Origin of the sequence: Marininema halotolerans (assembly GCF_900116235.1) — a bacterium.
Lineage (GTDB): Bacteria > Bacillota > Bacilli > Thermoactinomycetales > DSM-45169 > Marininema > Marininema halotolerans.
Window position 1 is genome coordinate 114,567 of sequence record NZ_FPAA01000008.1, and the last position, 57,671, is coordinate 172,237.

The following is a 57,671-nucleotide window of genomic DNA, read 5'->3' on the forward strand; positions in this document are numbered from 1 at the left end:
TCTTTCCGGTTACTTTTTTCCATCATCGTGCCAATCTGACTCAATTATTTAACATATAACAAACGAAAGGTTGCCTTGTCAATGTGTTTCTTCTCTATCGATTTGTCGACCCTGTCTCTGTAACCACATGTCTGCAGAAATCGCTGAGGGTGAACGTCTTAATTTGATTGCATATACCAAGGAATGAACAGCAACAAGATCACAGTATATCGAATGGATTATCATCAGAAAAAACTTACCTTATCCCTCTTCATTGCCCCAGTCACGCTTGAGTTGATCCAAAAAATTTCTTGATTTAAGAAAAAGTCCCGTATATTCATCATTAAAACGACGCATTACCTGCTCTAGGATCAACAGGGTTTCTTTTTTTACATTTACCTGTCCCAGACGATCGGGGGTCACTCGTTGCAATTGTTTTAACACATGAGCAGCGGCTGGGGTGATGGGAATCCGCTGAGGGTCACGGTTAAAACAATGATGACAAAGAATTCCTCCCATACTTACACTAAAAGCAAGGGGGCCTTCGGTCCGCCAACAATTCACACATCCGTCTAAACGTGGTCGATAGCCTGCTGTTTCCAACACCTTTAACTCAAAGATCCGACTGAGAATTTCCGGATCAAGACCTTGTTCTAGCCAATTCAGCATCGATAGCAACAGATCAAAAAGAAAAGGGGCAGGTACTTTCTCCTCTGTCAATTTATCTAAATATTCTACCCAGTAGGCCGCATAGGCTGTATGAAGCAAATCAGAACGCACATGAATATTAGATTCAATAATTTCCGCTTGCGAAAGGGTCGCCATCCCAGAACTTGAAAAACAGAGAAAAAAGCCCAAAGTAAACGGCTGGGTTGCAGCACCCAGCCGACTTTTGGGCTTTTTTGCGCCACGAGCCATTGCCGCAAATTTGCCCTGTTCCCGGGAAAAAATTGTAACAATTTTATTACTCTCTCCGTAGTCCCGGGTCCGGAGGACCACACCTTCGATCTTTGTCAGCATCGGTCCCCACCCCTACACTTCGACTTCCTCTCCCAGAGTGACTTCAGCCTCTTCTACTTGCGACAACAGATCAGCATCTTTAAAAAGTAGATAGGCATCGATGTCACCAGTCATCTCGAAACAATTCCAGGAAAAGTTGCGCATGAGTGCCTCATCCTCTCCTCCGATGAATTGCCATGTTCACCTATTAGGATGACCTGGAAGTTGGATCCGTACCCTAAAAGTCGATTGTGATTTGTTTCCACTTTAAAAAGGTTGACAACCCCTAATCGAGTTGATCAAAAGTCAAGATTCTTCCTCATAACCAAGAGATCGCAGCATAAAGTCTTCATTCCGCCAGTCTTTTTTCACCTTGACCCACAAGTCAAGATAAACACGACTTCCTAACAGACGCTGAATATCCTCTCGTGCCCGTCGCCCTACTTCTTTCAACATCGAGCCTTGTTTACCAATGAGAATCCCCTTTTGCGAAGACCGCTCTGTGTAAATCGTGGCACGGACATAGACAGTATCGTCCTCTTCCTTTGCCATCTCCTCTACATGAACCGCTACGGAGTGTGGAATCTCTTCTCTTGTGAGGTGGAGGACTTTTTCACGCACCAACTCTCCAACAATAAATCGTTCTGGGTGATCCGTAACAAACTCCGAAGAATAAAAAGCGGGCCCCTCAGGCAATTTTTCTACAACCACTTTCATCAATGTTTCGGTATTATTGCCTTGTAGTGCTGAAATTGGAATCACTTCACTAAAAGGATAGAGTGTCCGATATTGGTCAATGAAGGGAAGAAGCTGATCAGGGTGTACTTGATCAATCTTATTTACAACAAGGAATACAGGGGTCTTCACATCTTTGAGCAACTCCATGATAAAACGGTCGCCCTGCCCTAGTCCTTCCTTCGCGTCGACTAGAAGTAAAATCACATCCACTTCAGCAAAGGTATTTCGCGCCACCTTCACCATGTAATCACCTAATCGTGACTTAGGTTTATGAATGCCTGGCGTATCGAGAAAAACAACTTGTTCTTTCTCGGTGGTATAAATCCCTTGAATCCGATTTCGCGTCGTCTGCGGTTTATCAGACATAATTGCAATCTTTTGTCCAAGTATATGATTAAGCAATGTCGATTTCCCAACATTTGGACGGCCGATCAGAGCAACGAAACCGGAACGATGGTTTTTAGATCTACCTTTTTTCTCACCCATCGTTCCATCAATCTGCATCATTTAAATCCTCCTTTGTAAATGCACCAGGTAACAAATCGTGGACGGTTGTCAATGACGTTTGATTAGCAAGGTTGCTAAGCACAACCGGCATTCTCGGAGGGCATAACTCCACCAATACCTGGCGACATGCTCCACAAGGGGCAACAGGCCCATCGGTATCGGCTACCACTGCCATCGCCACAAAATCCGTGTCTCCATCCGATATTGCCTTAAATAGTGCCGTACGTTCAGCACAATTGGCTAGCCCATACGATGCGTTTTCTACATTACATCCTTGGATGATTTTTCCATCCGATGTTAGAATGGCTGCACCAACCTTAAACTCGGAATAGGGTACATAGGCCTTCTCACGTGCGTTGATTGCTGCTTGTACCAATTGTTCATAATCCATAGGATTTCCCCTTCTTCCAATGGTAATTGGGCATTCGCTTCTATGTAAATCATCGATTCTTACGCATCATCTTTATGAATATAAAAGTACCCCGTTACCCTTCTCATTATCATTACATTAATCGAAAACCGATGACAGCTACCAATGCACCAAGAACGACTCCTAAGATTACAGGATTTTTTCGTTTCCGATTATGAAGGAAGGTTCCTATCATAAGTGCTGTCAAAAGGATGAGCAACAAGGTAGCCAATAAATTATCCACGATTACGATTAATGAAGTAGCAATACAGCTAGCAAGGGACGTGGTCATACTCGGCTCCCAGTCCAACTTTCCTAACCGGTGAACAATTGCTTTTATCAATAGCGTGAGGAAAAAGTTAAAGGCAATCAGTGCAGCTAATCCAATATTAGGCGGATAAGGTGTTCCTTCTAATTGCGAAAAAGTGAGAAATCCCATATAAGGATAAAACACACTCACCCCAACTACCACGGCCATTCCCGAACATAAGAGTACCGCCCCAGCCGCTACATCCTTAGCTACTTTTGCCAAAGGGTGAAATTCCGTTGTTACCATGTCGATCACGGCTTCTACTGCTGTATTAATCAATTCGGCTACAATCACCAAGAGGATACAGACAAAAAGAATTAACACTTCAATTTTTCGCAACGGTAAATACAACGACAATAACAAGACGATGAGCGCTGCACTATAATGAATGCGCATATTGCGCTGGCTGACCAGTGTATATTTCAAACCGTCAAGTGCGTACCGAAAGCTTGCCAGTAATTTTGACAACCAATTCATCATCGTTACCTCGTTAATCCCAATGGCTTCAGGATCTCCTCTTGACGAGTAAACATCCTGCTCTCTTCTTCTTCTGTTCCATGATCGTACCCTAACAGATGCAAAAAGCCATGCACTGCAAGGAATGCAAGTTCCCGTTCTAAAGAATGACCATACTCTTTTGCCTGTTCCTTCGCGTGGGGCAAGGATATTACGATATCTCCTAATGGCATCGGCATATCTGATTCAGCTTGTCGTTTCTCTCCAGGCTCCCATTGAGGAAAGGAAAGTACATCGGTACCGCGATCGACACCACGAAATTCTTTATTAAGGCGGTGAATTTCCTCGACGTCGGTAATCAAGAGAAAAACCTCCGCATTCTCTTCGACTACCTTTTCCATAGCTGCGGCAGCAATCAACGCTTCTTCAACTTTGGCCATGGCCTTTTTTTCTGCCTCAGTAATCGGTAGTTGTATTTCAATATCGATTTGCAAACTCATTGTCGCTTCGCTCCTTTTACCCTGATCGACTGGCTACGATGTGCGAAACGCTCCGGTAGTAGGTATCGCCTATCGAAAGGATGCTACAGACACAAAAGCGCCCGAGACTGACTCATAGGAGCCGGACCCAGACACTTTTCCCGCGCATCAAGGGGAATCTTCGCCCCCTTTTGCTTAGCCCATCCTTTGAAAAAATGACGATATCCTAGGGCTATACCATGAGGATGAAAAATTATTCCGCCTGGGCGTAGGCATCGATCACTTTTTGGACTAAAGTATGGCGAACCACATCGGCTTGGGTAAGGTATACGAAAGGGATCTCTTCCACTGGCTCAAGCAACTTTTCTGCTTCTCGAAGACCCGATTGTTTCCCTTTTGGCAAATCCACCTGGGTCACATCCCCTGTGACCACCATTTTTGAACCAAAGCCAAGCCGTGTAAGAAACATTTTCATTTGTTCATTGGTAGTATTCTGAGCTTCATCGAGAATCACAAAGGAATCCTCTAATGTCCTCCCTCTCATATACGCGAGTGGCGCTACTTCAATCAACCCCCGCTCCATCAGCTTGCTCACCTGTTCTAAGCCGAGCATCGTATATAAACTATCATAAAGGGGACGAAGATACGGATCCACTTTTTCCTGTAGATCTCCTGGTAGGAACCCTAGGCTTTCTCCAGCTTCAACTGCCGGTCGTGTTAATACAATCCGCTTTACTTGATTACTCTTTAATGCATTTACCGCCATGACAACGGCTAAAAAGGTTTTTCCCGTTCCTGCAGGACCAATCCCAAAAACGATATCCGATTTTTGGATGGCACTAATATAATGCCGTTGTCCTAACGTCTTAATATGGATGGCCTTTCCCTTATGGGTTGTGCCAATTTGCTCATCGTACAATTCGAGCAATTCATCAGCCAATCCTTGGCGAGCGAGACGCTCTGCATAAACGACATCGCGTTCCGTTAATGATACACCCCGCCTGATGAGGCTTAGTAGAACACGAAATAGGTGGTTCAACATATCCAACTCATCCGATGAGCCAGAAATGACCACCTCTTCCCCTCTGGAAACAATCTTAGCAGAGGTACGACCCTCAATCATCCGCAAAAAACCATCCTGCGGACCAAACAATGCGAGAGCTTCGTTTCCATCCCGTAAGCGAATTTTTATGGTGTTCTCCTTATTTGGCAAGTGACTCATTCTCCTTGCGAAATCGGTTGTGGACTAGCAATATTTTCAATCACAGTAAAGTGGATCTTCATAACAACTTTACCATTCTGCTCACTTGGGTGCAAAATTTTTTCCTCTAAAATTCGCCCATCCTCTCCCAAACGACTCAGTATTTCTGCTCGTGCCTGCTCCTTCCCTACCTGAATCGCATCTTTCACTGATAATTTTCGATTGACCCACTTCATTGCCAACTGCTCTTCGTTCACCCAGCCGAAGGGAAGATTCCACTTCCACAAATGGATTGGACGAATCTGCTGAATAAATTCGACTTCCCCCTCTAGATCATTAGAAAAAAAGGGCAATCGCACCACTCGACCTGCTAGATAAGGGTGGGTAGCACGTTCTCTAACACCTGTATAGACCTTCCTTTTTTGCATCATTGGAACGGTTACCTCTGATTCATACCAAACCTCTCCTAATACCTTCCCCTTTGCTCCAACAATTTTATCCGCTGACGGAACACCTTCCCCCGAGTTGTTTTCATTATCACCATAGCGTCCGGAGACAATCAATTGTCCTTTTTTTACAATATCGTTGACATCGACGACAGGATGTCCACGTTCGATTTGAATATCAGAGATCAATCCACTCCGTTTTGCAATCAAGTTTACACGACCCTGTTCACCCGTTTGCTCTTCTTCCGTTACCCGTTTCTTTTCCACTACGGTGAGAATCGCCCTCGTTCCTTCTATCCGAAACCCTACCCAAGAAAGTCGTGGGATTTTATCTGTCAATCGATGCTGGATTTCACTCGTATCGGGGATGCGGCTTTTCATCTGTCCCACATATACCCCTTCTTCTTGAAGGGAAGCGAGAATCTCTCCTGTAGGAATCATCTCATTTCCCTCCACCTCCACTGACCAAACCAATGAAGATAAAAAGAAAATGATGACCAAAAAAAGTCCAAATCCCGTTAAAAAAAAATGCCTTTTTTTCACTCTTGCGATCCAAAAAGGAAACCCTAACTTGCTTCGTATCCTCACCTTGGTTTTTGTACTCCGCAAAAAGGGGCGCAAGCGATAAAAATCGGCTATGGGAAGGGTTAAACTGATCTTCTTTTCTTCTAACCACTGAATTCTAGAGAGATCTAACCCTGCATTTGTCGCTTTGTTGATAAAATCGGCAAGATGTTCACCTTGAAGCTCAATGTGCAAGCTACCCTTTAAAGACTGCCGCCAATGATTTTGCTGCATGCGATCTCTCCCCTTAGTCCAGGTACTTCACCTCGGAAACGTTACCTTCAATCCAAATTTCATGGGTTTGGATTGCCTGGATCTTCAATTGGGCCCCTGCGATTTGTAAGACTCCCCGCGCGGTTCGAAGTCGAATCTCCCCATCCGAAAACTTTTCGACGCCATGATGATTTTCCACATGGACACGATAGGGTCCTATAATCAGGATACGTGGTACATCTGCAGCTACATCCTGAGGGATATCTAACCAATCCGAAGCGATTTTACGCACTCGACTTCCGATCTTTCGCATGAAACGGCCCTCCATCTTCTTGACTCCACCATATGCCCCGTTGTCCCACTTTATGAAAAAAGCCATGATGGTAGTCAGGGGATCGTAGCAGTATATGTCGTAAGAATTTGTCTCATGTGAATGTAAAATTAATAAAGCGATGCGCAAATGCGCATCGCTAGAATCACCATAAGTTCGATTCAGTTGTTATTGCCCGGATTGCTGTTGTTGAGCTTGTTGGACTAAACGTTTCGTAATCTCTCCACCAACTGAACCATTTGCACGAGAAGTGCTTCCAGCACCCAATTGAACGCCAAATTCAGCTGCGATCTCTTCCTTATACTGGTTTAATACGTTAGCGGATTGTGGGACGAGTAAACGGTTACTACTGCCTCGACTTGCCATAACTTTTCACCCCCTCCCTTGTATCCCTAGTGTGGACGAATTGCCGTTGAACCATGTCACGCACTTGTTTCCAAGGAAAGGAGTGGGAATTCCCACGCCATAAATCAAGAAAGAACAAGATAGGCATTCGTACAATTGCTTCTGAAAACTTGGCGTAGACTAATTTATATAAAGAACTTGATTGGGGAGTGACGAAACATAGGCTCATTTATTCGTATTTCTGGTAAAAGTCCTTTTCCCAACTGCACAAACCAAGGAGATGGAATACGTTACCTCAATGCAGCCGTTGAACCATACGCCGCTGTCAATCCAACAACCCTTCAGAACAAAGGGAAAGAGAATATCATTGGTGTATGGCAACAGGATCGCTTTTCAAATGGCGGAGCAAGTGGAATTGTTGCGGGGATATCTGTTGATGGTGGGCAACATTGGGATACTTCTCCCCTCCCCTTCAATGCTTGTGTGTCAGGTGGATTACCCTACGAGAGGGTCAGTGACCCATGGATATCCTTCGGTCCGGAGGGGACGGCATATGTTTCAGCACTCAACGTCAACTTAACAACCAACCCAAGTTCAGCAGTTACAATCATCACTTCAAAAAATGGCGGAAAATCCTGGTCAAACCCCATAATCATAAAAAAAGATCCAATCGCCTCTCATTTTAATGACAAGGAATCCATTACTGCGGACCCCATTCATTCGAATGTAGCCTATGTAGTGTGGACGCGTTTTACGTTTCTTGCCAACAATCGTTTTAATAATCCAACTTGGTTTGCTAAGACAACCGATGGGGGTCAAACTTGGCGGTCAAAAATTATTTTCCGTCCAGGGCTCGGTAATAATACGGTAGGGAATATCATCGTTGCCAATCCAAAAAACGGGATTTTGTATCATTTTTTCATTTTAGTCATCAACAAAAATGGGAATAAGACCAGTTTTATTCTTCTGCAAACCTCCAAGGATCAAGGGGAAACCTGGTCACAAGCTAGAATCGTTACCACGATTTTCTTACCCGTAACGCTCTCCGGTGGAAGTGGACTGGATTTAGTTGGCTCATTTTCATATCTCTCAGTTGATATCCGGTCAAGTATTACCGTCACGTTTTCACCTACCATCCATCCGAAAACCGGAACTTTGTATATCACCTGGGAAGATGCTCGGTTTTCTGATGGTCAGATCACAGAGGTCGCTTCTTCCTTTTCAACCGATGGGGGTCAAACTTGGAGTAAACCAACACGTGTCAATCATTCAACAGGGAAGCCCGCTTTTCAACCGACGATTGGATTAAATGATCGGGGGATCGTTGGGATTAGCTATTATCAATTTACCAATCAAGCACCCACCAATTCTCTACCGGTCCACTATTTATTTAAGGCATCATACAACGGTGGAAAGAGTTATACCAACCCCGCGATCACCATTACTCGTCCCTTTAACATGTTAACTGCCCCCTTTGTAAGTGGCGGTTTTTTTGTCGGGGACTACCAAGGGATGGTTACGATTCGAGATACCTTTTATCCTTTTTTCACAAAAGTCAATTCGAAGAGAGAAACGAATCGAACCAACATCTTTGTCAGCCGCATTCGTCTTCCCAGAAGGTGAAATAAATGATGAAAAAATCCCACCGAAGTAGCTCTTAGGTGCTACTTGGCGGGATTTTTTCGGTTTCAGTCAAATCAGTCCCAGAATTAGAATCATCTTAATTTGTTCGCGGAGTAACAAGTTAGACATTTACACAGTTCTTTTTTCGAACCCAGCGTATACTATTTGGAATTTGGAATTATATGTTCATTGACGGGAGTGAAAAATATGATATGTGCTCATTAAAACGTCTTTCTGGCAAAAGCCCATTTCCCACTTGTATAAACAAAGGAGAAGGCGTGCGATACCTCAATGCAGCTGTTGAACCCTACGCCGCTGTCAATCCTACCACCCTTCATAACAAAGGCAAAGAAAATATCATTAGTGCTTGGCAACAGGATCGCTATTCGAATGGCGGGGCAAGTGGATTTGTAGCAGGAGTCTCCTTTGATGGCGGGAAGAGTTGGGATCTCTCCTCACTACCCTTTAATCGTTGTGTATCAGGCGGACTTCCTTACGACAGGGTAACGGATCCATGGATTTCCTTTGCACCTGACGGAACCGCCTATCTATCTGCACTTTTAATTAATAAAGTGAACAATACCAACTCAGCAATCGCAGCAATGACCTCTAAAAATGGAGGGAGATCCTGGTCGAAGCCCGTAATCGCTAAAGCAGATCTGGGACCTTCTGTTTTAAATGATAAAGAAACCATCACAGCAGACCCCATCCATTCAAATATCGCCTACATGGTTTGGACGCGCTTTAAGTTTTTCCCTAATAATCAAATCAGCAATCCGACATGGTTTGCTAAGACAACCGATGGGGGTCAAACTTGGCGGTCAAAAATCATTTTCCGTCCGGGACTCGATAATAATACGGTGGGAAGTATCATTGTTGCCAATCCAAAAAACGGGATTTTGCATCATTTTTTCATTTTAGTCATCAACAAAAATGGGAATAAGACCAGTTTTATTCTGATGCAAACTTCCAAGGATCAAGGAGAAACTTGGTCAAAAGCTCGGGTGGTTACACCAATTGTCCTCCCTGAAACCATCGCGGGTGGCACCGGTCAGGATTTAGTTGGCGCATTTTCATATCTCTCGGTTGATATCCGGTCAAGTATTACCGTCACATTTTCCCCCGTCATCAATCCAAAAACCGGAACTTTGTATATCACCTGGGAAGATGCTCGGTTTTCTGATGGTCAGATCACAGAGGTCGCTTCTTCCTTTTCAACCGATGGGGGTCAAACTTGGAGTAAACCAACACGTGTCAATCGTTCAACAGGGAAGCCCGCTTTTCAACCGACGATTGGATTAAATGATCGGGGGATCGTTGGGATTAGCTATTATCAATTTACCAATCAAGCACCCACCAATTCTCTACCGGTTCACTATTTATTTAAGGCATCGTACAACGGTGGAAAGAGTTACACCAACCCCGCGATCACCATTACTCGCCCATTTAACATGTTAACAGCCCCCTTTGTAAGTGGCGGTTTTTTTGTCGGGGACTACCAAGGGATGGTTACAATTCGAGATACCTTTTATCCTTTCTTCACAAAAGTCAATTCGAAGAGAGAAACCGATCGAACCAACATCTTTGTCAGCCGCATTCGCCTTCCCAAAAGGTGAAAAGAAAGAACCCTACCCATTCACTTGTGATGAAGTGATTAGGCAGGGTTCTTATCAATTACCTAGGCAATCGTTTTCCTCTTCGACGCGCTAGCGGCGGATCTAAAATTTCCTTTAAAACGATGGCTTGCTTTAATCCCTTGGGAGTCAGGTTTTGTGTAAGATCTCGCGAAGGTCTTCTTTTTGTACGACGAGTTGAGGTCGCCATGTTATTACGCGGTTTATGAAGCTGGGATCGACTCTCCTGCGAATATTCCCGTTCGGATAGCGGAGTGGATCCTTGCTGTCCAAAGGGATCTTCATTCGAAGGTTGCCCTTGCATCATTGAGGCTGGCTTTTTACGTCGATTCATTCGCTTTCGTTGTTGTTTGGCTCTTTCGTCTTCACCACTAGAAGCCAATTTTATAATGAGTCGCAACACATAAAAGACCCCGATAACAAACACAAACCCAAATTTCGATATGACATCGAAGATATCCACACTGACACCTCCTACTGCTTCAGAAAAAAAACTTATGCTTCCTCATCATCGGACTGTGAGATGGATTTTCGCATATCGGTGTCAGCCACTACATTTTGCATATTGTAATAATCCATTACACCTAACTTACCATCCCGGAGTGCTTGAGCCATTGCCATCGGCACCTCGGCTTCCGCCTCGACCACTTTAGCACGCATCTCTTCCACCCGAGCACGCATCTCTTGTTCCTTAGCTACAGCCATCGCACGACGTTCCTCCGCTTTCGCCTGTGCAATATTCTTATCAGCTTCTGCCTGATCCATCTGGAGGGTTGCACCAATATTTTTCCCTACATCCACATCCGCAATATCGATGGATAAGATTTCAAAGGCCGTGCCTGAATCCAATCCTTTGTTTAAGACGGTGTTGGAGATCAAATCGGGATTCTCAAGAACTTCTTTATGACTACTCGCGGAACCATTGGTTGTAACAATCCCTTCACCCACACGAGCGATGATTGTCTCTTCACCTGCACCCCCGACAAGGCGCTCAATATTGGCACGCACCGTGACACGAGCTATGACTTTTACTTCAATACCATCTTTCGCCACAGCAGAAACGACAGGCGTTTCAATCACTTTTGGATTTACACTCATTTGTACAGCTTCTAGCACATCACGACCTGCAAGATCAATCGCCGCCGCCCGTTCAAACATCAAATCAATGTCTGCACGCTGCGCTGCAATCAGTGCATCGACAACGCGGTTCACATTCCCTCCAGCCAGATAATGGGTTTCAAGCTGTTCAATATTCACTTCGAGACCAGCTTTACGTGCTTTAATCAACGGATTGACAATCCCCGCTGGGGTAATCCGTCGCAGGCGCATCCCAATCAAGGTAGTTAAACCAACATATACACCCGATGCCATAGCAGAGATCCATAACATCACGGGAACAAAGGTAAACAGGATCGATAACACAATGACCCCAACAACAATGAGTAAAATTAAGCCAACAGGAAACATAGAAGCAACAAACCCCTTTCATGGTTAAATTAAACGTCATGATTGTTCAGTTTACAAACGGTGGATCACGACTTATTCTCCGCGGAATCCAATTCATTGGGAAGTGCCGGGCGAACAATCACACGCATTCCTTCAACACCGGTTACCACCACGGGCACTCCACTTTCGATAAATCCACCTTCACTTACGACATCCTGGCGCAGACCGTCAATTTCAACGGTTCCTGCAGGACGTAACGGCGTAAGGGCTTTCCCATGTCGCCCTTTTAACTGCGCACGACCTTTTTGAGAAACATAACCGGTTTCATTTTTTTGGGAAGAGAAAAGAACAAAACGCTTCCAATTTTTGCGAATGCCAAAGATTTTGATAGCGCCTGCCAATATCATCCCACCCACCACCATAGCGATAAGCAGTGAGATTAAACCAATCGTGGGATCTTGGGTCGCATATATCACAGAAGCTGCAAAGGAAATGAAGCCTAACATCCCAAAAATTCCACCGGGTACAACTAATTCAATCAGCATCAAGACCAAACCAACAATCACAAAAAGCAATGTTTCCATGCCTGCGAAGCCGGCGATATAGTTTCCAAAAAAATAAAAGAAAAAAGCAAGAAGACCAATACCACCGGCTACTCCAAAACCAGGTGTCAAGATTTCAATAGCAACACCGGCAAGGCCAATAATCAGCAATATTGTTACAACAAAGGGATTGGTTAGCACCTCACCGATCTGCTCAGCCAAGGATGGACTTACAATTTCAGATTTTTTTTGAGCAGTCATCATATGGAGTGATTGCTCTTGTCCAGTTGCTCCTTGTTCCATTGAAGTGATATGACTGGGTGGCTCAGCAGCTTGTGCCATACCCAGCGGAAACAATATCCACACCATCCCCATCAGGATCACAACACTCATTAGAACAGTGCGTAATCCAACCCTTGCATTCATAAACTCACCCCCCTTATTGATATACGAATCAGAAAGTAATGAGTTTCATCTTTGGGAAGTTTTTTCCGCATCCAATTAAAAAACACAGCGCCATCAAAGATGTGCGCTGTGAGTAGGGGCAGAAGTCTATTGCAATGACTCCTGAACCAAGCGATTCACTGTTTTCCCATCCGCGCGACCTTTCACTTGAGGCATAAGAAGTGTCATCACTTTCTTCATGTCTGCCTTCGAAGTAGCACCGATCTGTTCAACCGCTTCTTGGACCATCTTCCTAAGCTCATCTTCAGAGAGTGGTGCAGGAAGATAATCCTTTAGAATTGCGATCTCCATCTGAACTTTTTCAACGAGATCTTCGCGTCCTGCCTGTTGAAATTCGGCAAGGGAGTCTTGTTGTTGCTTATACTCCTTTACCACAACAGAAAGAGCTTCATCTTCATTCAACGGACGTCTTAATTCGATCTCTTCGTTTTTGACAGACGATCGAAGCCGGCGAATAACAGTTAATCTGTCTTTTTCTTTATTTTTCATTGCGGCTTTCATATCTAGGGTTAACCGCTCATTCAAAGTCACTGGCTCTGGCACCTCGCTCATTTGCGTTTACGGGCAGCGTCAGACTTTTTCTTACGTTTGATACTGGGCTTTTCATAGAACTTGCGCTTCTTCAGTTCCCGCATCGTACCATCTTTGGCTGTAGCCTTTTTGAAACGGCGCAGCGCTTTATCCAGCGTTTCGTTTTTGCGAACGTGAATTTCCGCCATCTTGATCCCTCCCTCCGCGGGCTGTAGGTGCCCGGGGCTATAAAACCGCCGGGGAGAACACCCTCCAGCGATAAATAAAGCGAAGGGGTTGGCCCCATTTAGGGGGACACGCGCTTCGCGTACACTACTTATCATATCTGACCAACTGTTTCAGACATGAAAGCAAACCCATCGATCATTATACAATACCCCCGAAAGATGTGTCAAAAGGAACTGTTAACCGGGAGGCCATGTCAAGCTTCTTCCACCCAAAAGATGAAAATGGATGTGATGTACTGTTTGTCCACCTTCATCGCCACAATTGTTAACAATACGGTACCCTCGTTCAGCAAGACCTTCATCCACAGCTAATCGATTCATCACTGAAAAAATACGCCCCAATAATTCGCTATCTTCCTCGCCGACCTGTTGAATAGAGGGAATATGTTGATTGGGAATAACCAATAGATGTACCGGTGCTTGTGCATGAATATCCTTAAAAGCGGTTACCAATTCATCCTCGTATACTTTCTCTGCTGGAATGCTACCCTCAATGATTCCACAAAAAATACAATCCGCCATCATGATTTCCCCCTTTCCGAATATCGAATGGGAATATTATATCAAATGCTTACTGAACCTTCATCACCTTTTGGGCGCAACTTGCATAACCTGCTGACAAAAAGAAAAGGGGTCATATTCATGAATAAGCATTCCAATACGACAGAAAACAAACTGCGACGTTTGATTCAACGAATGGTTCAAGAGGAATTGGATCAACGATTCAAGGAGGGTTTTTCTTTCGATCAAAAGCCTTCTCAACAAGTTCAACATCCACCACCAGGTCGAAAAGAACGTCCTGCACCCCCTTGGGCCATCTTTGGATCCCCACAACCCGATCCTGACACTGCGTCAATCAAACAGCCTCTGCAAACAAATGTCAGCACTGAACCGCCTCCCTATGTTCCCCATCAGATCACGAATCGTTAATTGCTAAACAACCCTTCGTCATGCCTGTCCTGTGTTTGCATATACATGGGAGAAGGTATGAGGAGGGCTGTCCGATGAAAGAGATCATCATCCCCTTCGCTACGGGATTAGCAATCTTTTTATTTGGGATGCAATTAATTCGATATGGGCTAGAATCCTTGGCCGCCAATCGATTACGTGAACTCTTGCTCCGTTTTACACGGACCCCCAGTCGCAGCTTTGCTACAGGGTTGATCGCAACCGCGCTTCTCCAAAGCAGTAGTGCCGTCACTGTCATTACCATTGGCTTTGTCAATGCAGGGTTAATGAATTTTGCTCAAACCGTGGGAATTATTCTTGGAACCAACATCGGTACCACTGTCACCACAGAAATACTCGCATTAAAAGTCGAGGACTTTGCCGTCCCGTTGATCATCTTGGGTGGTGCGCTGTATTTAATGCCTTGGAAGCGAATTACCCACATCGGGATGGCCATCGGTGGATTTGGTTGTATCTTTTTGGGGATGGAAGCCATGCAATGGATAGCAACCCCCTTAAAAACACGTGGCTGGATTACCTGGCTCCTCGATCATTCAGGAAACGATATTATCGTCGGTGTCCTAGTAGGGATGTTTATTACAGCCATCATACAAAGTGGCGGGGCTGTGATCGCTATCACCATGGGTTTTTTCGCCACAGGGATCATCCCCCTTCCCTTTGCCATCGCTGTCGTATTAGGGAGCAATGCAGGTACGTGTGTCACTGGCTTTCTCGCATCCATCGGCTCCAGTCGCGGGGCAAAACAGGTTGCTGTGGCACATTTAGTTCTCAATCTAGGAGGGATCTTACTCTTTCTCCCCCTCGTGCCATGGATGGTGAATTTAGCCCCCTCGTTATCCGAGCATCCTGCTTCACAGGTCGCCCATATTCAAACCTTATATAATGTGATCTGCTCATTACTTGTGCTCCCATTTGCAAGTCAGTTTGCATCTTGGATTACAAAATTATTGCCGGATCGCACCGTGATCGCGTGGTCAGCATTCCCTCGTCATAAAAAACGAAATAGCATAAAATAATATGAGAAATTTTTCACATTAAAAAACTCTCCAAGGACGATTGAGAACATCTTAACCGATGCTCTCTTTTTTACTGTCTTTCTCTTGGTGGGATATGAACTGAAGAGAGTTTTAAAAAATGAACAATTATGAATTCTGGATTCATGGTGATATCTTGTTATTAGAAAGAGCAAGGGAGAATGGCATAGGAGATGATATAAATGAAATATTACCTGGTGGAATTCCCAGATACGGACCAAGAAATCGATAAAAAACTGAAGGAGATCAAACAGACAGGTAAGAAGTGGTATATCGGTGAACAACCAGATAGCTATGTGGATGTTGCTTTTAACGACGAAGTAATCCATGAAGCTAACGAAGTTAGTGAGAGTTGGGTTTTTATCATTGAAGACAACGTATACATTGAAGCTTCCAGCCTCATTGAAATGAGAGAGGGTTTAAAGAGCGTCTTTTGTAGATAAAATCGCCTCATATCCCCAGGTTTTAGCCAAGGGGTATGAGGCGCATACATCAGCACTCCCATCAGTTATCCGACGGAGGTGTGTATAACGATGGTTTAGAAAACGGTCAATATCCTTCACTACCCTGCTTTCCACTCACGATTGCAACGCTGGAACTTGCTCCAATGCGATTGGCTCCGGCTTGCACCATTTTCTCGGCTCCTGCTAAATCACGAACCCCGCCTGAAGCCTTCACACCCATTTCCTCCCCAACGGTCTTACGCATCAGTCGCACGGCCTCCTCGGTCGCCCCTCCATAACCAAATCCTGTTGAGGTTTTCACAAAGTGAGCACCTGCTGCCTTTGCCTTTTCAGATGCCACACGAATCTCATCCGCATTAAGAAGACCAATTTCAAGAATGACTTTTACGAGTACACCGTCTGCCGCTTTCACTACGGTAGTAATATCTTCACGCACCAAATCAAGATCCCCAGATTTGAGCGCTCCGATATTCATCACCATATCAATCTCCCTCGCACCATTCTTAATCGCCTCTTTTGTTTCAAAGGCCTTGGTTTCCGAGGTAGTCGCTCCCAGTGGGAAACCAACAACCGTACATACTTTTACACCGGTTCCCTTTAACTTCTCAGCCGCTCGAGCTACCCAGGAAGGGTTGACACATACCGAGGCAAAATGATGTTCCCCAGCCTCGTCACACAACCGATCAATCTGATCCGAAGTCGCCTCGGGTTTTAATAGCGTGTGGTCGATCATCGATGCCAATTCCTGTCCGTTCATATTGCCATGATCCCCTTTCACAATCTCCTGCAAGCCAAGCTCGATATACGCCTGTGCTAGGACACTATCGTTATTATCATATCCTTCTTTACTTTGCTTTTGCCATGCAGCCTCAGGTGACATCCACGCTGCACCCGTTATCTCGGATAACTGGGGAGTCACTTCCCCATCATTCGCTTCCACTAAGAAATAGTGAACTTCCTTTGCGATATCCCCATGTTGTGGGTGAAAGTAACGATACCGAATCGTTTCTAAGCGATGACGAATGCTTCCTCGAACTCCTGTCTCCTCTAAAATCTCACGGAGGGCGGTTTCTTCATCCGTTTCGCCTGCTTCTTTTTTCCCCTTTGGTAATGTCCAACGGGAATATCGATCTTCAATCAGTAAAATCTCTAATTCTCCTTTTGGTTGACGGTAAACAACCCCGCCGGCGGAAATCTCTTGCAACCTGTTTCACTCCTTCCATCCTGGTTCGTAATCAAAACAGGATTTCTACCCTGCTTGATTTTAGCATATTCCACTCGATTTTTTGTTGATGGGGAAAAAGCAATAATTAGCATCCTCTGTTTTCTATATCCGATCACTTTTATACATTACCCTTACGAAAAGGAACCTATCAAAAACCTTTATCCTTTTGGTAAGCGATGAGTTACAAAAAAACAATGGGTATATCTCTTCTCTTATCCTATCATTTTCTAGACTCATCAGCAGCAAAAGGCCAAAGCCATGCTGATTATCCAAAGATTCCATCGATAACATTCGCCATAATCCCCATTGAATAAGGTCAAAAGATGGTACCCTGATTTTTTTGATCATGGTCGACAATCACTCATCACATCAGCACCATTGGTTATGTAAAAAGGAAATGAAAAATGGAATTCTTCACTTCCCCAATTTCTAACAAACAGACCATACGATTTTAAATAAAACTAGGAACGATACTCCCAACGATTTTTGATGCTTTTCCTTTAAGTCCTTGTGGTTGTTCTGGAGTAAACGACTGTTACTTGAAGGTCAAGAGATCTTCCGTATACAATGGCACTGCCTGATTCAGCTAAGCGTTGCTTCGCAGTTACTCCTTTCTGTCTAGAAAAAGGACCCGTTCGGTTAATGGCAAGAACAAGCGTTTCTCCTGCCGTTAATACGCGGCGAATCACCCGCTTTGCGTTCACTTGTTTTTTCTGCGTGGTCACCCCTACAGGTGTTGCTGGCAGTATCTGAACCATGACAGGAATAGGACGACTACTGGGATTATTTATACTTAACCCCGTATGATAATCCCCCCGCCCAAGAACGCCTTCACTCCCTGCGATTAATCCTGTCGTGTAGGGCACAGACCATGCGACCCTACCTTCAGCCAGCGGTTTCGCATTGACACTCTGTACAGCAATCGTCATTCTCCACCATTCCCTTCTATCTTTGCCACACAATCTATTACATTCCATCCATAATCAAAGTGACAGGGTCGATACACAGTAGGAGTATAAAAGGGCGAACCGGCTAGGTTACGTGTGTCATCACTTGATTGTTTTTATTTCTTATATAATAATAATTTAAGTACAATAATGTTTTTTCTATTAAATTAATTAATTCAATAAGGAGGAAACCATGAAGAATAAAAACATCCAACTTTTATTGTTTTGTCGTATCCTTACAAATTTCATGGATAGCTTCTATGTGTTTGCTACCATCTGGTATGTAAAAGAAGTTACAGATTCACCTATTTATATAGGAATCGTAGGATTTGTTACCGCTGTCCCTACCTTCTTGCAACTGTTTTTTGGACCGTTCATTGATAATGCCCCTAAAAAATTTTTGTTGTTACTTTCCATGGGCGTTCAGGGGGTCATTTTTCTAATCCTTGCCATTCTTTATGATGTTGGGTCATTGCCTATTTTTCTTCTTCTCTTTTTGATCTTTTGCGCAACCCTCTTTGCCGAACTTAGTTATCCCACAGAAAATGCCCTTGTGCCTGATTTAGTAGAAGAGCGGGATCTCCCTCAAATTAATTCAATTTTTACTTTTACCTATAGTGGAATCAATTTAATTGCCGCAGGTGCTTCTGGAATTATCATCGCGCTAGTCGACATTGGAACCATCTTTCGTATCAACGCAGGGGTATTTTTACTCTCGTTTCTTCTCCTACGTCTCTTTCTTCGTTTGCCCTTCATAGAGAATTGGAAGAAATCAACCGATGTAACTTCGTTCTTTTCTAACTATAAAAAAGAGCTTGTACAAGGTTTCACTTATGTTCGCAGCTTACATACGTTAAAGAGATTACTTGGCATCTTTATTCTCGTAAACCTATTGGTTTGCATTTCACTGGGGTTATTACCGATCTTATCAACATCTCCACAAGCTTATGGTTATTGGTCAGCCGCCATCTCTGCTGGGACGTTAACAGGCGGACTTCTGTCCTCTCTTCTATCTCGTTTCCGCTTAAGAACGGCTTTGGTATGGTTATACGCCATTGCAGGAGGATGTTGGATAGGATCGGTTTTGTTGTCCAATCATATTTTCTTATTATCCCTGATTTTCTTTAGCATCGCGTGGGCTGCGATCGGTGCTTCGGGTGTCATTCTTCAGACGACGCTGCAAGTCAACCTATCTCCTGAATTTCGAGGGCGGGGTCTTACCCTCGTAATGGCAATACTCGGTTCAGTTACGCCCATCGGTTTATTCTCGGCGGGAATACTCGCCACCCTACTCTCCCCTATCATATTAATGACCCTCTCTGGCATCTCACTGATTTTTGTTGCAGTCTACTATGCAGTCAATCCTATCTTTAATAAATTGACAACGATGGATCAGCCTTTTGAACATGGCTATCTTGAGGCGTAGGAAAATAGTTCATGGAAAAGCCGTGATATGCACGCAACTTGCCACGCTTAAGAACCACTCCTTCCACCTGGATGAAAGGAGTGGTTCTTTTATTAATGAAAAAGATAAGAAGATGGATTACTCCAAATGATCCTTACTTATGGTGGTCCCTCAACCAACCTTCAGCATAATCCACAGCCTTCCGTTGTGAAAAAAGCCGTGCTTTCCCGGAACCCACGCTTCCCTTGTGCACGGTACAATCCCGTTCAAAATCCCTTCCCAATTCAACAAATAAATCCGTTTGATGATCCAAATCAGTGTACGTCTTCCATACCCGTTGTTCGTTTTCGAGTACCGGTGCTCCTTCCTCCATTTGTACGGCACAGCCCACTCGATACTCCGCGAGATGGAAGGAGGTATTGGTATCATACCCTGTACCCAAAAACAACACCTGTGCATCGTTTTGATAGAGGCTAGCTAATGGAGACGCCTCCCCCATCGAATAATCGATGGAATGATGGGCAACGATACGATCCGCATCGCTTCCCCAAGCCGTGAAGGATACCTTTGGATGAGCACTCCTTATCGCTCCTGGCCAAGTTCGAAAGATTTCAGCCACCTGTCCCATCCCTTGCGTTGGTGTTGTTCTTGGATCGTAGGGAGGCATTTCGGAACGAATGATTGGGTGCCATTCCTTCGGTACAGGAGGCGCTTCCCAGTGAACGGGATCTGACAATGTTGGGGACTGTGTCGGCATAACGATGGTACCCATTGGGGTAATAACGTCCATCAATGCTTGAATGACCGCCACTGCTCCGCCACATACCCAACCAAGGGAAGAGAGAGAAGTATGTACCATCACACAATTTCCGGCTCTCAGCCCTAAATCCCGTAGATCTTTTCCCAAAGTAGAACGGGTAATGGGTAGCGTGGTATTCTGTACAAGTTGTTGTTCATCCACGTTTTCCATCTCCTTTTTACCCACAGCTTAGCCCTGCTTCATCTCGGATACCATTGCCTCAATACTGCATTGTGGAGAACAGTATTCCGTAATCGTTCCTTCCTGTTCATCAACAATCTCCTCCATTCCCAGTTCCCGCCGAGCTGGATCATCTGGATGAAACTGAAATTCGCAGAATGTGCACACCTTTAAGGGCCGACTTTCACCCATCATATAAACAAGCGACTCTAGATTTTCTCCCTCGAGGTGAAAGTGTTCAATGGCGTGATGGATAAAAAGTTGACCGGTTTCGAAAAATGTGACGTCTTCCTGTACATACCGTTCTTCATGCCAAAAGGCAAAGGACCCATCGGATAAATGCGTTAAATAATACCCCTCTCCAAGGACAAGGGACGATTGCTTTAATGCTTCGTATGTACGAAAACGTAATTCCAGCGCTAAGTTTTCCATTAATTCATGATCCACTTCGTTTAAAAGCGTGCTCCAATCAATTTGATCCAGTGCATCTTCCCATTCATCGCCTGTACTCATCAAAAGAAACTCCCTTCCTTCAATCATGCATGAAACGCGAAAAAAGAAATACAGAAGCACACTTATTATAGAACAATCATTCGATCTTCGACAAATTTCACTTTTCTTCAAATAAAAAAAGAGCCACCCGATACGGGTAACTCTGTAACATCCTATCTTTGTTTAACCTGCCTTTGATTCGGATGGAGCATCCTCCATCGTCCTCACAAAGGTGCCAAAACAATACTCGGATCCCGGCTTATCAATTCTAACTCGACACACCTTACCTACTAACTCTTCAGAGGCCGGGAAAACGACTTGAAGATAGTTATCCGTGTAGCCCATATAAAGCCCACTATCAGGATCCTCTTTCCATGGGCGTTCTGGGATGACATCCAATACTTCTCCAACATTATCCGAGGAATACTTTAAAGAAAGGCGATTAGAAAGGGCGATAAGACGTTGTACTCGCTCTTGTTTTACATCGGCATCGACTTGATCGGGCATCCGTGCCGCAGGTGTCCCTGTCCGCGTCGAGTAGGGGAAAACATGCAACTCAGAGAACCCTAACTCTTCAATTAGACGATACCCGTTCTCAAACTGCTCTTCCGTTTCCCCAGGAAAACCAACAATCACATCGGAAGTAATCGCTACGCCAGGCATCGCTTGATGAAGATAATGAATTTTTTCCCGATATTCATCGACCGTATAGCGCCGACGCATCCGTTTGAGCACTTCATCGTCCCCAGCTTGAAGGGGGATGTGAAGGTGACGGCACATTTTATCCGACTTGTTTAATACTTCGATCACCCGATCATCAATTTGACTGGCTTCAATGGAGCTAATCCGAATCCTTGTTAATCCTTCAAGTTTATCCAAATCCCATAGAAGGTCGGCTAATTTGTAGTCCTCAAGGTCCTCTCCGTATCCACCTGTATGAATCCCAGTGAGTACAATTTCCTTATAACCCGCAGCAATCAACTGCTTCGCTTGCTGCAAAACGCTGTCAGGTTGACGACTACGTAGAAGACCCCTTGCCCACGGAATGATACAAAAGGTACAAAAGTTATTACAGCCCTCTTGGATTTTCAGGGAAGCTCGTGTCCGTTCCGAAAAGGTAGGGACATCTAACTCTTCAAATTGCCTTGTTTTCATGATGTTTTTCACTGCATTGATCGGTTCACGAGAAGCGCGGTGTTCTTCAATATAATCAAGGAGTTTATCGCGCCCTTGGGTACCGACAACCACATCGACTCCTGGAATATCCAGAATTTCTGCTGGAGAGGTTTGGGCATAGCAACCCGTTACCGCTACCACCGCTTCTGGATTGGTACGAACGGCTCGCCTGATCATCTGCCGACTTTTCCGATCTCCTGTATTGGTCACCGTACAGGTATTGATCACATAAACATCTGCCTGTGCTTCAAAATCAACTTTTTCATAACCTTGCCGTTGAAACAGTTGCCACATGGCTTCTGTCTCATAGGCGTTCACTTTACAACCGAGTGTATGGAATGCCACCGTACTCACAGTGGCTCACCCCCTAACTCTCCATAAGTGTATTGAATACAAGATAATACTGCCAAGGGCGCTGTTTCTGCTCTCAGAATCCGCGGCCCCAAATGTAAAAGCGCTGCACCCTGGTTGACAGCTTCCTCAGCCTCATGCTCTGTAAATCCACCTTCTGGACCAACAATCACCAAAAAACGCTTCGCTTCTTTCTCCGCTAACAACGAGCCAAGCGCCTTTCCACCCTTCTCGTAGGCAAAAAGGATTCGATCAAAGGATGAAAATTGCGCAAGGCATTGGCGCCAGGTTGTCAACGCGTTCACCTTAGGAATTCGTCCACGTCGCGATTGTTCAGCGGCTTCCTTTACAATGCGTTCCCAACGTTCCCGCCGTTTCCCAGCTTTTTTTTCATCCAATTTAACCACGGTTCGTGCGGATGTGAAAGGGATAAAGGCATACGCGCCGAGTTCCGTTCCCTTTTGCAAAACCCAGTCCACCTTGTCGCCCTTTGGCAAGGAGAAGGCAATTGTGATTTCCACCTGATTAGGTTCTCCCGTAGAAGAAAAGGATTCGAGAATACGGCATTGGACTTCTGACCCACTGATTTGTTCGATTCGAACACGATAGTCCATCCCAGCACCATCACAACAGAGAATGGTGTCTGTGACTTCTAATCGCATCACGTTCTTAATATGATGAACGTCATCACCCGTCAATGTGATTGACTGAGTAACTTCGTCAATTTGATTGGTTTTGATAAAGTATCGTTGCATAAACACACCCCTACCATCCTATCACGATCGAGCGGCGATTGCTACCCAGTCCCCTTCTTGCAATCGTTCCACTACCTGATAACCCGCATCAACGAGCGCTTGTACAACTTGCTCTTCTTTTTGCTGAATAATACCCGAAGCGATAAAGGTCCCACCTTGCTTCAATACCCGTGGCAAATCTGGAACGAATCGTAGGATAATCTCAGCCAAAATATTGGCAACTACCACATCCACGGTTCGTTCCACCCCATTTAACAGGTCATTTTGCTTCACACGAACCTGGTTCTCAGAATGATTCAGGGCGACATTGGCCTTTGCCTGCTCCACTGCAACGGGGTCTAAATCTAAGGCGAGTACCTCTGTTGCTCCTAGTTTAGCAGCAGCGACTGCCAGGATTCCACTCCCACACCCCACATCGACGACCGATGTTCCGGTAGATACTTCATTTTCCAATAATTTCATACTGAGTGTCGTAGTTGGATGGGTTCCGGTTCCAAAGGCCATCCCTGGATCTAATTCGATAATCTGTTCTCCTGGTGACGACGTGTAATCTTCCCAAACGGGTTTTACCGTCAATCTTTTGGTCACACGGACGGGTTTATAGTAGACCTTCCAGGCATTCGCCCAGGATTCTTCACTCATCGTCTGTGTCACAATGGTTACCGGTCCTGGATCTAGGCCAAACTCCTTTAATCCTTGTGCCTTCATCTCGATTCTCTTCAGTAATGCCTCGTCGTAAATGGCTTCAGAAAAATAACCGGCTAACCAGATGCCTTTATCGGGGTAGTCTTCCTCTGCTAAAGCAAACATTTCACCAAAAGGTGTGTCCCAATCGGTGTCTAATACAGCCGAATCCCATGTAGCGGTTCCCCCGGCACCTTCACTCAAAAGGAAATCAGCAACGGCTTCCTCCGCTTCTTGGCTGGTGTGCACCCGTACCTCAATCCAATTCATTCTCATTCCCTCCCTTGGACAAAAAAAGAACGGGCACAATGCCCGTACAACCCATTTCACTTCCTATCAATCAATTAATCTCCGGTAAACGCTCGTTTCATCTTATCAAAAAAGCTGTTGTTCTGCTCAGAGACATAGTCTCCTGACAGGCGTCCAAATTCACGTAACGCTTTTTTCTGTTCATCGGTCATTCGGGTCGGTGTCACAACTTTCACCTTCACCATCTGATCCCCTCGTCCATTTCCATATAGACGGGGAACCCCTTTTCCACGCAAGCGGAAATCAACCCCCGATTGGGTACCTGCAGGTATTTTCAGTGATGCCCGACCATCTAATGTGGGGACGACAATTTCATCACCCAGGGCAGCCTGACTAAAGGTAATGGGCATCTCACAGGTAATATTATTCCCATCTCGTTTGAAAAACTCGTGGGGACTAACCTCAATGGCAATATAAAGATCTCCAGCAGGTCCCCCATTTACCCCAGATTCTCCTTCACCCGAAACGCGTAACTGTTTTCCCTCATCAATTCCTGGGGGAATGTTGATATGAATGCTTCTCCGCTTTTTCACTTGCCCTGCTCCACTGCAAGTCTCACATTGCTCACGGATGATCTTCCCACGACCACTACATTGATGACAAACTCGTTTATTTACAACCCGACCAAAGGGGGTGTTTTGGACGCTTTCCGCTTGACCCGAACCTCTACATACCGAGCAAACTTCTGGGTGCGTTCCTTCTTTTGCCCCACTCCCATGACAGTCGGTACAAGTCTCCGTTCGTGGAACGGGAATATCCATCTCTTTTCCAAATACCGCATCTTTAAAATCAAGGGTTAAACGGTATTCTAAATCGGCTCCTTGTCGTGGAGCATTCGGATTCCGTCTACCCCCACCAAAGAACATATCAAAGATATCCCCAAAGCCAAAGTCCGAGGCGTTTCCTCCAAAGCCACCGAATCCAGCACCTGCTGCATTCGGATCCGCATGACCAAACCGATCATAATTTGCTTTTTTCTGAGGATCACGAAGCACTTCATAGGCTTCCGTCGCCTCTTTAAATTTTTCTTCTGCATCCGGTGATTTATTGACATCCGGATGATACTGACGGGCTAACTTCCGGTAGGATTTCCGAATCTCATCGCTGGATGCTTCGCGTCCAACTCCAAGAACCTCATAAAAATCACGTTTACTCACCGGACCACCTCCTTTTCTCCTCAACATATGCCTTGTTTAGCGATGGAGCAACTCAAGTAACCTAAGTGTTAAACGCCAAAAGTCAAAGCCGGCTGAACCAGCTTTGACTTCCGAGCGAAGTGAAGAGAAAGTGATTATTTCCCTTCTTTCTTGTCGTCCTCATCCATCACTTCATACTCGGCATCAACGACATTGTCACGATCCTGAGCATCACCTGCTTGCTCCCCTTGAGAAGCTTGCGCTTCAGCGGCTTGTTGCTGATACAACTTTACGGAAAGCTCTTGAACAGCTGCTTCCAGCTCTTCTGTCGCCGTTTTTAGTGCCTCGAGATCAGTTCCTTCCAAGGCTTTTTTCACGGCTTCCTTTGCTTCTTCCGCTTTCTGTTTATCTGCCTCTTCCACTTTGTCACCCAGGTCTTTCAAGGTTTTATCAGTCGTGAAGACAAGTTGATCCGCTTTGTTACGAATTTCTACTTCTTCTTTCCGCTTTTTATCTTCCTCGGCATTCTCTTCGGCTTCCTTCACCATACGTTCTACTTCGTCATCGGACAAACCGCTGGAGGATTGGATCGTAATATCTTTACTTTTACCCGTTGCGGTATCCTTCGCCGTTACATTCACAATTCCGTTCGCATCAATTTTAAAGGCGACTTCAATTTGAGGAATCCCCCGTGGTGCTGGCGGAATGTCCTGTAGTTGGAAACGGCCTAAGGTTTTATTGTGAGCGGCCATTTCACGCTCCCCTTGAAGTACGTGAATATCAACAACCGTTTGATTATCTGCCGCTGTCGAGAAGACTTGTGACTTCTCAGTCGGGATTGTGGTGTTCCGGTCGATAAGTTTTGTGAAAACCCCACCAAGGGTTTCAATCCCAAGGGAAAGTGGCGTCACATCAAGGAGCACAACATCCTTTACATCGCCAGAAAGTACGCCACCTTGAATCGCTGCACCCATGGCTACTACTTCATCAGGGTTTACGCCTTTGCTTGGGTCCTTCCCAATCTCCTTTTTGATCGCTTCTTGAACAGCAGGAATCCGTGTGGAACCCCCAACCAAAATCACGCGATCAATATCAGAAGCTTGCATCCCTGCATCTTTCATCGCTTGACGAGTTGGACGCATGGAGCGTTCGACAAGTTCAGCGGAAAGTTCTTCAAACTTCGCGCGCGTTAAGCTCATTTCCAAATGCTTAGGACCACTTGCATCCGCGGTCAAGAACGGGAGGGAGATTGTTGTCGTCAGTACACCCGACAAATCTTTTTTCGCTTTTTCCGCAGCATCTTTCAACCGCTGCAAAGCCATACGATCTTTTGAAAGATCAATCCCGTTTTCTTGCTTAAATACTTGAACGAGGTGATCAATAATGACTTGGTCAAAATCGTCGCCACCCAGTTTGTTGTCTCCACTGGTTGCTTTTACTTCAAAGAGGCCATCACCCATTTCCATAATGGAAACATCGAAGGTACCACCACCGAGGTCGAATACCAAAATGGTTTGATCCCCATCTTTATCCAAACCATAGGCTAAGGCCGCTGCAGTCGGTTCATTAATAATCCGCAGCACATCTAGGCCAGCAATTTTACCAGCATCTTTGGTTGCTTGACGTTGGCTATCATTAAAGTAAGCAGGAACCGTAATCACTGCTTGCGTTACCTTTTCACCCAGATAGGCTTCTGCATCCTCTTTTAATTTTTGTAGGATCATCGCCGAAATTTCTTGAGGTGTATATTGCTTTCCTTCAATATTTTCTTTATGGTCTGTACCAATCCAACGTTTAATGGATGCGATGGTGTTATCAGGATTCGTGATGGCTTGGCGTTTGGCTGCATCACCCACGAGGCGTTCACCGGATTTTGAGAAACCAACTACCGAGGGGGTTGTACGACCCCCTTCCGCGTTAGCAATAACAGCGGCTTCATTTCCTTCCATAAAAGCTACACAAGAGTTTGTGGTTCCTAAGTCAATTCCAATAACTTTACTCATCGTAGAATATACCTCCTCAATATTATCCTTGATGGATGTTTAAGAGCTTACTTTAACCATAGCAGGGCGCAGGATGCGCTCCTTGAAGCGATAACCCTTTTGTAGCTCTTCAATGATCATACCCGCTTCAATACCTTCAGCTTCCTCTTGCATCACTGCAGTATGTTCATGAGGGTTAAATTCCTTGCCCTCCGTTTCTATCACCGACAATCCTTTCTCTGTCAACGATTGCAAGAGTTGACGGTAAACCATGTCGATTCCTTGACGGAAGACGTCGTTTTCCCCCTCTGGTTCATCCACAGCGAGTGCTCGTTCTAAATTATCAAGCACGGGCAAGAGTGATTCAACCAAGGAAGTCGCGCCATATTTAACAGCATCCTCCTGATCTTTTCGAGCTCGACGACGAAAATTTTCGTAGTCCGCCCGTGACCGAAGGAGTTGTTCTTCATTCTCCTCAGCATGACGCTTCCATTTCTCCAACTCTTTTTGCAGCGTCTCCCAATCTACTTGGGCATTCCCTTCTTCCACATGAAGAGATTCCGCTTCCATCGAGGGAGGATCTGAGACATCATCCGTATGTATGGTTTCCGCTTGATCTATCTCCGCGGCTACATGGGGAGTCTCTTCTATCTCCTCCTCAATCGGTTCCGTTTGTGTTTCCTGAGTCACATCGGAAGCATGATGAAAATATTCTTCTTCCCTGCGCTTTCGTTCCTCTTCCGCCTCTTTTGCTTTTCGAAGCTCTCGAGCTGTACGAAGGCGCGGCTGTTGCTCATTTGTATTCTCTTCCATGTTATCACCTCAATCATATCGCATCGTTTCGTTTCATTGAAACGACGGTATGGATCCGAAGGATGGCTGTACTCACTTCACCAGCTGCCTGTAAAGCGTGATATTTTACGGGTAACGGATCAACGACTCCCATATCCACCATATCGGAGATCACTCCCCGATCACAGTCAACTCCCAGGGAGCTACTTTGCCGTTTCCACTGTAACGCCTTCACTTCTTCTACTTTTTCCAATGGATTAAAACCCGCATTGGCTACCACTTGACTCATTGGACGATGAAGTGCTTCGGCGACAGCCGATACTCCAAAGGCTTCCATCCCCTGAACCAGGTCTCTGTGCTTTTCTACCTCACGCGCAAGAGCCAGTTCAGCAGCTCCGCCTCCAGGTAAGAACCCTCCACGTACCGCCGCTTGAACAGCTGCCGCTGCATCTTTGGCAATGCGCTCTCTCTCTTTTACAACTTCCTCAGTAGAGGCACTCACGAGAATCGTCGCAAAGGGCTTACCCGCACCGCTAATGATTCGCGCACATCCCAGGCGTTCTTCATACTCCACAAGCTCCGCCATACCAAAGTATTCTTGAAGCTCTTCAATCGGCTTGACCAGCGTGGTTCGTTTTAATACGCGAGCACCCGTATGTTCTGCGACTCGGTTAATATCTTCTTTGCTCATGTTAGAAACGACGAGTAGATCCGCAGTCGAAAGAACATCTTCCGCAATCGGATCGACTTCCCCCTCGACAAAAATGATATCAACAACACTCTCTGCTAGTTTTTCAATAGTAGAAACGAGTAATTCACGATTTTCCTCCAACTTGCGGAACCCTGCTTCCGATTGGGTTTCTACCGGTTCAGGAATTAAATCGCCACCGAGAACAAGTACACGCGGGATTTCCTTCGTATTTGAAACTTGCAAATTCAACCGTTCACCCTGTACGAGTAGACCTGAAAAGACACCACTATTCACACGTGGATGTGCTGTCACAGCCTCTGCTAAGCGAAAATCCTTTTCGAGGAGCTTCTCCCGTCCTACCATCAACGCCGCTTCCATCACCAAATCCGTAACGTCTTCTTGTTCGCGTCCTGCTGTATAGGCGATGCCTTGAAGCCAATCATCCTTCATATCCCAGATGGGATGTGCTAATTGTTGCATCGCTTCCAACGCGTGTTGAACACCCCGGCGAATACCAGCAATCACCTTTGCTACAGGAACACCACGTGCCACTTGTTTGGCTCCCTCTTCGACCAAGGTCGCCGCAAGTAAGGTAGCTGTCGTCGTACCATCGCCAACTTCCTCCTGTTGCGCACGAGCAATTTGGGCGACCATACGCGCTGCTGGGTGGTCAATCGCCATTTTTTCTAGAATCGTCACACCATCATTGGTAACAATGACTTCACCCGACTCACTCACCAGCATCGTGTCCAACCCTTTGGGACCTAAGGTTCCCTCAACAGCCGCCGCGATGCTACGCACTGCTTCCGCATTATCAAGCAATGCATTGGTTCGGGAGTCTTCCGCAAATCTTCGATTTTGTAGTACGTGGTCCATATCCCGCGACAACCTCACCTTCTCTACTTTAAGTACGTAAGGATAAGGAGTGGTAACTCCAATCCAGTTTCATTCATTGCATGCTCATTTCACCTTAATCAGGGTGTTATTTGTAGAGATGGCGAAGATGCTCAGATAAATCAGTGGTCAGTACCTGCATGAGACTTACCACTTTGTTATAATCCATACGCGTGGGACCTAACACACCCACTGTGCCTAGCGAACGACCATCTATCGAAAAAGAAGCCGTCACGATGCTGCAATTATTCACAGTAGCAATGGAGTTCTCTTCACCAATCCGCACATGCACACCCAAATCATTGGTTGCAAATAGCTTGGTGACAGTATCCGTCTGTTCAAAGAGATCCATTAACGCCTTTACCTGTGTCACATCGTTAAACTCCGGTTGGGTTAAGATGTTCGTTGTACCACTAGTAAAGATGCGGCCATCCGTATCCGCAGCCAACATTTGATCAATTACTCCCAGCAAAAACTCATACTGCTCAACATGCCGGTCGAGTTCTGCAAAAAGCTCTTGGTATACATTCCGCTTAAGGCGAACGAGCGGCACACCCGAGAGTTTCGCATTTAGGATATTGACCAATTTTTCAATGGAAGAGAGGGAAACACCGTCAGGGACAGTAAACCGCCGTTGATCCACATGACCATTGTCGGATACAACAATAGCCACCGCAGATCGTTCATTGAGTGGGATTACTTGTAGATGCTTTAATTTATTATGGATTGCCTCAGGACCTAAAATAATCGATGTATAGTTGGTGAGACGCGACAAGATAGAAACCGTCTGTTGAATCGTCAACTCTACGGCATCCATTTGAGATGTGAACAGCTCACGAACTTGAAATAAATCCGCTCGTTCCAGTCGCTGGGGTCCCATTAAATAATCCACATAAAATCGATACCCCATCTGGCTCGGGATACGACCAGCAGATGTATGCGGCTGTTCCACAAAGCCTAATTCTTCGAGGTCCGCCATCTCATTGCGAATGGTGGCTGCACTATAGCCAATATCCTCACGCTTTGAGATCGTTCGAGACCCAACAGGCTCCGCATGGACGATGTACTCTTCAATAATCGCTTTTAATATCTGCTTTTGCCGCTCGGTCAGCATCTGCCTCCCTCCCTTGTTAGCACTCAGTGTTCACGAGTGCTAAAAGCTTACTCATAACGTACCAAACCACTCCCCCGATGTCAACGACCAACACCATGATCAATCCCTTCTCCTAAGAAAGCCGAAAAGACATCATTGCCAAAGAGAAGTCCTTTTTCTGTAAGAAACCATCGACCCATTTCATTTTCCAATAAATTTTTGTTCTGCAATTGAGTCAGTACCTTTCCAAATACCCCATCAAGCGGGATACCAAAACGATCATAAAAATGGGCTTCCTGTACACCTTCTGCCAACCGTAACCCTAAGATCATCTCATTTTCCATGGCTTCCATTCGAGATACATCCAGCGTTTCAGCAATGGGTCGTCCCTTCGCACAGCGACGGATATATTCCCCAACACCCTTTACATTGACATGGCGTACCCCCCGCGTATAGCCATGGGCACCTGCCCCCAGACCATAATAGGCGTTGTTTTTCCAATAGGTAGCATTGTGGCGACTCTCTTTACCAGGATGAGCAAAGTTTGACACTTCATATTGGGAATAGCCCGCCGTTTGCAATCGTTCGCGCGTCAATTGGTACATCATCAGTTCATCTTCTTCTGATGGAAGTGGGAGTTTCCCTTGCAATAGCTTTGTATGAAAGACAGTCCCTTCCTCCACTTTTAAGCTATAAACAGAAAAGTGTTCAGGCTTGAGTGCTAATCCTTCCCGAATCGCCTCTTCCATATCAGCCACTGACTGTTGGGGAAGCCCAAACATTAAATCTAAAGAAATATTATCAATCCCAACCTGCCGTGCTGTCTCTACACTCTGTCCAATATCCGCTACGGAATGAACTCGTCCAATATTGGATAATAAATCAGAACGGAAGGTTTGCGCACCAAAGCTGATTCGATTGACACCCCCTGCCATCATCACCGCTAACTTTTCCTTCTCAGTCGTACCCGGATTCGCTTCCACAGTATATTCCATCTGATCTGACCAATTAGGAAAATAACGACGAATGGAGCGAAGTAACCGCTCCATCTGCTTCACATCCAAAACCGTCGGGGTCCCTCCCCCAATAAAGATGGTATCGATGGTTTCCGGAGGCGTTTCTTGTACCGTCCATGCCATTTCTTCATCTAATGCATCCAAGTACTCATCCACTGGCTGTCCTCCGACAACATAGGCTGTAAAATCACAGTAATGGCACTTATGACTACAAAATGGAATGTGAATGTAGATGGAACGTGGTGATTCAATAACCATACGTAACCCTTCTTTCTTGAAAAAACCGCCAGCGGTTTTCCGCTAGCGGTGGATTGCTGTCATTTCTTGCTATCATCCATTTGCAAAACAGCCATAAAGGCTTCTTGAGGCACTTCGACATTCCCAACCGCCTTCATGCGCTTTTTACCTTCTTTTTGCTTTTCAAGCAGTTTCCGTTTTCGGCTGATATCTCCACCATAACATTTGGCCAATACATTTTTCCGCTGAGCACGAATTGTTTCGCGGGCAACCACTTTGTTGCCAATTGTCGCCTGGATCGGCACTTCAAACATTTGACGCGGTATCAATTCTTTTAATTTCTCAACAAATAGTCGGCCTCGGTGATAGGCCTTGTCCTGATGGACAATAAAGGAGAGTGCGTCTACGGATTCCCCATTGAGCAAAATATCCATTTTCACTAACTTCGATGCTTTATAACCAATCATCTCATAATCAAAGGAAGCATACCCCTTCGTACCTGACTTCAATTGATCAAAGAAATCATAAACAATTTCAGCTAAGGGTAATTGATACACCACATTCACCCGATTCGCGTCGAGATAACGCATATCCACATAATCGCCACGCTTCGTTTGACAAAGTTCCATCACCGTCCCCACATAATCATTGGGCACCATGATCGACGCCTTCACATAAGGCTCTTCCACATAATCAATCTTTTGTGAAGGAGGCATATGGGTCGGGTTCTCAATACTCATCACTTCGCCGTCGGTTTTGTAAACCTTATATACTACACTGGGCGCTGTCGTGATAAGGGGAATATCAAATTCTCGCTCAATCCGTTCCTGGATGATCTCCATATGAAGCAAACCTAGAAAACCACAGCGGAAACCAAAACCAAGCGCACCGGAAGTCTCTGGTTCAAAACGCAAAGAGGCATCATTTAACTCTAGTTTTTCAAGGGCTTCTCGCAAATCATCATAATCAGAAGAATCAACGGGATACATCCCACAAAAAACCATTGGATTAATTCTTCGATATCCTGCAAGGGCGGCATCCGCGGGACGTTTTGCATCCGTGATGGTATCCCCAACGCGTGTATCCTTTACATTCTTAATGGAGGCAACCATAAAGCCAACCTCACCAACAGAGAGCTCATCTCTTGCCAATGGGCGGGGGGCAAATACCCCTACCTCTGTCACTTCGAACTCTTTGCCTGTGGCCATCATCCGGACTTTTTGTCCTTTTTTTATGGAACCATCCACCACACGTATATAGGTAATGACCCCCTTATAGGCATCGTAAAGGGAATCGTAGATCATCGCTTTTAAAGGCGCCTCTGGATCTCCCGAAGGAGCGGGCACCTGCGCTACCACTTGTTCGAGAATATCTTCAATACCAATGCCTGATTTTGCGGATGCCAAAACAGCATCCGAAGCATCTAAGCCAATTAAATCTTCAATCTCTTGTCGCACTCGCTCTGGATCAGCACTCGGTAGGTCAATCTTATTAATAACAGGTAAGATCTCCAAGTCATTATCCAATGCAAGATAAACGTTCGCCATCGTCTGGGCTTCAACCCCTTGGGCTGCATCGACGACTAATAAAGCCCCTTCACACGCGGCAAGGGAGCGTGAAACCTCATACGTAAAATCCACATGGCCAGGGGTATCAATTAGATTGAGAATATACTCCTGTCCATTCTTCGCCTTATAAGGAAGACGTACAGACTGCAGTTTAATCGTAATGCCTCGTTCTCGTTCTAAATCCATTGAATCGAGGAACTGATCCTGCATTTCGCGATCGGACAGCGCCCCCGTATATTCTAAAATACGATCAGCCAAGGTCGATTTTCCATGGTCGATGTGAGCGATAATAGAGAAATTACGAATTTTCTCTTGTTGTCGCTCCTGTTGCCGTTTTTTTTCGTCCATTCCGTTCCCTCCTGCGGTAAAAAACGCACACTACTGCATCCTGTTCATTATAGCAATGCAGGAAGGATGGGGCAATGAAGGAATCACCAAGAAGGGAAGTTTCTGATTTAATTCTCTGATCCACCCACCCATCCAACCACTTTTTCTACCACCACGCGAGTAACTTCTCGAATGCTTTGTCCAGCTCCATTTCCCGCCTTCGATAACCAACTGTTGCTAGCATCGGTCAATTGAACCGCTGTTTCACTCGTTTCTTTTTTCTTTTCTTTTACTTCGGATAAGGCCCCCGTATGATCCGTTTCATAGACATGTCCCAGAACAGCAATCTCCACCCGTCCTTGTTGATCCGGGGTAACTTGAACAGCACGTTGGGAATCGGGGTTGCCCTGGATCTCTTGAATGTTTGTTTCTGCTGAACCTACTCCGATCACAATCCCAAACAACAGTGCAAGTAAGAGCGCAATCGCTTGCATCGTATAGCGCATGGAGACCAACACCCCTTCCTCATGAGAGATCCTTACTTTCCACTTGCTTTTGCATTCACCGGTGTTGCATCAAAGTGAATATCTGCTAAAGATCGTGCAAGAGCATCGGCTGAACGGTAGGATTCTTCAAAGGTATTGTCCACCCCACCAATTTCCACAAGAATTCCTTTTTTACTAAGAGACTGGTTATATTCTCCGTTACCCATCATTGGCGTTTTACGAAAAACCCCCTTGGAAAGTCCAGGATACAGTTCATCCAGTTTTTTATGAAGTTGACGAGCAAACCGTTCATTATCCTCCCAATGGGGGTTCCCTGTCCCAATAACAAAGGCAATTCGCGAATATTTTTTCCCTTGAATATTCGTTGTCGTCTTCGCACGATGTTGTGAATCCCGATGGACGTCGATGATATAGGTCAAATCTTTATTTGCTTTCATAGCCGAAACTACTTTCGCACGCGAAGCTCGATAGAGTTGATTCCACCCCACATCATAACCACCACTATAGACTTGGGTACCTAATCCATAACGCTCCAAGGTCTCCCCCATGTGCTTTCCGACCTTCGTAATATTGTTATGGCGGTCATAGGCACTACGGGGATGATCCGTATTTTTCAGCTCCGGTAGATACGACTCTGTAAAGTGAGTGTGATAGATAAATACACGCTCTTTGCCAGATGTCCGGCGGGGCGGTGGATCTTCTTTCTGCGGCTTCTTTTTATCTTTGGTCATTTTCTTTTCCAGATCGGATGGAGGCGCTGATTCAATCGGAACATCGGTATAATCAACGTCCTTCCCTGCTACAACGATCTGGGTATCAAAAAGAGCGAAGCCTGGGAGTTCACTACCAAATAGACTACGGGGATCCTTCGGGTCCACGCTGGTTACTACTTCAAAGGCCAACCTTGAGATACTTGGCTTTTTTGTAGCGACTTCTTTCATCGTACTCAGGTAGGGGACTTCTCCCCCCATCAAATACAACAAGGTTTCTGTTGAAAAGCGAGCGGTAATTCGTGAAATATCTTCAGATTGTGCACTCCGCTTGGCCTGCACCATCGCAAACAACCCTGTTAATACAAACATAATCGCGGTTCCCAAGATCAGGGCGACAAACAATTGTCTGACCCGGGGAGCGGACATATTCAACGTCTTAAAACCACGCACACGCTTGCGCATCCCTTCCCCTCCCCAACTTGTCTTACTTTACTCTGAATATATGAGAAGGAGAAAGGCAGTAGAACTTAAAAACTAGATTACGAGAGACTTCCATCATCCCAGAAGTTAGTTGCTATGTGCAGACACATTTTCAGGAGTGACCGCATCATGTAAAGCACAGTTTAAACCAAGGGCTACCATCTTACCCATGTCACCGATAAAGGCATCAACTTCCTTTGGAGTCACGATTAAGTTTTGACCTAACGGCTCTAAAACTTCTTGGATTAACTGCTGTTTCTCATCCACTTCTAATCCTCCTACCATGCCGAGCATATGTTGCCGTGACTCTGGGCTAATTTCTTGGGATTGCAATTCCTTCACACTTGCTCGATTCATAGGGTCAAGGGGATTTGTAGGTTTTCCCTTCCCTTGATTCATTTCACGGTGAATATGAGCGAGGACAAACTCTGCCGTATCATGGGCGATGGTTGCTGCATCGACAACGGTGGGAATCCCAATTGCGATGACTGGGATTCCTAAACTATCCTGATTAAGTGGGAGTCGCTTGTTCCCCACACCGGAGCCTGGGAAAATCCCTACATCCGAGACTTGAATGGTTGTATTTACCCGGGAAAGTGCACGCGATGCCAAAGAATCGATGGCAATAATGACATCCGGCTGGGTTCGTTCCACTACCCCGAAAATAATTTCACTGGTCTCCATCCCAGTCGTCCCCAATACCCCTGGGGCAATCGCTGACACAGGCCGATACCCTTCTTCGACTTGCTCAGGCATTAATCGAAAGAGATGACGCGTAACCATAGAATGCTTTACAACAAAGGGTCCTAATGCATCTGCTGTCACATTTTGATTCCCTAGCCCCACAATCAAAATGCTGGCATTGGGATCAATACCGATCTCTGCTAAATACCGTTCAAACTCTTGAGTAAATTTCTTCAGTACTCGTTCTTGCAACATGGAGTCCTGACTACGCAAGCCGGGAACCTCCAAAGTCAAATAGGTCCCTTGTGCTTTTCCAAGCGCCTGTGCCCCTTCTTCACTTTCCACACGAATCCAACTCGTTACAATTCCTTCCTCATCCTGTTCTTCAATCTGGACACCGGGTATTCCCCCATCAGGAGACCCTTGTTCTTGTACCGCCATATCATGAGCTTCGCGAGCTAGATCCGTTCGAACTGGAAAACGACCGGTATCGAGTGAAGCGGATTGATTCTGCAAATTCTCTTGGCTGGATGTACCTTGCTGATTGAGTTGCCCTTGTCCATTCTTGTCGAACATGATCGTTGATCCCCCTTTTTATTCCTTCAACTTCCATTTTCCCCAAAAAACATTCTCCTTTATTCGTAGTTATTCATCCTTTATCATGGATGAACGTCATCGTTTAAACTCAACAGGAGCAGGACGCTTTCTAAAACCTCTGTTCACCAACGAACTTCTCTGTTAACACCCTAACCCGTTCTTGCTTTTTGCAAGTCTACATGATAGAATTTGACGTGTTGCTCGCCTAGAGACGAATGATCGGAGCGGGAGGTGAACTCATGCCAAACATTAAATCCGCCATTAAACGGACGCAGACCAGTGAGAAGCGGCGCCAACATCGGATTGCTCAAAAATCCGCAATGCGCACCTCCATTAAGCGCTTCTTGGCTGCTGTCGACCAACAGGATAAAGAACAAGCTAGCACCCTGCTCCGGGATGCCAAGAAAAAACTGGATAAAGCTACGACTAAAGGTCTGTTGCACAAGAATGCGGCAGCCCGCCAGAAATCGCGCCTGGAGCAAAGGTTCAATACCCTCAATGGCTAAAGCCAACAGATGCAAGCCAAACACCCGATCTATACGGGTGTTTTTATTTATAAAAAAACCGCCCAAAGGGGCGGATAACGAGCAGTGGTCATGCTCTAATCAATAATTGATTTTTTGATTGGGGCGTACGATTGGTTCCACCACAAGTCCTACTAAACCAGGGCCAGCATGAACAACCAAGGCTGGGCTAATCGCACTAATTGTCAAATCACACACATTTTCCATATCTTTTAGTTTCTCTTTTAAGGCTTCAGCTTCTTTTTCAGCTCGCCCTTGAAGAATTGCAATATTTGCTTTCGTGTTTTGTAGCTGTTTGCTTACATGATCCACCATTTTTTTAATCGCGTTCTTCTTTCCTCTACCCACTGTAAAGGGGGTAAATCCACCTTCATCATCCACAGTGATGATGGGCTTAAGGTTTAGCATGGTACCAAGTGTGGCGGTAACTTTACCGATTCGTCCACCTGCTTTAAGATACTCCAAGGTGTCGATAACAAAATAGCCACGAACCCGTTCCCGTGCTTCTTCCACGCGCTTTAAAATCTCTGAGTAATCCACTTTTTCTTTAATGAGCCGTGCTGCTTCTAACACCATAAATCCAAGTAACCAGGAAAGTCCCCTTGAATCAATGACATCAATCTTCATTCCTTCAAAATCCTCAGCCATAAGGCGACAACTATTATAAGTCCCTGACATACTCGATGAAACCGGTATCACTATACAATGGGTATAGCCCTTTTCTTTCAAACGAGTAAATGTATCATGGATATCTTGGGGGGATGGCATCGATGTGGTGGGTACTTCCGTTTCTAACCGATCGTACACCTCGGATGGTTGAATATCCACTCCATCTCGATACTCTTTATCTTTGTAAATCACACGAAGTGGAACGGCTTCAATATCAAACTTTCGTAATAAATGTACGGGTAAATCACAAGAAGTATCTGTCATTAACGCAATCTTAGTCATGGGAAACCCCCTTTTAATACCCCCAGTATAATCGGGACGACGGCATCATACAACCACATATTAAAGGAATTTCATACCTTGTCACCAATTCTTCTCTGCTCTTGGATGGGATTTTTCTTTCATTTTGGTACAATAAAAGGGTACTTACGTAAGGAAGGAAGTCTTAGCTTATGTCGTTTCATATCTGTTTAGTGGAGCCTGAAATTCCAAATAACACAGGGAATATCGCCCGTACTTGTGCCGTAACGGGTGCTGTACTCCATTTAATCCGTCCATTGGGCTTTTCTACGGATGACAAGTATTTACGGCGTGCTGGAATGGATTACTGGAACCATGTCGATGTCCGTTATTACGATTCTTTTACAGAATTTACGGATGCGTTTCCTGATGGACGTTTTTTTTGTGCAACCACCAAAGCGAAAAAAAGTTACGCTGATTTCTCCTATGAGGATGGCGATATCTTTGTTTTTGGCAAAGAATCAAAGGGTCTTTCTCCTGAAATCCTGGAACGGTTTCAAGAGACAACCATCCGTATTCCGATGGGTCCAACTGTGCGTTCCCTTAATTTAGGCAATGCAACTTCAATCATTCTGTATGAAGCCCTCCGGCAAGTAGACTTCCCCCAGTTAACTTAACCGTTTACTACCAAGAAAAGAGAGGGTTGAAACCATGATAAAAGTGATCTGCTTTGATCTTGATGGCACATTGCTTCCAATGGATACGGAAGCATTTATCGGTGAATATCTGAAGGCATTAACCCCCCATGTCGCTCCAGTCATGGCAGCAGAGCAACTGTTCCCCCTCATCTGGGATGCCACTAAAACCATGATTGAAAGCGATGAAGCCAACTATACCAACGCACAAGTGTTTGAACGGCGCTTTTTAGAAAAATCCGGACTCACACGCGATCAAATCTGGCACATTTTTGATGATTTTTACGAAAATCATTTTTCTTCCTTAAAAAAATATGTTGAAGAAGCGCCTTACTCTCGCCAAATTGTTCAAAGTGCGTTAGATCGAGGCTACCGCGTGGCTGTTGCAACAAATCCTGTGTTCCCACGCGCGGCCATTCAGGAAAGAATGCGTTGGGCAGGGGTAGATGACCTCGTGGAGTGGGTATCGGTATACGAAGAAACTCACTGGTGCAAACCCCACCCTAATTATTATCGAGAAGTCGCGCAATCGATGAATGTAATTCCCGAAGAATGTATTATGGTGGGTAACGATAGACAGGAAGATCTCGTTGCATCCACGGTTGGAATGACCACGTATTGGGTCAAACAACATCGCATTGATCGTGGTTCACCTACCTTCACTCCTGATGGAGAAGGAACAATGTCCGAATTGCTTTCTGATATCCAAAACGGTAATGGGATTTTCGCTCCAGCCTCCTCATAAGAAAAGGGGCTGTTGCGATGAACATCTGTTCATCGCAACAGCCCTTTTTTTACATCGCGTTTTACTTTGCAGTACCCATTTTCCAGCCGTATACATTATACAGACGGAACCAATCATTGATCGGTTTATCCTTATTATCACTGGTGTGGTAGGTTGCATAGATAATGCCGTGTTTAATCTTCGTAATGACCACACTATGATCAATTCTGCCGTCTTTCTCAAAATCAGCGTTGACAATATCACCCACTTCTAAGTCAGAAGGACGGGTTGCTTGTTCCGCTTTACGTACGTATTTCATATGTTTGAATAAGCTATGGGCAACGCCCCAGGTAAGCGAAGGCTTCTTATCACTATAGAACCAATAATCGTACCAGTCATAGCGGCCCTTCTTCTCTTTAAAGCCACCTTCTTTTAATACTTGGGAAATGAAGTTTGTGCAGTCATACCAACAATCATAACATCCACCATTAGCTTTACTGTAGTACCCATATTTTGCATTATTGCGCTTGTTCCACCATTTGTAAGCATATTCTACGGCCTTTGTACGATTGTAGCCGTTGGACTCAACCCGTGGTTTTTGTTGGGGTTTGGTTTCCTTTGAAGGAGTAGGTTTTTCCGTTTGGGGCTGCGTGTTCGGTTGTTGCTCATCATCAGGTTCTGTAGATGGTTGCTCAGGCGTTGTGCCTGGTTGCTCATCGTCCCCAGGTTGGGTCGTGTTGGTATCTGGTTGAGCAGGGGTTTGTCCCTGGTTGTCATCCGGCTGGGTCGTCGTCGGCTCTTCTGGCTTTACTTTTTTAATTCCATCTTTAATGCGTTGTTTGACTTTATCCTTTAAGTTTGCATCCTTCTCATTTTCTTGACCTTGAGAAGCATTTGACGGTTGCTCATCCTGGGAGGGTTTCTCAGCTGGCACCGCTTTAATCGGCTGCCCAGGGTTCTTCTCAGGTAGAATGCTACTTAGTTCTGCTTTCTCCGCTGAAGTAATGGTGCCCTTCTTCGCTTTAGCAACCAACTCTTTGATTCGTTGGTTTACTTTTTTATTTTCAATTTTAGCCACTTCAATCAGCAATTTCTTTAAGCGTTGCTGATCAGCAGGTGCTAATTGGTCTACATTGGTACTTGCCGCTCGCACTCTATCGCGACCCTTTTCTGTATTCAGGTCAGGCATGGTACCTGTCACCTTTTTTACTACATTGATGGCTTGTGGCTGCTCCTTTTTCACTTGATCAGGTGTTTTGGAGCTTTCATCGTAATACTTAACCGTCTTCACCATATCTTCACCAGAAACGTCCTTCACTTCTTTAGGAGCCGATACATCATCTGGTGTTTTTGCTTGTTTTTCGACCTTAGCCGTAGGACTTGCTGCTTCTTTTTCCCCACCTGCATTGGTCAACGTGGCGTATGCACTGGAGCCAATTAACAAGATGGCTGCTACCGAAGCACCAATAAGAAACTTCTTGTTCTTGACGAATCCAGGTTTTTTTCTCCTTTTCAATGTTCTATCCCCTTTTTTTCTTTCTGTTCACGCAATTTCTTCCAACCTCGATTCCATCATAGTCCCCGAGAACTTATGGGTCAATAGACTATTTAGACTATATCGGATTTTGGTATTAACTTTAATATTTATTTAATGGATGTTATTGTAATTATAATTGATAATTTTGTGCTATATGACAATGTACAGGCTTTCTCCATTCCAACTGAACCCATATTCCCTCCTCTTTCATACAGTTCCAACCAGTAATTTTTTTTGTCAATTGCTTGCCAATTGGTGGCAAAGCAAACCCACCCAACTCCGCCCTTTTTCTGATTGTCAAGGGCTTACAAAGAGAAACATTGTCCGATGATGCGCATAAATATAAAGCACCCCACAGCATTCTCTTTTGAAGAAGTGCTAGATATAGCGGTACGCCTTTTTAACTACAAAGGCTCATGTCGTCTGGCTACCGTGAATAACCATGGGGATAATCATTCAGACTGATCAGCATATGGGAGCTGAGAGGAGGCTCTTATGGACATCCTGAAGCGCATCGCCGAGCAAAGACAGCGAGAAGAGCAACTGGCGTGGGAAGGTCCTTTTGTCGAATATCTCGATATGGTCAAGCGCAATCCCGAATTGGCGCAGACCGCTCATTCGAGAGTTTACAATATGATCAAAGAATCCGGCGTCGAAAAGGATGACCACGGCAACAAGAACTATCTTTTTTTCAGTCGAGAACTTTTTGGGCTTGAACGACCCATTGAACGATTGGTGGAGGAGTATTTTCACTCATCCGCCAGGAGGCTAGATGTTCGAAAACGAATCCTGCTCCTGATGGGGCCCGTTTCTGGCGGAAAATCAACCATTGTGACCATGTTAAAGCGTGGGATGGAAGCATACTCTCGAACCGATTCGGGAGCGGTTTACTCGATCAAAGGGTGCCCGATGCATGAAGAACCTCTACACCTTATTCCCAATGCCATGCGACCTGAAGTGGAAAAGGAATTGGGTGTGCGTATCGAGGGAAATCTCTGTCCTTCCTGTCGCATGCGACTCAGAGAAGACCATGGTGGTCGGATTGAGGATATGGTCGTAGAACGCATTCTGTTCTCAGAGGATGATCGAACAGGGATCGGTACCTTCAGTCCCTCCGATCCAAAATCCCAAGATATCGCTGATTTAACAGGGAGCATTGATTTTGCCACCATCACGGAGTATGGTTCAGAATCCGACCCGAGAGCCTATCGTTTTGATGGTGAACTCAATAAGGCCAACCGTGGCATTATGGAGTTTCAAGAAATGCTAAAGTGTGATGAAAAATTCTTATGGAATCTTCTTTCCCTCACACAAGAAGGAAACTTTAAGGCAGGACGATTTGCTTTAATCAGTGCAGATGAACTGATCATCGCTCACACCAATGAAGCAGAATATAAATCATTCATTAGCAACAAGAAGAACGAAGCCCTTCATTCCCGTATCATCGTCATGCCAGTCCCTTACAACTTAAAGGTCTCCGAAGAGGAAAAGATTTTTGAAAAGCTGATCCGTCAGAGCGACCTCGGTCATATCCACATCGCACCCCATGCCCTAAAAGCCGCGGCAACCTTCAGCATTCTCACTCGGCTGAAGGATTCGAAAAAACAAGGGATGGATTTGGTTAAAAAGATGCGGCTCTATGATGGTGAGACAGTTGAAGGATATAAGGATACCGATGTTGAGGAACTTCACAACGAGCACCTCGATGAAGGCATGTCCGGCATTGATCCTCGTTATGTCATCAACCGTATCTCCAGTGCGCTCATCCGTACCGAAGCAGGCTATATTAATGCCCTCGACATTCTACGAGCGATCAAAGATGGGCTCGATCAACACCCTTCCATCTCTACAGGGGAACGCGAGCGTTATCTGAATTTTATTTCAATTGCTCGCAAAGAATACGATGAGCTTGCCAAAAAAGAGGTACAAAAAGCCTTTGTCTACTCCTACGAAGAATCTGCCAAAACCCTGATGGACAATTATTTGGATAATGTGGAGGCCTATTGTAACTGGACCAAAATACGTGACCCCCTAACTGGCGAAGAGCTAGAACCCGATGAAAAGCTCATGCGCTCCATCGAAGAACAGATTGGAATATCAGAAAACGCCAAAAAAGCTTTCCGGGAAGAAATTTTAATCCGCATCTCCGCCTATGCACGCAAAGGGAAAAAATTTGATTACAACAGCCATGACCGACTCCGGGAAGCCATCCAGAAAAAATTGTTTGCTGACTTAAAAGATGTTGTAAAAATCACTACATCCTCCAAAACACCGGATGAAAGTCAATTGAAGAAAATCAATGAAGTGATTGCGACACTGGTGGACAAATACAGTTACACTCCCGCCAGTGCAAACGAATTGCTTCGATATGTAGGAAGTCTACTCAATCGCTAGCACTCGTACAACACCCTGGTACAGGGATGGGAGGTGACCTTTGTGAAGAACCCTCTGTTCATTGTCTCCCAGGAGGACTGGTCCCTGCACCGTAAAGGGCATCAAGATCAGCTACGCCACCAAGAAAAAGTAAAAGAAGCCATCAAAAAAAACATGGCAGATCTCATTTCTGAAGAAAGTATTATCCTCTCTGATGGCCAACAAGTCGTCAAAATTCCCATTCGCTCCATGGATGAATATCACTTTCGCTACAATCACAACAAGGGAAAACATGTTGGGCAAGGAGACGGTAAAAGCCAAGTGGGTGATGTCCTCGGTCGAGAACCTGGGGAGAAAGGAAAAGGGCAAGGCGCTGGAAACTCCCCAGGACAGGATTACTATGAAGCAGAGATATCCGTCGACGAATTAGAAAACCTTCTCTTCTCTGAAATGGAACTTCCCAATCTACAACGTAAAGAAGAAATCGAAATCACCACACAAGACATTCGTTTCAATGATGTTCGCAAAAAAGGACTTATGGGCAACATCGATAAAAAACGCACCCTACTCAATGCCCTTAAACGAAATGCCATGAAGGGGAAAAAGGGCTTTGGGTCCATCTCTGATGAGGATCTCCGATTTAAAACATGGGAAGATGTCATTACCCCCCATTCCAGTGCCGTCGTCATTGCCATGATGGACACCTCTGGTTCCATGGGAATCTTTGAAAAGTATATCGCTCGCAGCTTCTTCTTCTGGATGACGCGCTTCCTTCGCACCAAATACGATCATGTTGACATTGTCTTCATCGCCCACCACACTGAAGCCAAAGAAGTCTCAGAGGAGCACTTTTTTAGCAAAGGTGAGTCTGGGGGCACGATCTGTTCTTCCGCTTATCGGAAAGCCTTAGAGATCATCGACAACCGTTATCCTCCCAGCCGTTATAATATTTATCCCTTTCACTTTTCCGATGGCGACAACCTCACCTCAGACAATGAACGTTGTACGAAATTAGTCCAGGAATTGATGAAAAGAGCCAACCTCTTCGGTTATGGCGAGGTAAACCAGTATAATCGGCACTCGACCCTGATGACGGCCTATAAGAACATCGAAGATCCCAAATTTATGCACTATGTCATCCGAGAGAAAGGCCAGGTATATGATTCACTAAAACACTTCTTTCAAAAAAGAGAAAACAACAAATAATAAAGCAAATATCCTCCTTTTATTCGAAGGGGGATATTTGCTATGAATAATCAACGCACCTGAATATCAATCTTTTTTTTGTTATAAATTCGATCATGATTCACTGGTTACCCATGACCCTATCACCTTTATACCCATTAGATCTTTTCAACCAATTATCTAAGGACCCATTTTAGCGACCATCTCAACCGTTACCGTTTCACATCATCCTCTTACAAAATAAAGTATGAGAGTGGAGGCATAAAGGAGATGTACCTATGAGAAAAAAGGTCCTGTTAATTGGTGATTTTGGCATCGATGATTCTATCGCGCTCATCTACTGTATACTCAATCCAGAGATTGAGCTGGTTGGCGTCGTCGCTAGTTATGGGAACACCCCCCGTCTGTTTTCCATTCGTAACGCTAGCTTTCTATTAACCCTCGGCCGCGTTCAAGTTCCACTCATCGTTGGACCCGAACGTCCGTTAAATGGGACTCAACCAAACTTTGCTCTCGATTTTCATGGACCCTATGGTTTGGGACCCATCAACCCCCCACGCATTTCCTACCCACTCTTTCCCTTCAACAAGATCTTCGATATCATTCGCCGGTTCCCAGGAGAAGTCCATATCATCAGTGTGAGTCCTGGAACTGCCCTCGCACTCACGTATACCTTATCCAGAGAGCAGATCATCACCCAAGTGCCCAGTATTAACATAATGGGAGGCGCCTACCTCGTCCCAGGAAATATCACACCCATCGCAGAGTTTAATTTCTGGTCAGACCCCGTTGCTGCGAATAACACGATGAATCAAGGAGGCAATATTCAAAACATCCCATTAAATGTTACCGGAAAGGCGCTGGTCAACCAGTCACTTATCCAACTTATTACCGCCAAAAACACAAATCCTTTTACGCCTATCATTGGAGCGATCCTATCCTACTTTCTTGCTGCCAATCTAAAAGCATCTCCAGGAATTCAAGGAACGCCCGTTCATGATTTACTTGCGGTTCTTGCCCTCGTCCATCCCAATCTATTTACATTTGTCCATCGTAAGGTCCAAGTCATTAGCGATCAAGGACCGGCCTTTGGACAAAGCATTGCAGACTTTCGTCTAGGCTCCAACAAAACCGCCAAGAAGCGTTTTCCAAGTATCGCAGTGGATATCAACGTGAAGGAATTTAGAAAAGAATTCATTCGTATCCTCACCTCACCACTTAGGAAATGAGATTCCTTTCGTGGTTGATGCTCTACATTCTCATCTTACTTTGGGTTGCCTCAATGATTTAGAGGGGGATGGTTCGAGGCATCAGCTTCTCTCTTTTTCAATATCATAACCACCACCACTCTATACTTTTAAAAATATGGCTCAAATCGTCCCATTCCATAGGAAAGTTTATGTCGTAAAAAGTCGAATGGTGTCGAATTTTTAAAATACACTTTTTGTCAAGGTTGTGATACTATTACACTGTAGCTAAGGCAAGGTTTTATTTAATATCGATTAATAAAAGGGGGGAACATTGGCCGTTTCTATTATTTGGCCTATCAATTATCTTTACCTTTTATAACGAATTACATTAATTACGCATATTACTCTTATTAATGCAATACCATCCGTGTCTTCATCCTCTTAAGGATCCACGATTAGACCATTAGCATATACCTCTCCGTTAAAGCCTCGAACCATGTCACATTTTCTCGATACCTTTAGAGAGAAAATAAAAATTTAATTTCTACTTTTACCAAAGTAGCTCCCTAAATAACGAGGCGGAGCTATTTTTTATGGTTTCTTCCCCAATGATTACTTACCTGAATTTTCATCACCTTACAAAAAACCATAATAAATGGTAAACTATACGTACCACAAACACTATCCATGTGAGGGTGAAAAACCATGAAGGGCGAACCAAAAAAGCTATTCGACTACCTTTACTTAGTCAATGGTACATTGGCTAGTCTTGTTGCCATCCTTTGTTGCGTATTTTGGGAATACTTTTACGTCTATGGTTGGTTTGATACCAATAGCGCGATGGTCCTATATTCTTGGTTCTTAATCCTTCTTTCCGTCTCCACGCTCATTGTCACATGTCTCTGTTTCTTTGTTAGATCCCTTCGTCTACCCAGTATCTTCTTTTTTATCAGTATGATCATCCTCGGTATCTACAAAGCCGAACAATTGTGGATCATCCCTAGTATTCTATTTTTAATCACGAGTGTCGTGGCAGTAATGGATTATTTGCAACGAAAAAAGCAAATAAAGATCCCCCACCATGGATAAATTGGACTTCACGTTCCTTCATTGAAAAATAGGATCTAAGGGAGACGCCCTACCCCTTCTTAATTCGCAAAAAAACCCGGATGGTTTCCCGGGTTTTTCTTATTCTTGATGTAAATAGCGTTTGTCCTTTAAAAACAGACGCCAAAAAAGATAAAATCCCGGAACCAAAATCGCCATCCCAACACCATAAGAGATCAGAAGCGTGATAAATGTATTATGATTGGTCACACTTTCTTTTATAGTAAGTACCGGATACATCAGGTAAGGAAGGTGGGACACACCATAAGCCAAGGAAGCTAGAAAAAATTGCAGGATAAACAGTGTAAAGGCAGCTCTCGGTACCCCGCGACGGTGATGATGCCCCTTAGTTGGCCACCAATAGGCACTGTAGCCAATGAAAAAGATCACAGCGGAGGCAAAAAACCACCAGCGATTGCCTTCAATATTGATCCGTAACCAACTGGCTTGCTCACCCATTAACGGGACAGCGATGGTACCGATGAATAAGGTCAATGGACCAAAGATAAGCGCAAAGCGACGAAAAACAACATAGGCCTCTTCATCATCCGCTTCGCGGGAATAGTCAGCAAGAAATGCTGCCGATAAAAAAAGTTCACTTATCAATCCAAAGGCAAGGTAGGCGTAGGTCACCGGACTCATAAATAGCTTGTCTGACAGGAGTTGCCCGGTTCGCGAATCGATAAATCCCCCTGCAATAATCGGTAAGACCAACACCAATAATGCCGGGATGAGAAGGCCAGTGACCCCCGAAACCACTGATAAAGCCCGCTGAAACCGTTGAGCAGAGTATGCATAGACCATAAATGTACTACGAATAAGGAGCAGCAGTAAGACTAGCGATCCTGGAACCAAAAGGGCTAAGGATAACTGTGATAGGGCAGCAGGGAAGAAAGCGACGATCGAAACCACTAACATCACTAAAAATACATTGGTTACTTCCCATGTAGGAGAAAGAAAGCGGTTCGCCAAGGCCCCTGCTCGATCATCCTCTTTTTGACTGTATACCATCCCCCAAAAGCCCGCACCAAAGTCAACAGATCCTAAAATTGCGTACATAAAAACAAACAACCAAATAATCGAGGCGGCAAGGAGTGCATCATTCAATGGAGTTCCTCTCCCTTCCTACCCTCTAGCCCTAAGAAACCTAACTCCTGCTCAATTGGACGTTTACGGAAGTAACTTCTCATGATCCAAATTGTCGAGATCAATAAAAGCACATAGATGCTGATAAAAAGTACAAACCACGTCATTAATCCAGTAGCAGCCGTTACCGCTTCCGAGGTGCGTTGGTACTGATATACCGTCCAGGGTTGTCTACCACTGCAGGTAAAGACCCAACCAAATTCAATCGCTAGTAAAGAAAGGGGTCCCCCTACTGTCAACAATCGTAGTAGCCAACGGGGCAAATGATCTCCTCCCTTTCTCCAACGATAAAGCCATACGAATCCTGCTAGGATCATTAACAATGTACCAATGCCAATCATCAAACTAAATAATGTATGGGTATAAGATGGAGGCCAGGTATCCCGTGGGAAGTCATTAAGCCCTTGTACCACCGTGTCAAAACGATTCCCTGCGAGGAAACTAAGCATCCAAGGAATTTCGACTGCTCCCTTTAGCCTTTGTTCCTGGGTGTCAGTCACCCCACCAAGGGCGAGGGGAGCATAGGATTGCGTTTCAAATAGGCCTTCTGCCGCTGCTAATTTCTCTGGTTGTTTTTCATGCAATACTTGCCCTGCCCAATGTCCATCCATCGCTGTACCCAGTGACATAATCAAACCGATCGCCAAAGATAACATCAACGCTTTGCGATGATAGTGATAAGGGGCATCCTTTTTCTTTCGTTTTAACATGCGCAATGCCGCTATACTTGCGATGACAAAGGCACCTGTCATATAGGCTGAGAATAGAACATGAATCGCAGCTGCTGGAAAACTAGGATTAAAGAAAGCTTCCCAAGGACGCACATGAATGATGGAGCCATCCTTTGCAAGGTCAAAACCAGTAGGGGTATTCATCCATGCATTGGCTGAGGTAATCAGCGCCCCTGATAAACTGCCCCCTAACGCTACAAAGAAAACACTTAAAATCCGAAGCGTAGGTGAGAGTCGATCGGCGGCATACACGTAAATGGACATAAACAACGCCTCTAAAAAGAAGGCAAATAACTCTACCTGAAAGGGTAGAGCGATGATCTGACCAACCCACTCCATAAAATGTGGCCACAACAATGATAGCTGTACAGCTACAATCGTTCCCGAAGGAATTGCGACACCCAGTAAAATCGCCTGAGCCTTCGTCCACCGTTTTGCCATTAACGTATAATCTTTATCCTTTGTTACTTGAAAAAGGAGTTCTGCCATAAAGATCATCAATGGAAGACCTACACCTAGTGTCGCAAACAGAATATGAAATCCTAACGAGCTACCAAATAGAGCACGAGCCGTCATAAGTTCGTCCATTGGGTTCACCTTTTTCCATACAAGATATCAATTTTAAGATGGACGATTTCTAACCAATCTATACCAATCATGACAACTCTACCCTACCTGATAAAAGGGAGACGCTACATAACCCACGCATTCTTTTAATTTCCTTCAATATGAAAAAAGCGATACTGTATTTTAGGCGTCCAGGCATGGGAATCGCGGTAATCCCAATAGCGTTGCCGGCTATTGACTGTATGAGCATTTACAAGAGGCATACCAGCGGCGTCAATTGCCGTTACAATCGTATTATGGGACCATCTCCCATCTCCTTCCCAGTCATAACAAATCACGTCGCCTTGACGGAGCTGCATCGCATCTTGTTTTCGTATAGCTGGTGAGCGACTACTTCGGCTTAACCAATTCACTAACCCATGGGCGACTGCCCAACTATAACTCCAATTTTCTCTGCTTCCGCGATACCACCACCCCGCATCACGACGACTGCTATAATCCATTCGAATTCCCCCTGCATGAAGACACTGGGAAATAAAATTAGTGCAATCATCTTCAAACTTGCGGTACCGAGGGTTTGCTCCATTCCACCATGTTTCAGCATATTGTACAGCTTTCATTGGGTTATAACTCGAACCAATTACACTTCCTTCTTGATGGGGTTGATAACACGACCACACCTTATTACGCTCCGTATCCATCTCATCGGCAAGGAAACAATCTAAAATCGCCCATCCTTCACTTCCTTCTAATAATCGCAAGCGATAACCTAACAATTCCTCTTGATCATATAACTTCTCGTTCATCTGATAAAAAAGGCGTTGTTGAACCGCTACATTTACCACAACATGGTCATCTTGCTCTAGCTCTTCTCGGAGAATACGAACACGCGTCTCCCCTTTAATCGGGCGGATATTCCGTACATGTTGTTGCTCTCGAACCCGTTGCCATCGTTCACGTTCCTGTCCTACCCAATCGGCATCCCCATCGACAACCCAGGAAAATAACCGATCAGGCTCCCCCTCAACCCACACTTGATTCTGGCCCTGAAACCATGAAAGTATTGGCTGTCTCCAAGGACGATCCACTGCGGGCACACCTCCCCCGTCCCTGATCATGTCTCTTCAACATCATATGAGAGAACATTGCCAGTGTATTCACAAAAGAAAACCCCCGACGAAACGATCATCGAGGGAATTCGATCTATGCTTTTAAAAAGGGACGCTGTGGCAAGTGCCAGCGAAAACGTAAGGAGACCATTCGCAACGTCACGATCAGTAGGAAGAGAAGATACAACTGCCACTGATGAGCCAAGACCCCTTGTTGAATTAAAACCCCTGCTAGCAGCGCCCAGGCTGCATAAATTTCCTTGCGAAAAACAAGGGGTTTTCTACCCGCTAACACATCGCGAATCACGCCTCCACCAATGCCCGTCAAGATGGCTGCCGTTGCTACAGCAATTAATGGGAGACCCTTCTCTGCTGCTGTTAATCCACCCTGAATGGAAAATGCACTGAGTCCAATCGCATCAAAAAGAACCCAAGCCCCTTTCCCCTTTAATAACCAGGATGCAGGTAAGATAAATAACAGTGTACTCACACCAAAGGCAATATATAGGAGCGCATGTTGCTCCCACAGGGAGCGAATAGGCACCCCGATCAATAGATTGCGAATGACACCCCCACCAAAAGCCGTCACAAAGCCTAACACCCATACCCCAAATAGATCATATTTTTCTTCCAAGGCGGTTAGCGCTCCACTAGCGGCAAACGCAATCACACCGATCACATTAAGGGTGTCCCAAACCATATTACTCCCTCATTTCTTCCATGCATCATGCACATATCGTTCCATTTTGACACTCCCACGGCTGAAGCCAATGAGATTCTTGGGAGCTCCCGTCTACTGACAGGATCAACCCCAAGCTAACCCCGTGTGCCCCACGGTTAAACAGCGTATGCTCTACTAAGCTCCCTACTTTAGCTTTTCGCAACTTCGGTGAGCTGGGTGGTTGAAGATTTTACGCTACAGACCGATTTCCTGTAGCAACCCTATATCTCCAGTTTTCAAAGAGCTACCATGATTCTATCAAAACCATATCGAACTTGCGAGAGGAGAAAAACACTCCTCCCCCATTCAATGATCGAAGGAAATGACTATGGTACGCTCGCTATCATTCCAACCCTGAAGGGCTGGGTTTTCCCGCTCAGAATATATAAAAGGAGCTTGTTAACTTTCCAAGCCCCTTCCGAAATTTTCATATAAGGAAGGATCGATTCATCCATTGATCCTTCCTACGTCGTCTATAAAAACAAAACCATATGTTCCTCGTCGAGATAGCAATCTTCTAGTTTCATCGCATGGGGTTCCCGCCCAAAGGAAGTAAAGCCAGTCGATTCATATAACCTTTTTGCAACATGATTATTTGAAACCACACAAAGGTAGATTTGCTCTAAATGAGTAACACGGCGCGCCTCTTCGATGACTCCTTGAACGAGCCTCCGACCAATGGAATGTCCACGGGATTCTGATGCGACATACATCCCCCACAGCATCCCTTTATGCATCAGTTTTTTCTTATCGTATCGAAATAAACCGGCTATCCCAGTTAGGGTTCCTTCGCCAATAAACGCTCCAAGAACAAATTGCCCCTCCCTTTCTTGCAACTGATTGGCAAAGATCTGAATATCTGTAAGGGATGCATTACTTTCATCCACATCACTAGCAAAGGCTTCGGGATGCTCTCGTAGACTCCGTAAGCGTATCCCTCGATAGGCTTCGGCATCGGCAGGCGTTAATTTTCGTATGGTAACCTCTAATCCATGATTCACAGGTTGATTCATTAACGACCCCTCCCTGTTCACGTTTTACAAATGATCTCAACTTTTTACCCGACGGCTCTTTCCATTCCCTGTTGCAATAGATACATCTTATGATATAGCCCTTGTTGTGCAAGAAGCTCTTGGTGGGTCCCCCGTTCCACAATCATGCCTTGATGGAGAACAAGAATCAGATCCGCATCTTGAATGGTAGAAAGACGATGAGCAATCGCAATCGTCGTGCGTCCCTGACGCATTCGATTAAGGGCTTTTTGAATTTTTTCTTCCGTCTCCGTATCCACATGAGCTGTCGCTTCATCCAGGATCAAGATTTTGGGAGAAAGCGCCATGGTTCTGGAAAAAGAAAGAAGTTGCCGTTGGCCGCTAGAAAATGTCGCCCCTCTCTCTACCACAGGTTCATCCATGCCCTTTGGTAGCTGGCTGATAAATGAATCCACCTGCACAAGTTCCGCTGCCTGTTGTATATCTTCATCAGAAAGGGCATCATTTCCCTGGCGGATATTCTCTCGAATCGTCCCCACAAAAAGGAATGGATCCTGAAGCACTAATCCCATTTTTGTCCGTAACTCTTCCTTATCAAAGGTTTCATGCGAATGCCCATCGATTGTGATTCGTCCCTGTTGTATTGAATAGAAGTGCATCAAAAGATTGATAATGGAACTTTTCCCACTCCCGGTATGACCAACCAATGCAACCGTCTGCCCAGGCTCCGCAACAAAGGTGATATCCTGTAACACATTGGTCTTTCCATCATAAGAGAAGGTGACATTTTCAAAAGCGATACGACCGGAATTAATCCTTGGATGATCTTCCCCCTTTTTACTAGGAGCCAATTCATTCTCATCCAACAATTCGAACACGCGACCGACAGAGACGACTGCCTGCTGCAAAAAAGAGAGCTGCATGGTCATCTGATTGACGGGTTCAAACATACGATCCAATAAATTAATGAAGGCATACATGACCCCAATTTGAACAGCACTCTGCTCTACACCGATACCAAAGTAGGTAAGGACCACGATTCCCGTTGCAATATGCAGGATATCCACAGCTGGGCGTAACAACAGGCTATTTAATTTTGTATTTTTGATATTGGCTTGATAATGTTGCTCATTAATTTCAGCAAATTCCCTCGCTACTCGCTGCTCTTGCCTCCACGCTTGGATCACACCCATTCCTTGGATCGACTCGGAAAGTCGTGCGTTAATTTCGCTTAATTTCTCTCGGATGACCTGATAAACGTGGAAACTAAGCCGGCGATACCACTGCATCAGTCCAAAGATGAGTGGCAATAAAATAAAGGAGATCAACGCCAGTTTTGCATCCAACAAAAACATGGCAACAACGACCCCTATCATTAACACCGTATTCTTAATAAACGTCGACATCACATTGACGAACAATTCTTTTACCGCTTCCGTATCATTGGTAATCCGGGAGACAAGGGACCCATCCGCTACCCGATCAAAAAAAGAGAGCCCAAGGTATTGAACCTTCTCGAATACATCCAAACGCAATTGCTGAACGACTGCTAGGGCGATGCGGTGGAATGCGAATTGCTGTAAGTATTGAAACACAACGGAGACAAGATGAAGCCCGAGATACAGCCCCCCCAGCCACATTAAAGGAGATCGGGGGAAGGATTCAGGGATCAAATAATCATCAATAAACACTTTAATTAATAGTGGCCCGGTCAGCTCTGCTGCTGTCGCGATGAATAGCAATAGGATGACTCCGATCAATGCTTTACGGTGTGGAATGAGGTACCTGAATAAACGGCGTGTGATCACCTTGCGCACCTCCTTGCTCAATTAACGATTCTAATCGTTGCTGTTGGTACATCCATGCATACCAGCCTTGGGATGCTAGTAACTGCTCATGATTCCCATGTTCTTTGATCCGACCCTCATCCATCACAATAATTTGTTCAGCATGTTCAATCCCTGAAAAGCGATGCGCTGCAATGAGTGTCGTTCGTCCCTGACGCATCCGACGCAATTGAGATAGAATGGCTGCCTCTGTTCGCGCATCCACCGCGGACAACGCATCATCCAGAATGAGGATTTCAGGATCCATTAACAACGCACGCGCAATGGAAATGCGTTGTTTCTGCCCACCAGAGAGGGTCATACCACGCTCTCCCACAACCGTTTCATACCCCTTCTCCAGGGTAAGAATATCCTCATGGATACACGCCATCCTTGCCGCTGCCTCAACATCTGCTTGGCTTGCTTTCGGATTAGCAAATGCAATATTGTTGCGAATGGTTGTCGAAAAGAGAAACGAATCCTGTGGAACATAGCCAAAGGCTTCACGTAGCGCGGATAACTGATAATCGTTAAGTGAGAACCCACCAATACAAATCGCGCCATCCGTGATATCGGCTTCTCTCATCAATAATTTAAAGAGTGTCGATTTCCCACTCCCCGTACGACCCACAATACCTAATGTTTCGCCTTTTTTTACGGTAAGGGTTACACCTTGTAACGCCGGAGTATGCGCCCCGTTATATGTGAAGGAATCGATATGGATTTGTATATCTCCCGATGCAGGAGTTGCAATTGCATCTTCCCCTTCTTTCACATCCTCCTCAATTGCCAACAATGTACGAATGCGGTCATAAGAGGCACGCCCTCTTTGCAGAATATTGAACAAAAAACCAAAGGCGAGCATCGGCCAGATCAGCAGTCCTAGATACATCGTAAATTGCGTCAATTCACCAATCGTCATTTCTCCACGAATCACAAATCGACTACCAAAGACGATCGCTAAAAAGAAAGCAATCCCTGCAATCAAAGAAATGGTGGGTCCGAAAAGGGACTGTATTTTAGCCACCGCTAAATTTTTTTGCGTAACCTCTTGCGACAAGAGAGCAAAAGAATCGCGTTCACGTTCTTCCCGACCAAAGGATTTAATTACGCGTACACCCGAAATATTCTCCTGCACTTTATCATTGATATCAGAAAACGCAGCTTGAGCAATACGAAATCGTTCATGCATCCATTTTCCATAATAAGCGACGGCGATAGCCATGACTGGCATGGGCAATAACGCGATCAGAGTCAACTTCCAACTAATCGCCGTGACCATCAACGTAACGACGATGCCCCCAAACACCATTGAATCGACGAGGGTAAGCACTCCTTCGCCAGCCGTCCCTTGAACGGCTTGCACATCATTCGTCGCATGCGCCATTAAATCGCCTGTTCGATGCTGATGAAAAAACTGCGGCGACATTCGGCTCCAATGATCCAATAAACGACGGCGCAATAATTTGGCAAGTCGATAGGCTGCGCCAAAAATGAACAACCGCCACACAAAACGTAAAAAATAGAGGACGATTCCTGTCAATGCCATCATCCCCAACCATAGCAAAAGTCGTTCTGTTGTGAGCGTATGTTGCTTGATCGCATCCATTACCAAACGAACAACATAGGGGGGAATTAACTCCAACATGCCTACAATTAAAAGAAAAAACACACCCAGCATATAGCTTCTCTTCTCTTGACGGAAATACCACCATAAATCCCTAAAAACGCTCACCCATTCACCCCTCCGATAATTAGAAAAAGACTGGAGATATCAAGAAGGAAACTGTTTCTCACGATCGACAAGATGCTCCAATCCACAGAGTTTCAACATTATATCATGAATTCGCATAATTTCACCTTATTTTTGTTTAAAAAACAATTTTTAGGATGTCGATTCGAAATCGTCTCCTACCGCTTCCTAAACCTTGACATAAAAAATGAACAGCAAAGCTGTTCACGATGAAGTACAGGATAACCAATGAAAATGGCCAGTCACTAGCGAGCTTCTGCTCGAAAGGGAAATGTACCCTCCAGAGACAATAAAAATTCTTTAATTTTTAATCCTGAACCATATCCAACCAATGATCCATTCGAACCAATGACGCGATGACATGGTACAACAATGGCAACCGGATTTTTATTATTGGCACCACCAACTGCCCGCACTGCTTTAGGAGCCCCGATAGATGCCGCCATATCTTTATAAGAGCGAAGCTCTCCATAAGGAATCGTTTGTAGTTGTTCCCATACTAGTTTTTGAAAAGGTGTCCCATACATATCCAAAGGAATATCAAAATGAACATTTTTACCCTTAAAATATTCCTGTAACTGTTTTGCAAAAGAGAGGAGTGCCAGATCATTTTGCTCGATCCGCACGGATCCAATCCATTTTCTTGCCCATAAATCGATCCCGAGCCGTGCCTGTTCCTCACTGGAAAAATCTAAACGGCATAGACCCTTATTGGTCGATGTTAACAGGATTGGACCTACTGGGCTTTCTACCTCACTCCAAGCGAGTACACGTGTACCTGAGATCATTTCCCTGACGCCCCCCCTGTTTAACCAAACTCAATAACTTCTTCTTTCAGAGCATCTTGAATTTCACTTCGCACCGCTTCATCCACTTCCAACGACAATGCTTGCTGTAACGTTTGCAAAGCAATCTCACCTCGGATCCGACCTAACGCCCAGGCGGCTGTTCCTCGAATCACCGGTCGTGGATCCGTCTCTAATAATTGAACTAACTCTGGAACGGCTGTGTGATCTCGCACTTTTCCTAGAGCAATAATCGCATTGCGTTGGATCGGTTTTTTCCCGCGCCAAGAGCCCGCCATAACCCCAAATCGCTCACGAAACTCGCGGTTGCTTATGGTAAGAAGTGGTCTTAATAGTGGCTTTACCTGTTCAGGATCTGGCTGAAATTCAGGGTGATGGGAAGTATTCTTTTTTTGGTTGTACGGACAAACGGCTTGACAAGTTTCAAAACCATAAAGGTAATTCCCCAATAAATCCCGATACTCCTTCGCTAAAAACCCCTTGGTTTGAGTGAGATAAGCAAGACATGCTTGCGAATTTAATTGACCGGGGCCAACCAATGCCCCTGTCGGACAGGCTTCAATACATGCATTGCAATCTCCACAACCGGATGTTACAGGAGCATCTGGAGGAAGCCACACATCCGTAATCATCTCTCCAAGATACACCCACGAGCCAAATTCCTCGGTAATGATGGAGGTATTCTTTCCACTCCATCCAATACCGGCACGCTCTGCGACGGCTCGGTCTGAAAGCGCTCCCGTATCCACCATGATTTCACAAGATGCATCGGGGACTTTTTCCAGCAGCTTCTCTTTTAACGCCTCAAGTCTCTGCCTGAGCACA

57 protein-coding genes and 1 pseudogene (1 of these 58 only partly in view) are annotated in these 57,671 nt (G+C 45.1%); 13 read left to right on the forward strand and 45 right to left on the reverse strand.

The features are described 5' to 3' along the window. Positions 1-240: 240 nt before the first annotated feature. The 10 genes from recO to CHX35_RS11600 form a co-directional block, all read right to left on the reverse strand. Positions 241-999 carry a DNA repair protein RecO gene (gene recO / locus CHX35_RS11555; protein ID WP_091837630.1) on the reverse strand — a complete coding sequence of 253 codons (759 nt, stop codon included), beginning with the start codon at positions 997-999 and terminating at the stop codon, positions 241-243. Between the two features lie 12 nt (positions 1,000-1,011). Beyond that, complete coding sequence (locus tag CHX35_RS11560) at positions 1,012-1,143, reverse strand: YqzL family protein (RefSeq protein ID WP_091837632.1); 132 nt, start codon at positions 1,141-1,143, stop codon at positions 1,012-1,014. A 141-nt stretch (positions 1,144-1,284) separates the two neighbouring features. Then, complete coding sequence (era, locus tag CHX35_RS11565; RefSeq protein ID WP_245838773.1) at positions 1,285-2,223, reverse strand: GTPase Era; 939 nt, start codon at positions 2,221-2,223, stop codon at positions 1,285-1,287. Continuing rightward, positions 2,210-2,614, reverse strand: a complete 405-nt coding sequence (locus tag CHX35_RS11570; RefSeq protein ID WP_091837633.1) for a cytidine deaminase — start codon at positions 2,612-2,614, stop codon at positions 2,210-2,212. Before CHX35_RS11570 ends, era begins: the two co-directional genes overlap by 14 nt. Positions 2,615-2,726: 112 nt before the next feature. Next, entirely contained in the window at positions 2,727-3,419 is a 693-nt protein-coding gene (locus tag CHX35_RS11575; protein WP_140413608.1) for a diacylglycerol kinase, read from the reverse strand. Positions 3,420-3,424: 5 nt separating this feature from the next. Continuing rightward, positions 3,425-3,898 (reverse strand): rRNA maturation RNase YbeY, encoded by a 474-nt coding sequence (gene ybeY, locus CHX35_RS11580; protein ID WP_091837637.1) that lies wholly within the window; start codon positions 3,896-3,898, stop codon positions 3,425-3,427. Between the two features lie 232 nt (positions 3,899-4,130). After that, positions 4,131-5,099, reverse strand: coding sequence for a PhoH family protein (locus tag CHX35_RS11585; RefSeq protein ID WP_091837639.1), 969 nt, complete (start codon positions 5,097-5,099; stop codon positions 4,131-4,133). Further along, entirely contained in the window at positions 5,096-6,322 is a 1,227-nt protein-coding gene (gene yqfD, locus CHX35_RS11590; protein WP_091837640.1) for a sporulation protein YqfD, read from the reverse strand. The genes CHX35_RS11585 and yqfD overlap by 4 nt, the downstream gene beginning before the upstream one ends. A 13-nt stretch (positions 6,323-6,335) precedes the next feature. Further along, the gene (gene yqfC, locus CHX35_RS11595) at positions 6,336-6,614 is read right to left on the reverse strand and encodes a sporulation protein YqfC (RefSeq protein WP_176392051.1); all 279 of its coding nucleotides are present in this window, start codon (positions 6,612-6,614) and stop codon (positions 6,336-6,338) included. A 186-nt stretch (positions 6,615-6,800) separates the two neighbouring features. Then, the gene (locus CHX35_RS11600) at positions 6,801-6,998 is read right to left on the reverse strand and encodes an alpha/beta-type small acid-soluble spore protein (RefSeq protein ID WP_091837643.1); all 198 of its coding nucleotides are present in this window, start codon (positions 6,996-6,998) and stop codon (positions 6,801-6,803) included. Between the two features lie 462 nt (positions 6,999-7,460). On the opposite strand from CHX35_RS11600, the gene CHX35_RS11605 reads away from it, so the two are divergent. Continuing rightward, the gene (locus CHX35_RS11605; RefSeq protein WP_091837645.1) at positions 7,461-8,600 is read left to right on the forward strand and encodes a sialidase family protein; all 1,140 of its coding nucleotides are present in this window, start codon (positions 7,461-7,463) and stop codon (positions 8,598-8,600) included. 278 nt (positions 8,601-8,878) lie between these two features. Then, entirely contained in the window at positions 8,879-10,216 is a 1,338-nt protein-coding gene (locus CHX35_RS11610; protein WP_091837647.1) for a sialidase family protein, read from the forward strand. A 58-nt stretch (positions 10,217-10,274) separates the two neighbouring features. On the opposite strand, the gene CHX35_RS11615 is transcribed toward CHX35_RS11610, so the two are convergent. The 6 genes from CHX35_RS11615 to CHX35_RS11640 form a co-directional block, all read right to left on the reverse strand. Then, positions 10,275-10,697 carry a hypothetical protein gene (locus tag CHX35_RS11615; RefSeq protein ID WP_091837648.1) on the reverse strand — a complete coding sequence of 141 codons (423 nt, stop codon included), beginning with the start codon at positions 10,695-10,697 and terminating at the stop codon, positions 10,275-10,277. 32 nt (positions 10,698-10,729) lie between these two features. Beyond that, complete coding sequence (floA, locus tag CHX35_RS11620; RefSeq protein WP_091837649.1) at positions 10,730-11,701, reverse strand: flotillin-like protein FloA; 972 nt, start codon at positions 11,699-11,701, stop codon at positions 10,730-10,732. A gap of 65 nt (positions 11,702-11,766) precedes the next feature. Continuing rightward, positions 11,767-12,648 (reverse strand): NfeD family protein, encoded by an 882-nt coding sequence (locus CHX35_RS11625; RefSeq protein WP_091837650.1) that lies wholly within the window; start codon positions 12,646-12,648, stop codon positions 11,767-11,769. A gap of 126 nt (positions 12,649-12,774) precedes the next feature. Next, positions 12,775-13,218, reverse strand: a complete 444-nt coding sequence (locus tag CHX35_RS11630; protein ID WP_091837651.1) for a GatB/YqeY domain-containing protein — start codon at positions 13,216-13,218, stop codon at positions 12,775-12,777. A gap of 17 nt (positions 13,219-13,235) precedes the next feature. Then, positions 13,236-13,406, reverse strand: coding sequence for a 30S ribosomal protein S21 (gene rpsU / locus CHX35_RS11635; protein ID WP_091735240.1), 171 nt, complete (start codon positions 13,404-13,406; stop codon positions 13,236-13,238). A gap of 216 nt (positions 13,407-13,622) precedes the next feature. Beyond that, the gene (locus tag CHX35_RS11640) at positions 13,623-13,967 is read right to left on the reverse strand and encodes a histidine triad nucleotide-binding protein (protein WP_091837653.1); all 345 of its coding nucleotides are present in this window, start codon (positions 13,965-13,967) and stop codon (positions 13,623-13,625) included. A 120-nt stretch (positions 13,968-14,087) separates the two neighbouring features. Here CHX35_RS11640 and CHX35_RS11645 point away from each other — a divergent pair, with 120 nt between their 5' ends. From CHX35_RS11645 to CHX35_RS11655, 3 genes are all read left to right on the forward strand, one after another. After that, positions 14,088-14,375: a hypothetical protein gene (locus CHX35_RS11645; protein ID WP_091837654.1), complete on the forward strand. Its 288-nt coding sequence runs from the start codon at positions 14,088-14,090 to the stop codon at positions 14,373-14,375. A 74-nt stretch (positions 14,376-14,449) separates the two neighbouring features. Beyond that, a complete protein-coding gene (locus tag CHX35_RS11650; RefSeq protein WP_091837656.1) occupies positions 14,450-15,430 on the forward strand; it encodes a Na/Pi cotransporter family protein in 981 nt (326 codons plus the stop codon). Between the two features lie 200 nt (positions 15,431-15,630). Next, positions 15,631-15,891 carry a hypothetical protein gene (locus tag CHX35_RS11655; protein ID WP_091837657.1) on the forward strand — a complete coding sequence of 87 codons (261 nt, stop codon included), beginning with the start codon at positions 15,631-15,633 and terminating at the stop codon, positions 15,889-15,891. Between the two features lie 106 nt (positions 15,892-15,997). On the opposite strand, the gene deoC is transcribed toward CHX35_RS11655, so the two are convergent. The 3 genes and pseudogenes from deoC to CHX35_RS11670 form a co-directional block, all read right to left on the reverse strand. Further along, a complete protein-coding gene (gene deoC, locus CHX35_RS17890) occupies positions 15,998-16,669 on the reverse strand; it encodes a deoxyribose-phosphate aldolase (protein ID WP_245838782.1) in 672 nt (223 codons plus the stop codon). A 99-nt stretch (positions 16,670-16,768) separates the two neighbouring features. Then, positions 16,769-17,116: pseudogene (locus CHX35_RS17895) on the reverse strand (NUDIX hydrolase); the annotation flags it as partial. Between the two features lie 521 nt (positions 17,117-17,637). Then, positions 17,638-18,066 carry a hypothetical protein gene (locus tag CHX35_RS11670; protein ID WP_091837663.1) on the reverse strand — a complete coding sequence of 143 codons (429 nt, stop codon included), beginning with the start codon at positions 18,064-18,066 and terminating at the stop codon, positions 17,638-17,640. 211 nt (positions 18,067-18,277) lie between these two features. Between CHX35_RS11670 and CHX35_RS11675 the strand changes: the two genes are divergently transcribed. Then, the gene (locus CHX35_RS11675; RefSeq protein ID WP_091837664.1) at positions 18,278-19,510 is read left to right on the forward strand and encodes an MFS transporter; all 1,233 of its coding nucleotides are present in this window, start codon (positions 18,278-18,280) and stop codon (positions 19,508-19,510) included. 133 nt (positions 19,511-19,643) lie between these two features. Here CHX35_RS11675 and CHX35_RS11680 read toward each other — a convergent pair whose 3' ends face one another. From CHX35_RS11680 to gpr, 15 genes are all read right to left on the reverse strand, one after another. After that, a complete protein-coding gene (locus CHX35_RS11680; protein ID WP_091837666.1) occupies positions 19,644-20,450 on the reverse strand; it encodes an AAC(3) family N-acetyltransferase in 807 nt (268 codons plus the stop codon). Between the two features lie 27 nt (positions 20,451-20,477). Next, positions 20,478-20,981: a hypothetical protein gene (locus CHX35_RS11685; RefSeq protein WP_091837668.1), complete on the reverse strand. Its 504-nt coding sequence runs from the start codon at positions 20,979-20,981 to the stop codon at positions 20,478-20,480. 162 nt (positions 20,982-21,143) lie between these two features. Then, positions 21,144-22,490, reverse strand: coding sequence for a tRNA (N(6)-L-threonylcarbamoyladenosine(37)-C(2))-methylthiotransferase MtaB (mtaB, locus tag CHX35_RS11690; protein ID WP_091837669.1), 1,347 nt, complete (start codon positions 22,488-22,490; stop codon positions 21,144-21,146). After that, positions 22,487-23,242, reverse strand: a complete 756-nt coding sequence (locus CHX35_RS11695) for a 16S rRNA (uracil(1498)-N(3))-methyltransferase (RefSeq protein ID WP_091837671.1) — start codon at positions 23,240-23,242, stop codon at positions 22,487-22,489. Before CHX35_RS11695 ends, mtaB begins: the two co-directional genes overlap by 4 nt. Positions 23,243-23,263: 21 nt before the next feature. Continuing rightward, entirely contained in the window at positions 23,264-24,196 is a 933-nt protein-coding gene (prmA, locus tag CHX35_RS11700) for a 50S ribosomal protein L11 methyltransferase (RefSeq protein WP_091837673.1), read from the reverse strand. A gap of 74 nt (positions 24,197-24,270) precedes the next feature. Continuing rightward, a complete protein-coding gene (gene dnaJ / locus CHX35_RS11705) occupies positions 24,271-25,392 on the reverse strand; it encodes a molecular chaperone DnaJ (RefSeq protein WP_091837675.1) in 1,122 nt (373 codons plus the stop codon). A gap of 134 nt (positions 25,393-25,526) precedes the next feature. Next, positions 25,527-27,374 carry a molecular chaperone DnaK gene (gene dnaK, locus CHX35_RS11710; protein WP_091837676.1) on the reverse strand — a complete coding sequence of 616 codons (1,848 nt, stop codon included), beginning with the start codon at positions 27,372-27,374 and terminating at the stop codon, positions 25,527-25,529. A 39-nt stretch (positions 27,375-27,413) separates the two neighbouring features. Further along, positions 27,414-28,166, reverse strand: a complete 753-nt coding sequence (grpE, locus tag CHX35_RS11715; protein WP_091837678.1) for a nucleotide exchange factor GrpE — start codon at positions 28,164-28,166, stop codon at positions 27,414-27,416. A 13-nt stretch (positions 28,167-28,179) separates the two neighbouring features. Then, positions 28,180-29,712 carry a TCP-1/cpn60 chaperonin family protein gene (locus tag CHX35_RS11720; RefSeq protein ID WP_091837680.1) on the reverse strand — a complete coding sequence of 511 codons (1,533 nt, stop codon included), beginning with the start codon at positions 29,710-29,712 and terminating at the stop codon, positions 28,180-28,182. 106 nt (positions 29,713-29,818) lie between these two features. Next, positions 29,819-30,844 (reverse strand): heat-inducible transcriptional repressor HrcA, encoded by a 1,026-nt coding sequence (gene hrcA / locus CHX35_RS11725; protein ID WP_091837681.1) that lies wholly within the window; start codon positions 30,842-30,844, stop codon positions 29,819-29,821. Positions 30,845-30,924: 80 nt separating this feature from the next. After that, positions 30,925-32,097 (reverse strand): radical SAM family heme chaperone HemW, encoded by a 1,173-nt coding sequence (gene hemW, locus CHX35_RS11730; RefSeq protein WP_091837683.1) that lies wholly within the window; start codon positions 32,095-32,097, stop codon positions 30,925-30,927. 59 nt (positions 32,098-32,156) lie between these two features. Continuing rightward, the gene (gene lepA / locus CHX35_RS11735; RefSeq protein ID WP_091837684.1) at positions 32,157-33,992 is read right to left on the reverse strand and encodes a translation elongation factor 4; all 1,836 of its coding nucleotides are present in this window, start codon (positions 33,990-33,992) and stop codon (positions 32,157-32,159) included. Positions 33,993-34,099: 107 nt separating this feature from the next. Next, complete coding sequence (locus tag CHX35_RS11740; protein ID WP_091837686.1) at positions 34,100-34,477, reverse strand: DUF3679 domain-containing protein; 378 nt, start codon at positions 34,475-34,477, stop codon at positions 34,100-34,102. A 32-nt stretch (positions 34,478-34,509) separates the two neighbouring features. Next, positions 34,510-35,652, reverse strand: a complete 1,143-nt coding sequence (gene spoIIP / locus CHX35_RS11745) for a stage II sporulation protein P (RefSeq protein WP_091837687.1) — start codon at positions 35,650-35,652, stop codon at positions 34,510-34,512. A gap of 105 nt (positions 35,653-35,757) precedes the next feature. Next, on the reverse strand, positions 35,758-36,930 hold the full coding sequence (gene gpr, locus CHX35_RS11750) for a GPR endopeptidase (protein WP_091837689.1): 1,173 nt from the start codon (positions 36,928-36,930) through the stop codon (positions 35,758-35,760). Between the two features lie 260 nt (positions 36,931-37,190). Here gpr and rpsT point away from each other — a divergent pair, with 260 nt between their 5' ends. Next, on the forward strand, positions 37,191-37,457 hold the full coding sequence (rpsT, locus tag CHX35_RS11755) for a 30S ribosomal protein S20 (protein ID WP_091837690.1): 267 nt from the start codon (positions 37,191-37,193) through the stop codon (positions 37,455-37,457). Positions 37,458-37,556: 99 nt separating this feature from the next. Here rpsT and CHX35_RS11760 read toward each other — a convergent pair whose 3' ends face one another. Continuing rightward, positions 37,557-38,426: a DegV family protein gene (locus tag CHX35_RS11760; RefSeq protein WP_091837692.1), complete on the reverse strand. Its 870-nt coding sequence runs from the start codon at positions 38,424-38,426 to the stop codon at positions 37,557-37,559. 170 nt (positions 38,427-38,596) lie between these two features. Here CHX35_RS11760 and CHX35_RS11765 point away from each other — a divergent pair, with 170 nt between their 5' ends. Then, positions 38,597-39,061: a tRNA (cytidine(34)-2'-O)-methyltransferase gene (locus tag CHX35_RS11765; RefSeq protein WP_091837693.1), complete on the forward strand. Its 465-nt coding sequence runs from the start codon at positions 38,597-38,599 to the stop codon at positions 39,059-39,061. A 34-nt stretch (positions 39,062-39,095) separates the two neighbouring features. Then, on the forward strand, positions 39,096-39,824 hold the full coding sequence (locus tag CHX35_RS11770) for an HAD family hydrolase (RefSeq protein ID WP_091837695.1): 729 nt from the start codon (positions 39,096-39,098) through the stop codon (positions 39,822-39,824). A gap of 61 nt (positions 39,825-39,885) precedes the next feature. Here CHX35_RS11770 and CHX35_RS11775 read toward each other — a convergent pair whose 3' ends face one another. Further along, positions 39,886-41,319 (reverse strand): amidase domain-containing protein, encoded by a 1,434-nt coding sequence (locus CHX35_RS11775; protein ID WP_091837696.1) that lies wholly within the window; start codon positions 41,317-41,319, stop codon positions 39,886-39,888. A gap of 516 nt (positions 41,320-41,835) precedes the next feature. On the opposite strand from CHX35_RS11775, the gene CHX35_RS11780 reads away from it, so the two are divergent. From CHX35_RS11780 to CHX35_RS11795, 4 genes are all read left to right on the forward strand, one after another. Continuing rightward, a complete protein-coding gene (locus CHX35_RS11780; RefSeq protein WP_091837698.1) occupies positions 41,836-43,734 on the forward strand; it encodes a PrkA family serine protein kinase in 1,899 nt (632 codons plus the stop codon). Between the two features lie 42 nt (positions 43,735-43,776). Beyond that, positions 43,777-44,919: a sporulation protein YhbH gene (yhbH, locus tag CHX35_RS11785; protein WP_091837700.1), complete on the forward strand. Its 1,143-nt coding sequence runs from the start codon at positions 43,777-43,779 to the stop codon at positions 44,917-44,919. A 257-nt stretch (positions 44,920-45,176) separates the two neighbouring features. Next, on the forward strand, positions 45,177-46,127 hold the full coding sequence (locus tag CHX35_RS11790; RefSeq protein WP_091837701.1) for a nucleoside hydrolase: 951 nt from the start codon (positions 45,177-45,179) through the stop codon (positions 46,125-46,127). A 666-nt stretch (positions 46,128-46,793) separates the two neighbouring features. After that, the gene (locus CHX35_RS11795) at positions 46,794-47,177 is read left to right on the forward strand and encodes a hypothetical protein (RefSeq protein ID WP_091837703.1); all 384 of its coding nucleotides are present in this window, start codon (positions 46,794-46,796) and stop codon (positions 47,175-47,177) included. A 99-nt stretch (positions 47,178-47,276) separates the two neighbouring features. On the opposite strand, the gene CHX35_RS11800 is transcribed toward CHX35_RS11795, so the two are convergent. The 9 genes from CHX35_RS11800 to queG all read right to left on the reverse strand — a co-directional run. Further along, positions 47,277-48,302, reverse strand: a complete 1,026-nt coding sequence (locus CHX35_RS11800) for a cytochrome d ubiquinol oxidase subunit II (protein WP_091837705.1) — start codon at positions 48,300-48,302, stop codon at positions 47,277-47,279. Continuing rightward, positions 48,299-49,660, reverse strand: a complete 1,362-nt coding sequence (locus tag CHX35_RS11805) for a cytochrome ubiquinol oxidase subunit I (protein WP_091837706.1) — start codon at positions 49,658-49,660, stop codon at positions 48,299-48,301. The genes CHX35_RS11800 and CHX35_RS11805 overlap by 4 nt, the downstream gene beginning before the upstream one ends. A gap of 125 nt (positions 49,661-49,785) precedes the next feature. Continuing rightward, positions 49,786-50,727 (reverse strand): amidase domain-containing protein, encoded by a 942-nt coding sequence (locus CHX35_RS11810; protein WP_245838775.1) that lies wholly within the window; start codon positions 50,725-50,727, stop codon positions 49,786-49,788. A 115-nt stretch (positions 50,728-50,842) separates the two neighbouring features. Then, positions 50,843-51,448: a trimeric intracellular cation channel family protein gene (locus CHX35_RS11815; RefSeq protein ID WP_091837710.1), complete on the reverse strand. Its 606-nt coding sequence runs from the start codon at positions 51,446-51,448 to the stop codon at positions 50,843-50,845. 494 nt (positions 51,449-51,942) lie between these two features. Further along, complete coding sequence (locus CHX35_RS11820) at positions 51,943-52,482, reverse strand: GNAT family N-acetyltransferase (RefSeq protein WP_091837711.1); 540 nt, start codon at positions 52,480-52,482, stop codon at positions 51,943-51,945. Positions 52,483-52,526: 44 nt separating this feature from the next. Beyond that, on the reverse strand, positions 52,527-54,269 hold the full coding sequence (locus tag CHX35_RS11825; RefSeq protein ID WP_091837713.1) for an ABC transporter ATP-binding protein: 1,743 nt from the start codon (positions 54,267-54,269) through the stop codon (positions 52,527-52,529). Beyond that, on the reverse strand, positions 54,226-56,022 hold the full coding sequence (locus tag CHX35_RS11830) for an ABC transporter transmembrane domain-containing protein (protein WP_091837714.1): 1,797 nt from the start codon (positions 56,020-56,022) through the stop codon (positions 54,226-54,228). Before CHX35_RS11830 ends, CHX35_RS11825 begins: the two co-directional genes overlap by 44 nt. Before the next feature lie 263 nt (positions 56,023-56,285). Beyond that, on the reverse strand, positions 56,286-56,828 hold the full coding sequence (locus tag CHX35_RS11835) for a methylated-DNA--[protein]-cysteine S-methyltransferase (protein WP_091837716.1): 543 nt from the start codon (positions 56,826-56,828) through the stop codon (positions 56,286-56,288). A gap of 20 nt (positions 56,829-56,848) precedes the next feature. After that, positions 56,849-57,671: the 3' portion of a tRNA epoxyqueuosine(34) reductase QueG gene (queG, locus tag CHX35_RS11840; RefSeq protein WP_091837717.1), read on the reverse strand. The gene runs 320 nt beyond the window's last position; 823 of the gene's 1,143 nt are visible here — the last part of the coding sequence; its start codon lies off the right edge, out of view; the stop codon is at positions 56,849-56,851.

Excerpts from the sequence above, each read along its gene's own strand:
- recO (WP_091837630.1), bottom strand. The coding sequence starts at position 999 with ATGCTGACAAAGATCGAAGGTGTGGTCCTCCGGACCCGGGACTACGGA.
- CHX35_RS11560 (WP_091837632.1), bottom strand. The coding sequence starts at position 1,143 with ATGCGCAACTTTTCCTGGAATTGTTTCGAGATGACTGGTGACATCGAT.
- era (WP_245838773.1), bottom strand. The coding sequence starts at position 2,223 with ATGATGCAGATTGATGGAACGATGGGTGAGAAAAAAGGTAGATCTAAA.
- CHX35_RS11570 (WP_091837633.1), bottom strand. The coding sequence starts at position 2,614 with ATGGATTATGAACAATTGGTACAAGCAGCAATCAACGCACGTGAGAAG.
- CHX35_RS11575 (WP_140413608.1), bottom strand. The coding sequence starts at position 3,419 with ATGAATTGGTTGTCAAAATTACTGGCAAGCTTTCGGTACGCACTTGAC.
- ybeY (WP_091837637.1), bottom strand. The coding sequence starts at position 3,898 with ATGAGTTTGCAAATCGATATTGAAATACAACTACCGATTACTGAGGCA.
- CHX35_RS11585 (WP_091837639.1), bottom strand. The coding sequence starts at position 5,099 with ATGAGTCACTTGCCAAATAAGGAGAACACCATAAAAATTCGCTTACGG.
- yqfD (WP_091837640.1), bottom strand. The coding sequence starts at position 6,322 with ATGCAGCAAAATCATTGGCGGCAGTCTTTAAAGGGTAGCTTGCACATT.
- yqfC (WP_176392051.1), bottom strand. The coding sequence starts at position 6,614 with ATGCGAAAGATCGGAAGTCGAGTGCGTAAAATCGCTTCGGATTGGTTA.
- CHX35_RS11600 (WP_091837643.1), bottom strand. The coding sequence starts at position 6,998 with ATGGCAAGTCGAGGCAGTAGTAACCGTTTACTCGTCCCACAATCCGCT.
- floA (WP_091837649.1), bottom strand. The coding sequence starts at position 11,701 with ATGTTTCCTGTTGGCTTAATTTTACTCATTGTTGTTGGGGTCATTGTG.
- CHX35_RS11625 (WP_091837650.1), bottom strand. The coding sequence starts at position 12,648 with ATGAATGCAAGGGTTGGATTACGCACTGTTCTAATGAGTGTTGTGATC.
- rpsU (WP_091735240.1), bottom strand. The coding sequence starts at position 13,406 with ATGGCGGAAATTCACGTTCGCAAAAACGAAACGCTGGATAAAGCGCTG.
- CHX35_RS11640 (WP_091837653.1), bottom strand. The coding sequence starts at position 13,967 with ATGGCGGATTGTATTTTTTGTGGAATCATTGAGGGTAGCATTCCAGCA.
- CHX35_RS11645 (WP_091837654.1), top strand. The coding sequence starts at position 14,088 with ATGAATAAGCATTCCAATACGACAGAAAACAAACTGCGACGTTTGATT.
- CHX35_RS11650 (WP_091837656.1), top strand. The coding sequence starts at position 14,450 with ATGAAAGAGATCATCATCCCCTTCGCTACGGGATTAGCAATCTTTTTA.
- CHX35_RS11655 (WP_091837657.1), top strand. The coding sequence starts at position 15,631 with ATGAAATATTACCTGGTGGAATTCCCAGATACGGACCAAGAAATCGAT.
- deoC (WP_245838782.1), bottom strand. The coding sequence starts at position 16,669 with ATGAACGGACAGGAATTGGCATCGATGATCGACCACACGCTATTAAAA.
- CHX35_RS11670 (WP_091837663.1), bottom strand. The coding sequence starts at position 18,066 with ATGACGATTGCTGTACAGAGTGTCAATGCGAAACCGCTGGCTGAAGGT.
- CHX35_RS11675 (WP_091837664.1), top strand. The coding sequence starts at position 18,278 with ATGAAGAATAAAAACATCCAACTTTTATTGTTTTGTCGTATCCTTACA.
- CHX35_RS11685 (WP_091837668.1), bottom strand. The coding sequence starts at position 20,981 with ATGAGTACAGGCGATGAATGGGAAGATGCACTGGATCAAATTGATTGG.
- CHX35_RS11695 (WP_091837671.1), bottom strand. The coding sequence starts at position 23,242 with ATGCAACGATACTTTATCAAAACCAATCAAATTGACGAAGTTACTCAG.
- prmA (WP_091837673.1), bottom strand. The coding sequence starts at position 24,196 with ATGAATTGGATTGAGGTACGGGTGCACACCAGCCAAGAAGCGGAGGAA.
- dnaK (WP_091837676.1), bottom strand. The coding sequence starts at position 27,374 with ATGAGTAAAGTTATTGGAATTGACTTAGGAACCACAAACTCTTGTGTA.
- grpE (WP_091837678.1), bottom strand. The coding sequence starts at position 28,166 with ATGGAAGAGAATACAAATGAGCAACAGCCGCGCCTTCGTACAGCTCGA.
- CHX35_RS11720 (WP_091837680.1), bottom strand. The coding sequence starts at position 29,712 with ATGGACCACGTACTACAAAATCGAAGATTTGCGGAAGACTCCCGAACC.
- hrcA (WP_091837681.1), bottom strand. The coding sequence starts at position 30,844 with ATGCTGACCGAGCGGCAAAAGCAGATATTAAAAGCGATTATTGAAGAG.
- hemW (WP_091837683.1), bottom strand. The coding sequence starts at position 32,097 with ATGGTTATTGAATCACCACGTTCCATCTACATTCACATTCCATTTTGT.
- lepA (WP_091837684.1), bottom strand. The coding sequence starts at position 33,992 with ATGGACGAAAAAAAACGGCAACAGGAGCGACAACAAGAGAAAATTCGT.
- CHX35_RS11740 (WP_091837686.1), bottom strand. The coding sequence starts at position 34,477 with ATGCGCTATACGATGCAAGCGATTGCGCTCTTACTTGCACTGTTGTTT.
- spoIIP (WP_091837687.1), bottom strand. The coding sequence starts at position 35,652 with ATGCGCAAGCGTGTGCGTGGTTTTAAGACGTTGAATATGTCCGCTCCC.
- gpr (WP_091837689.1), bottom strand. The coding sequence starts at position 36,930 with ATGTTCGACAAGAATGGACAAGGGCAACTCAATCAGCAAGGTACATCC.
- rpsT (WP_091837690.1), top strand. The coding sequence starts at position 37,191 with ATGCCAAACATTAAATCCGCCATTAAACGGACGCAGACCAGTGAGAAG.
- CHX35_RS11760 (WP_091837692.1), bottom strand. The coding sequence starts at position 38,426 with ATGACTAAGATTGCGTTAATGACAGATACTTCTTGTGATTTACCCGTA.
- CHX35_RS11765 (WP_091837693.1), top strand. The coding sequence starts at position 38,597 with ATGTCGTTTCATATCTGTTTAGTGGAGCCTGAAATTCCAAATAACACA.
- CHX35_RS11770 (WP_091837695.1), top strand. The coding sequence starts at position 39,096 with ATGATAAAAGTGATCTGCTTTGATCTTGATGGCACATTGCTTCCAATG.
- CHX35_RS11780 (WP_091837698.1), top strand. The coding sequence starts at position 41,836 with ATGGACATCCTGAAGCGCATCGCCGAGCAAAGACAGCGAGAAGAGCAA.
- CHX35_RS11790 (WP_091837701.1), top strand. The coding sequence starts at position 45,177 with ATGAGAAAAAAGGTCCTGTTAATTGGTGATTTTGGCATCGATGATTCT.
- CHX35_RS11795 (WP_091837703.1), top strand. The coding sequence starts at position 46,794 with ATGAAGGGCGAACCAAAAAAGCTATTCGACTACCTTTACTTAGTCAAT.
- CHX35_RS11805 (WP_091837706.1), bottom strand. The coding sequence starts at position 49,660 with ATGGACGAACTTATGACGGCTCGTGCTCTATTTGGTAGCTCGTTAGGA.
- CHX35_RS11815 (WP_091837710.1), bottom strand. The coding sequence starts at position 51,448 with ATGGTTTGGGACACCCTTAATGTGATCGGTGTGATTGCGTTTGCCGCT.
- CHX35_RS11820 (WP_091837711.1), bottom strand. The coding sequence starts at position 52,482 with ATGAATCAACCTGTGAATCATGGATTAGAGGTTACCATACGAAAATTA.
- CHX35_RS11835 (WP_091837716.1), bottom strand. The coding sequence starts at position 56,828 with ATGATCTCAGGTACACGTGTACTCGCTTGGAGTGAGGTAGAAAGCCCA.